Genomic DNA, 57,671 nt, shown 5'->3' with positions numbered 1-57,671 from the left:
GCGCAGCGGCTTCTCTGGATCGACAACAGCAAACGTGCCTGTTTCATTACCTTCTAGATCGACTTCAGGCTGCGGCTTGACTTCCATTGGGTTAGGCAGATAGTCCACAACAGCGTCTAGCACCAACTGCACGCCCTTATTCTTAAAGGACGAGCCGCAGTAGGTGGGGAAGAACGCTCGATCGCGGGTGCCCTTACGGATACAGCGCTTCAAGGTATCAATGTCAGGTTCTTCCCCTTCCAAGTACTTTTCCATGACCTCATCGTCTTGCTCAACAGCAAGCTCAATGAGCTGTTCGCGATACATTTCGACCTGATCGACCATATCCGCAGGTACATCTTTGATCACGTAGTTCATTGGATCGCCGGATTCATCCCAGATCCAGGCTTTGCGGGTCAGCAGATCGACTACGCCCGAGAACTTCTCTTCCACGCCAACTGGCAGCACCATAACCAGCGGTTTGGCAGCCAGAACGTCATTCACTTGCTTAACAACACGGAAGAAATCGGCACCCGTGCGATCGAGCTTATTGATGTAGATAATGCGGGCGACTTCGGAGTCGTTTGCATAGCGCCAGTTCGTTTCAGACTGCGGCTCGACTCCACCTGATCCACAAAACACGCCAACACCACCATCCAACACCTTGAGCGATCGATAAACTTCAATAGTGAAGTCAACGTGTCCAGGAGTATCGATGATGTTCAGTTGGTGGTCGTTCCAAAAGCAGCTTGTTGCAGCAGACTGAATGGTGATACCACGCTCTTGTTCTTGTTCCATGAAGTCTGTCGTTGCCGCACCTTCATGTACTTCACCAATTTTGTGGATCTTGCCTGTCAGTTTCAGGATGCGTTCAGTTGTGGTCGTTTTACCAGCATCAACGTGAGCGAAAATGCCAATATTGCGATAACGAGTGAGGTCTTTCATGGTTACTCTCTAAATTAAATGCGACACGCTAATGGTGACCACCTGCAAGCGTTACTTAAGAAAATCGGTGTTGTCGTAGCCAGTATGAGCTGGATCTCAATCACTCGGAACCGTAAGGAATCCTTTTCTACGCTCACAGCGCCATTTCTAATTGTAAAGTGTTGCGATGTAAATTGTAGACGAAGGCTTGGTACGGATTTACAGATAAACAGTGGACGGGCGATCGTCGTCTCCCAAAACACCAGTCGCAGCTAAAACAGCATCCCATTGACCGTGATTGTCTTGACCATGATCATCCTGACCGCTATTGCCCTGACTGATCGCACGTATTGTTAGGTGACGACCCCTATTCACATCATAAATCAGGTGGATCGCCAAATAGTTGGCAGGCTTATAGGGTAAGCGTTCTGCCCATTCGATCGCTACGATGCCTAGTTCAGCCTCGGTGCCATCCCAATAGGTTTCTAGAGAAAGTTCAGCCGTTGCCGTTTTGTTCAAACGATACAAATCGAGATGGTAGAGCGGTAAACGTCCCTCGAAGTATTCATTAATCAGCGTAAAGGTGGGGCTGTCGATCGTGTCTTGAATGCCCAACCCTTCCCCAAGGCCCTGCACCAACGTCGTTTTACCGCTGCCCAGTTCACCCTCTAGCAACAACACACTTCCTGCTGGCAACGTCTGTCCCAGCTCAACGCCCAGCGATCGCGTCGCCGCTGCATCTGACAGAAAAATAGTGGTCGCTTGATCCTGCATAGTTGAAAGTTGGGGTTTTTGAGTTTTGAGTTTTGAATTGCTTCCCTTACGTCCCCTGCCTTCTGCCTTCTGCCCTCCGTCTCCTGCCTTCTAAAGCCCCTCCACCCGACTGTACCAGCGCAGCAGCACCCGGGCTAGTTGTTGGGGATCATGGCGGATGAGTCCCGTTTGTTCGTCTTCGTCCATCACATTTGCCAGTACGATCCGACGCCCCATGCGGACAATGACATCACGATCGAGAGGCACAGGATTGGAGTTTTCTTGAGCATAACGAATGTGTGCCCTTGCGGAAGGAATCTTCTTTTGCACCAGTACGGCTCCAAACAAGGATCGACCACACGCCTGATCGATCGCTCGAATATGGTCACCGACGCTGTAGCCCTGGGTTTCGCCTTCCTGAGTCATGATATTGCAGACATAGATGCGAGGCACATCGCGCTGAGCGATCGCGGCAGTAATCTCTGGCACTAACAGGTTGGGAATGATGCTGGTGTACAAACTACCCGGACCAATAATAATGTAATCGGCTTCCTCAATGGCTCTCAGCGCTTTGGGCAACGCGGGTGGATTCGCAGGTATACAGCCGATTTTGACGATCGCGCCATTTGCTTCGGTAATGCTCGATTCGCCCTCAATGTAGCGACCATCTGCTAACTCTGCCCACAGCCGCACATCGCTTAAGGTAGCAGGCAGTACTTGTCCACGCACTGCCAACACACGAGAACTCGCGGCGATCGCCTGTTCTAGATCACCTGTTACCTCACTCATTGCTGTCAGGAATAGATTGCCGAAGCTATGTCCCATCAGCCCATCACCCGCCTTAAAGCGGTACTGAAAAAGCTCAGTCAGCAGCTTTTCTTCGTCTGCTAGCGCTGCCAGACAGTTACGAATGTCGCCTGGAGGCAGCACGCCAATTTCGCGCCGTAGCCGCCCAGACGAACCACCATCATCCGCCACAGTCACAATCGCCGTGATGTTAGCGCTGTAGCGCTTCAAGCCCCGCAGTAAATTCGATAACCCAGTGCCACCGCCAACCACGACAATGCGCGGACCACGATGCAAGCGTCGGTGCGTTAGTAGGACATCAATCAACTCCTCGTCACCGTCAGGCATCAGCACTTCGGTAATCGACCCAAGTGTGCGTGTCTGCCCCCACCAGACCAGCAAAAAGCCCAACAGCATCGCCAGCGGACCACTAATGTAGCTGGGAATCACATCAGTGATTTCGTCAAGAATTTGCCCTAAAATCTGAGTTGTATAAAAAACTGGCGTTAACTTGAGCCAGACCGCAAACCCCAGGGTTGTTAGCAGTACGCCGCTTGCGCTTAACAGCAACCAGCGCTTCACAAATAAACCAGGAGCCAACCATTTAAACCATTGGTTCACACGGTTGGGCGTACGGTGACGTGATTCGTGCCGCAGCACATGGAGCGCCTGTTTGAGTAAACCAAAGGTCATGGCAGATTACGCATGGGAAAGAAAAAACAGGTCGATGAAGCGAAAGCGGCACTGTGCCTAGCAGCAGAATAGCGTAACTTCATTACCTTCTATGGACTGTTATGGACTCTTCGTTTTGCTTGACGGTTCCATCTGTTTAGCATCGTCTGGGTGAGTGCGATCGCTCTCCATGCCACACGAACCACTCTTCACTCCCTGTAGCTGCCTCTGCAAGCACCAAAGCCGTAGGGTTAACCAACGCGCTAACATAATAGCCAATACTTTATTGATTACTCTCCGGCAACAAGTCTTGTCTGATAAAGTCTTAAAAGCAGTGCTCTGAACAATCTGAATTACCTGGACTGCGCTAAAGTCGAATGTCTTACTTAATCTGGACTGATTCAGCTTTCACCGATACTAATGGGGCATCAGCAATTTACAGCCTTAGATTGCCAAGGATTGTCTGGCGCACATCCTAATGGCTGAACCACTGATTGAGCTAAAACAAGTTTCAAAGGCATTTGGCAAAAATGTCGTGCTGGATGCGGTCGATCTAACGATTTATCGTGGCGAAGCCGTAGCCATTATTGGTCCTTCAGGAACGGGCAAATCGACTATTCTGCGCTTGATTGCTGGTCTGCTCGCGCCAGATGCCGGCGAAATTTATGTGCAGGGGCAGCTACGTAAAGGGTTGATTGAAGATGCACAAGACCCGATCGGCATTGGGATGGTGTTTCAACAGGCGGCGCTTTTCGATTCGCTGACGGTGGATCAAAATGTCGGGTTTTTACTGTACGAGCATTCTCGCCTCTCTCGACGGCGGATTCGAGAGTTGGTCATCAAGCGGCTGGAGATGGTGGGTTTGGCAAACGTCAGCGATCGCTACCCGTCCGAGCTTTCCGGCGGAATGCGAAAACGGGTCAGTTTTGCGCGAGCCATCATGGCAAACCCAGATAACCCCAGAGATTCACCAGAAGTACTGCTATATGACGAACCCACCGCAGGGCTTGATCCAGTTGCTTCTACCGTAATTGAAGATTTGGTGCGGCAGCTTCAGTGTGTAGAAGGGGGCTGTGGCACGTATGTTATGGTGACTCACCAGGAGAGTACCATTCGTCGCACCGCTGATCGGGTTGTCTTTTTGTATCACGGCAGAGTGCAATGGCAGGGCACTGTGCAAGCTGTGAGTACAACCGACAATCCTCTCATTCGTCAGTTTTTTAGTGGCAGTATAGATGGACCGATACAGGTAACCGGGTAATAGAAGGCAAAAGGCAGAAGGTAGAAGGCAAAAGGAAAAGGAGAAAGGGAAAATGATTGGTTGAGCTAGCTTTTGCAGGCTGTAGGCTCGGTCTAAAGTCACTCTTTCTCCAATGTTTCCCTACTTAGTGAGGACTCATCATGCGATCGCGAACCGTTCGGGAAGGCTCTGTTGGCTTATTTATCCTTGCAGGATTAGGGCTCTTTGTTGGCTTAATCTTCTGGATACGGGGTATCAGCGTAGGCAATCGTGGCTATAAGGTAGTCATTGACTTTGCCAATGTTGCTGGGATGGAAGTGGGCACAGTTGTTCGCTATCGTGGCGTAACGGTGGGCAAGATCAGTAAAACGCGACCTGGACCCAATGGGGTCGAAGTTGAAGTGGAGATTTCTCCGGCGGATCTACTCATTCCCAGTGATGTGACGGTCGAGGCAAACCAGTCTGGTTTATTAGGCAGTACGGCTATCGACATTACACCCCGTAGGCAATTGACTGCTGAGGTGGACGCAAAACCGTTGGATGCTCAATGTAATAACGCTCTGATTCTCTGCGACGACACTCGTTTATCGGGTCGAGTAGGAGTCAGCGTCGATGAATTGATTCGCTCCTCGATGATGTTTGCCAACGCTTACAGTAATCCTGCGTTTGTGGCAGATGTGCAAGCTGTCACCAGAAACAGCGCCCGAGCCGCCGCCGAAATTGCCGCCTTGAGCCGCGAGTTTAAGGGAGTTGCGACAGTGGTGAAGCAGCAGGTATCTACACTATCAACTTCGACGCGCAACGTCGATCGCACAGTGACAAAACTGGGTCTCACTGCTGATCAGGTCAATGGGCTGCTGTCAACTAACCGCTCAAATCTAGTCAGCACGTTGGATAACATTAACGTGATTACAACGCAGCTTCGGACAACAGTGACTAATCTAGATCCGATCGTTACCCAGGTTCAGCAGGGGCAGCTATTGCGAAATCTAGAAATCCTGTCTGCTAATTCGGCTCAAGCTTCTGCAAATCTTCGCGATGTGTCTACGGCTCTCAACAGTCCCTCAAATCTGACGGTGCTTCAACAAACGCTCGACTCTGCCAGAGCTACATTCCAAAACGTGCAAAAAATCACGTCTGACATGGATGAATTGACAGGTGATCCAGCATTTCGCCTCAACTTGCGGAATCTGGTTAATAACCTGAGCGGTCTAGTATCATCATCGCAACAGCTTCAGCAACAGGCTCAGTTGGCACAAATCCTGACGCCGATCGCTCAAGCCACTGCTGACAGTAGCAACTCACCCCCCACTAACCTGACCAACAGTCCTAGCCACTCGGTAGAACCAAGTCTTCCTGCTACACAGAAAGCAGCGATTACCAAAGAGTTGTCACGCCAAGAGCCGTTAAGCAAAGAAGCATTGAGCAACTAGCGGTCAGTCCTACCAGACAAACACGCAAGTAACGGAAATCATAAGGGTGAGCGAGCAGCGAGCAGCAGACAGCGCACAAACGCTATGCGTATCCGTCGCAGCACTAAGACAGACACTCATACTTAACTCCAATCATCCCGCTTACTCCCCCGCCCTTTGTACACTTGAGCAGCAGCATGAATTTGACGAGTTTTAGCATTGAGGGCATCGTCAGTCAGGTTCCATTGTTGCAGCACCTTCTCCAGATCTGCCTGAATATCGCGCGCGCCCGGAAAACTACAATAACGAAGCCGCAGGCGAGCGAGTTCTGCCAGGTTATAGTCAGTAGGCGCTTCAGAAAGCAAGGTGTTAACGATCTGGCGATCGCCGCTCCATTGGGGGTGCTGCTGATCTTTTTGCGGTTGAGCCATAAGCGGGTTGCAGGTGATTGGGTAAGCAAGTCTTAACGTGCAAAGCGATCGCCATCTTGAGATAACAGCGTGGTAATCATTCTACTGCGGTAGCAGCATACAGAGCGATCGACAGCAAAAATGCTACCTTCCTATCGCTACATTTTGAACACTACCTGAATGTCTTATCTGATCTACAAATCTCCTACTATCTGCAAATCATTCATGTAGTGCCTTGTTTCAGGTTATTGGTTACTGCAACAGATGGTTTAGGCTGCTGCATCGTCTCACGCATAATCTCAAGAATGCGATCGGTTTTAGAATCCCAATCGAAATAGCTTTCTGTCACCCGTTTTGCACTGCCTCTTCCAAGCTTGTGCCTGAGTTCCGGTGATTCAGCCAACCGCAGCATTGCCTCAGCTAAACCATCAACAAACCCCTGACGTGAACTGGGTTCAACTAAAAGACCACAGGAGTCATTCACAAACAGCCCCGGACCTGCCCAGTTCGTTGCGATAAGCGGCAACCCCATTGCCATGACTTCTAAAATGGCGTTCCCACCACACTCGCGCAGAGATGGAACTACGTAGACCTGGCAGTTACTAATTAACTTAATGCTATCTTCTAGCGTTAAGCGTCCATGAAAGTTAACTTTATCTTGCAACCCAAGTGCTGCTACTTGCGCTTTCGTTGCCTCTAACAGCACTCCATCACCAATCAACTCCAGCACCGCATTGGCTTTGGGCGCAACTTGCTTAAAAGCTTCCACTAAAAACTGTACCCCTTTCCAATCCACGAAACGGGCAAAGAAAACAAAGCGTACGGGTTGGTCAGGCGCAAGATCAGTTTGTGTGACGGGTTGGCAAAGCGATAAATCAACTCCGCTTTCTTCCACTCTATAGACTTTGCCTCGATAGCCTTTTGGCAAGGCTGCTGCCGTCAAATCGTTGCCAACAATCAACGCATTCGCCTGCAGCTTACCTGGTACCAGCAGATGACCAAGCTGAGATAAAGCGCGTCCCACTTGGATTGATAAGCGAGTACTTGGTGAATCCATGTAGCGAAAAGCTGGTGGAAACTCTAAGCCACCACACATTGGTCCGATCACAACCGGCACGCCTAGACCATACATACAACTGAGCCCTTTTGGCGTAATGGGAGTGGGCTCAAAGACCAGATCAATGTCGTGTTCTTTCACTAGTTGCTGTACTACCGCTCTTGCATGGCGTTGCGACAGCAGATTGATCATTTGCCCAAAAATCAAGTCTTCAATGCGATACGGAAAAAAACTACCCAATTTATAGGTCAAACGTTGCGATCGCGTATCTTCAATAAAGTGAAATTTCTGGAAATCGTCATCATTAGGAAAAATGCTCCGAACTTCCTCGCGGCAGCGGGCATGAGTGACAACCCAAACCTGTACACCACGCTCCCGCAAACGGTTGAAATAATATAGTGGCAAGACCGACTCGCCACTCATGCGCTGTGAAACGTTCGGAGCAGTAATAATTACACGCATTGTTTTTATAAACCAATCAACTTAGGGGCGCAAAAGACAGAGCCGTATCTCGGACAGCTAATGCTTGCAAGACTAAAGCAATTACGTGATCGACTTCACTCGTGGTCAGTGCCGCACTAAGCGGTAGCCTCACAATGCGATCACAGATATCGTCCGTAACGCTAAGTTCACCTTGCGCTCGACCATACTTGCGTCCTGCAGGAGCACTATGGAGAGGTACATAGTGAAAGGTTGCTTGAACACCATACTGTTTGAGCGCAGCCAATACCTGTGTTCGTGTTTCGAGGTTATCGACTAGTAGGTAGTAGATATGAGCATTATGTTGGCATTCTAAAGGCACTGTTGGACGACGCACTTTACCCTGTAGCTCTAGTGGAGCGAATGCTCTGTCGTAGCGCTGCCAAAGCCCTAGACGTTGCTGTTTAATCTCATCTGCTTGCCCTAACTGCGCCCATAGGAAAGCTGCCAGTAAATCGCTTGGCAGATAGGATGACCCCACATCAACCCAAGTATATTTATCTACCGCTCCTCTAAAAAACTGGCTCCGGTTTGTGCCTTTTTCCCAAATAATTTCGGCTCGTTCCATAATTGCAGGATCATTGATGGCAAGCGCTCCACCTTCACCAGAGACGATGTTTTTGGTAGCGTGAAAGCTAAAAGCTGCCATCTTCCCTAAACTACCTAAAGGCTGACTTTTATACATAGAGCCAAAGCCCTGAGCTGCATCTTCAATAATAGCGAGACCATATTTTGTCGCTAATGCCTGAATGGCACTCATCTCACAACTGATGCCAGCATAGTGCACAGGCATAATCGCTTTAGTTTTAGACGTGATTGCGGCTTCTATCAGTGTTTCATCTAAGTTAAGAGTGTCTGGACGGATATCAACGAAAACTGGAATACCACCTCGTAAAACAACAGCATTAGCCGTTGAGACAAACGTATAGGATGGCATAATCACTTCATCACCAGGCTGAATATCAGCTAGGATGACTGCCATCTCTAGGGCAGCGGTGCATGAATGCGTCAATAGAACCTTTTGACTGCCCAGTACTTGCTGTAACCAGTGCTGACACTTTTTGGTAAAAGCTCCATCACCAGCAATTTGTCTACTAGCAATCGCTTGAGCAATGTACTCCAACTCATGCTCAGTTGTATAGAGCTTACTAAATGGAATGTTGTTTAAGCCATCTTTGAGAGCAAGGTTATCCATAGGCAAAGGATTGCTTATAGTCTCGCTATCATCAACGTATGCTGCCATATCAATTGTTTTCACTGTAACCTCTACAAGATGAATGGACATTGGTTTGCAATGCTCACACAAACCGTTATTAGGATGAAGCAGTTGCCACTCGTTTACGCTAAAAGTAATAGTTTTCGATGCTAAGGCAGTTAGGAGACTGTGGATAGTGCAATCGAGCACTCATACTATTGATGCCTCAAGAGTAAAAAGCTGCTTTACGGAAATATCAAAGCAGCATTGGCTTTAAGACTGACGACATTTATACAAATGCCTCTTCTGCTTATTTGCTTATCTTCTATAGATTACCCTCTAGGAGAAAGTTACTATACTTACTAGCCACCAACTTCATATTAATTTCGCTAGAGCTTTATCAGCTTCATCAGAGCTTTTTTAGCTTCATCTCTCTTCTGCGGTGGAAGTGGCATATTTAGAAATATAACTTTATGAAGGACCTAATGTAGCTAGGGAAAGTACGTACCTGAGGCGATGCCAAAGGTCACAGTATCTTAGCTTGGTAATGAGGTACGAAAAGCTTAGGCATTAACTAATCTTGTAGAACTATTTTGGCGAGGCAATTGGGTATTCTTTACAGACTATTTTTCAGTTTTTGAGCAACCTGCAAAACATAGTGGTTATACGCAGCTGAAGTAACCTAGGTATCCAGTGATATTACTTAGACTAATAAAAATAAACCTAAATAGGCAGTCTAGTATTGTAGAGTTTCGATTAGGTATAAGTATAGTTAAACCTGATAGTGATACAAAAGTAATGATGCTTTGTAGCGATAGATGAAAGACCCAATGGCACCAATATGATCTCTGCTGATTTTGAGAAAAAAGTTTTGCGGACTGAGCGAGATACTTGTTGCCTCAATGTATTGTTGAAGCGATAAATCTAGCTAGTTTTGCCTGTTTCTTTGCCGACGGTTCGCTATCGTTCGCTGAGTAGAACGACTCCATAGGCGACCCAAAAATCCGTATGAGTTTTGGAAATTGGCAATTTAATTGCAGATGCTTTTCTGTTGCCCTTGCTTTCTGATAGGAATGAATTTCGGTGCACTGGATTCAACAGTAAATATTTTTCATAGGGTTTGGCTGTTTCATCAAAGCTTTGAAAGCTGCCTGCTATCAGAACGCAATTAATCTCTATAGAACAGGCTTATAAGCTCCGGTCCAAAGGTTATAGACATACTCTATTAATCTCAAGATTTGCTATCGAAACAGCTTTCAATATTTACACCAAATCCATCCAGCTAGAATTTCACTTTCCTAGCTAAATAACAGGCTTTGCAGACGCAATAGAACTACAATTGAAAATTTACGTCGCGAGTACGTATGAAGGTAGTATTTTCACCCTCTCCTCATAACAGTGTATACAGACCGGCTTTCATTAAAGAAACGAGACAACCTGACTTATTTCTTTTGTAAATTTCTTCTCTATACACAATAAAGCAAAGTTGTACTTAATATCTCAAAAAGGAAAAATTTTACCGTATTTTTACATACTGTTCATCTAAGCAAGGGCAGAAAGCATACGTTAGTGGAAATAGCGAGAAGCGGCATTGCGATTTTAGAAGTACTCTGTACTGGTTTTTCAACAGTTCTCTATATCATGCATTGGTGCTTGGTAGTGATGCTTTGCCAATAGATGACCAAGGCGTAGCGGTATAAGTACTGAAAAGCCACGTTGACTTAGAATTACTCTTACGTTGACTGATCGCCATCTCAATAGTCTGCGGCTAGCAAGACGTGGACTTGAAGATACCTCCATTGACCCGACGCCGCACCCTGCTTGCCTCTAACGTGGCAGATATGGAAGTGAAAAACCTGGTCGTAGCACTCGTGCGCATACATCACAAAACTTTGTGTGACTCCAAGCTCAGGGAAATATTGAAAGATGCGGTTCAAGTGCTGCTGCCCTAGCTCAAGTTTTGGGATGCTCCTGTCCCGGCTTGCTTCAGCCTGCTATTCAATAACGCTTAAGAAATTTAACCGTCAAGCTCAACGTGTTCGTCTTAGCCCACTTTATTTTTGTTTGAAAATCGAACGGTTGGAGTAGACTGGCTGGTATTCTTGGTGCAGATCGTGACTCTAGAAGCACTAGCGATAACGAAATGGGCTGCGATCGACGCATTATGCTCAAAGGTTGTCTCTGCACAAAGGATGGGGAACCTCAACCTTAATCTGGGTACGTTGAGTAGTACAGCGTGGCTCGCAACGAGGATAAGCTGTACGTGTGTTAAAGGAGTGATGAAGAGCTGATGTCTACTGCGTTTCGATCTGCCCCCCAAACTCGACGACCCCCTTCGACTCGTCGATCGCCTCTTTATCCAATGACAGCAAAGCAAAACCTTGGCAAAAAAAGTGTTGGTAAGCCTAGCCTTCAGCAACGCTCGTTGCATAGCGCCCCTCCAGCCTCTAGATCACCCCTGAGAGCAGTCTCCGCTCCGGAATCGGGAATGTCAGCGGTCAAACGGTTTCCGGCAACAGAGACTATGCCATTGTGGCTGCGCTTGCTGATTCAGGCGCAGCGTAGTTCTGTGGTCGTTGCGTTTGTACTGGTAACAGCAACGCTGTTTGTCTACAGCAGCACCGTTTATACTCAGCAGCTCTGGAGCAAGGAGTATCGCAAGCTCAAGACACTGACGCGGAACGAACGAGAGATGATTGCAACGAACGAAAGTTTGAAGAATCAATTAGCGCTCCAGGCAGGGCAACCAGGTTCAGGTTTAGTACCACAAACCCCTGACAGCACAATTTTTCTGCAGCCCGCTCTGCAACGCTCAGCATCCAGTCCGAGCACTAACCTACCGCAAGCAGAAGCAGTTCCAAAAACGCCTTTGGGATATTAGTTGGTGCTGTTGTGGCGGTTCTCACCTAGCAAACATACACCGAAGTCCTACGCGCTGGCTTCACAGGCTATACCGCCAGTGCCTAAAAAAGTTTACATGGCGATTCTCATTTGGATGCGGTATATCCTATACCTACATCCTGCCTTCACAAGCAACACCTCTACTTGATCAAGCAAGGCTCTATGAGTAATCCTCCCCGTTCTCTGTCACCGCAGCGTGTGCGTCGCTTACCCGTTGGCAGCCGCCCTAAACGGATCGATCGCACAGCGTTAGTAAATCAGCCAACGTTTCGGTTGGTGCTAGTTTGGGGTGCGCTAACGGTAGGATGCGGACTGCTACTGCTGAACCTGGGTCGCCTTCAAATTGCGGAGGCTCCTGCATTGCAAAAGCTGGCACAAGAGCAGCAGATGCTTTATATGCGCCCCTTCGTGCCACGTCGTCAGATCATCGATCGCACCGGGACAGTTTTAGCGTTAGATCGTCCGGTCTATACCTTGTTTGCCCATCCCAAACTCTTTAAGGAATCCAAACAGGCGATCGCTGAGAAACTGGCTCCCCTTTTACAAAAATCGACGACTGACCTGACAAAAAAGCTTGATCAAGGTGAAACAGGCATTCGGGTAGAATATGCCCTTTCTGAAAGTGTGGCGGATCAGGTTGCGAACCTAAAAGCTGATGGATTGGAGCTACTGCAAAGCCAACAGCGGCTCTATCCTCACAAAGACATGGCAGCCGACGTGCTGGGCTATGTCAACGATGAGCATAAAGGGCAAGCAGGGCTAGAGTTGAGCCAACAACGCTTGCTAGAACGCATCGTTAGTCCGGTGCGGCTACGGCGTATGGGTGACGGGTCGCTGATGCCCGACCAAGTGCCCGGTGGGTTTCTAAATGTGGATGATTGGCAACTGCAACTTACATTAGATAGCCGACTACAACGAGTGGCGATTGCAGCGTTACAGCAGCAGGTGACAAAGTTTGATGCTAAACGCGGCACCGTCATCGTGATGGATGTACGCGATGGCTCACTTCTGACGCTGGCATCAACTCCGTCCTATGACCCCAACCAATACTTTAAATATCCCCTGGATCGCTTCAAGAATTGGGCGCTTTCTGACCTGTACGAACCGGGATCAACCTTTAAGCCGATTAATGTGGCGATTGCACTAGAAACTGGCTCTGTCAAACCTGACACCCCCTTTTATGACGAGGGGCAGATTCAGGTCAGCGGTTGGCCCATCCAAAACTTTGATTACTCAAGCTCAGGCGGCAGGGGAAACATTACCCTCTCGGAAATTCTGGAATACTCCAGCAACGTTGGTATGGTTCACGTTGTACAGCAGATTAAACCCAGCGTGTATTACACCTGGCTGAAGCGTCTTGGGATGGGCGAACTTGTTGGCATCGACTTACCATCCGAGACAGCAGGACAATTCAAAGACAAAAAAACCTTTTTAGAATCCCCGATCGAACGAGCAACAACTTCCTTTGGTCAAGGCTTTTCACTGACCCCCATTCACCTGGTTCAAATGCACGCGGTGCTGGCAAATGGCGGCAGGTTGGTCACGCCTCATATCGTTCGGGGACTGTTTGACAGCAAAGGGCAACCCTATTGGCAGCCCAATTTTCCCACGAAGCGTCCTGTTTTCTCCAAAGCAACGTCCCAAACTGTGATGGCGATGATGGAAGCCGTGGTCAGCAAAGGTACAGGTAAAAGTGCTCAGATTCCTGGCTACCGCATTGGTGGTAAGACTGGTACAGCACAAAAAGCTAATCCCAATGGCGGCTACCTCGATCGCGCTAAAATCACCAGCTTTGTAGGGGTTTTTCCCATTGAGTCACCGCGCTATGTTGTCCTTGCGGTGGTCGATGAACCTAAAGGTGGCGATGCGTTTGGCTCGACCGTCGCTGCGCCTATAGTCAAAGCCGTGATGGGAGCAATCATTAGCCTTGAGAAAATTCCTCCCAGCGTTTCAGTCACAAGTGAGGTGGGCAGGTAAGGAGTTAGGGAAGCAGAGAGAGCTAGGGAAGCAGGGGTGTTGTGAATGGGCTGTTCACGGTTGACTCCACTTTTGAGCGTTCAGCCTTTAAGCCTTCAGCCCTTCCCTCTGCATTTCTCTCAAAAACTCCAGCGGTAGCCCATCTGTATCAGCAATAAACGCGACTTCGTAAACCCGATCGCCAATCATTTGTTGTTCTGGCTTCAGCAGCACGTTCAGCGGTTGAAACTGGTCGGGTTGCGCCTCGGCAGCTTGTGCAACGCGATCGCTCAAGGCATCTAGCCATTGCGTCAAATCGTCTGTAACGGCAGTCAAGTCAAACGAGAGATGGTAGTAACCGACATAATGCTCGTCACCAAAGGCATCGGGTGCTGGTTTTGGTTGAGGGATTTGAATGAGTTCAATTCGTCCGCCTAAGCCCTCCATCCAGCAAGCCAATGTGTAACCTGTGGTGAAGCGCTCTTGCACTTGAAAGCCGAGCTGTTCGTAAAAGGCGATCGCTCGAAAAATATGTGCCGTCCGAATTGAAACGTGATGCATAGCGTTTAAGGTGGAGAGCCTGGATTATGACTGTCAGAAGCTTAGAGGATAGCTTAAGAGGTAAAACTGTCATCCTGAGTGGCGAACGGCGATCAAACGAGTGCTGTTACCCTTTGCCCTCTTCCTTGCTGGCACTACTACTGCCCTCTAATTTACTAATCGTGTCTTTTGCTAACCGTTCGCTAAACCCAACGATAAACCCAACCGAGAAAAGAAAGAAGCCAGCCTTTGTTTCTGGATTGTCAGACGTTCTTACAGTCAACTCTGAACTAGCAGGTTTACTCATATCAGGGATGAGCGGTGTGCTTACCACCCCAGCCTTAATAAAGGCTAGAAACAGAACACCAAACGATGCGCCAATGACAGGTTTGAAGAAGCCAATGAAGATGGGCGTGAGTCGATCGTAATATGCCTCTTGATCATAAGATTTCCCAATCACACGAATCAGAATACTCACAATACTGCCTAGTGTTCCTGCTGCTGCGACCCACAGTATTTGATTTAGTGTTTTTGAAAAACTATCGACGCTAGTGATTTGTAAAAATGAGTTTTGTCCCCTTATCAAAGCGATTTTTTGCCTTTCTTCAAGTTGAGTTAAACTTTTATTCGTTTGTGCAATGTTTTTCTTAAGCTCAGCGATCTTGTCGTTTTTCTTAAGCTCAGCGATCTTTTCATTCTTTACGTCTTTAGCAAAGGGTGCACTTGTCACGACTTGATATAGTTCGGTACTGAGCTCCTCTACCTTCTTATTCTGCTTATCAATTTGATCATCAAATTTTTCAACGTCCGAGTTGGCTTCCGCTAGCTGGGCGTAGAGATTCTCTAAAATTTTATTCTTCTCATCATTTCCATCTGTTTTTCCATCTGTACTCTTCTTTGCAATTTCAGCGTTTGCCTTGGAGCTATAGATTGTATATTGAATGAGAGCTAGTGAAAAAAGCCCCCCAAACATAATGACAAACGACCAAAAAAGTCCATAAATGACACTAAGGCGGACTGACTTTGTGTGCCAGATGTATGAGAAATGGCTAACGAACAATCTTAAGACGGGTGGCTGTTCGTATCCAATCACCTCTTGTTCAACATCAAGCCGAATTTGCCGAGTGAATTCTTTAGTGAGTTTCTTCTGAAATAAAGACGAGAGTGCAACTTCAAGTGAGCAGACCAAGCTGTTCAGCGCGCCTAACTTTTTGGCTTGATTAGTGTTTAACGCTAAGCGTTCAATTCTTTGCAGCAGGACAGCAAGCTTGGGGATTTCGGTTTGTAAGTCCTCAGGTAAGTTTTTCTGATCAAAATCTCTAATGTCTTTAGCAATCCGTTCTCTTAGTTGCTTAATATTTTCTAAAACAAATTTTTGAGTATGTACTGCCGGAAGAACGGTGACCTTAAGCTCTGGACGGCTGTTATTTTGATAATCAGAAGCAGTGGTCTGGTTTTGTTGCACGGTCTCTTCTTGGTGAGAAGTCATCAAAATCCTCTATTTTTTGGCTGGAAAATTTCTAAGCTCAAACACCCTGTACCTAGTTACCAGGGTTTTCTACAAGAATTCGGTTATTTTTTGAGGAGATTCCGATATAGGAGTGCCACTAGGAGAGGTTTCTAGTCTCAGTATGCTTTCAAATTTCAAGTCGGAACGCTAGATGATCTGCTTAGATCACCTTTATTCTGTTTCAAAATCAAAAAGCTAGTAGTACCCTTTGGGTTATTTAAGCGTTTGCTTCTTGTCTATGTTCATGCCTGCTTGAGCTTGGCGATCGTCTTGGACATTATTGCTGTGCCAGGCGATCGCTTCCTCCCTGATTGCCTGCAACTCCTCCGGTGCTATTTTGCCCAAGTTTTGGAGAATAAAGCTCATGCGTCCCTGAGAGGTAAGTTTGGCGCGGTGGCGATCGAGAAAATCCCAGTAAAAGAAATTGAAGGGACAAGCCTTTTCACCTGTGCGGGCTTTGGGGTTGTAGGTACACTTGCCGCAGTAGTCACTCATCTTGTTGATGTAGTTGGCAGAAGCAGCGTAGGGTTTGGATGCTAGCACGCCACCATCGGCAAATTGCCCCATACCGATGACATTGGTTTGCATGACCCAATCATAGGCATCGACAAACGCAGCATGGAACCAGATTTCAATGGCTTGGGGAGAAATACCGGCAATCAGCGCAAAGTTATTCAGCACCATCAGGCGTTGAATGTGGTGTGCATAGCCAGTTTCCTTCACTTGTGTGAGGATCTGATGCAGACAATTCATTGATGTTTCGCCTGTCCAGTAAAGGTTGGGGAGCGGCTGAGTGTGGTTGAACCAATTGCGGTCTGGGTAGTCATCACTCATGAAGTTGTAAACGCCGTGCATATATTCGCGCCAGCCTAAAACCTGGCGGATAAAGCCTTCAACGCTGCTAAGGCTCCAGGTGTCTTGATGGTCAAGATATGCCTGCTCGGCTGCCTCCACAACTTCCAGCGGATGCAGGAGTCCGAGGTTGAGATAAGGCGACAACATAGCGTGCCACATGGTTATTTCGCCCGTCACCATTGCATCCTGATAGGGACCAAAATCAGAAAGGCGCATCGTCAGGAAAAAGTGCAGCACCTGGAGCGCCTGATCACGAGTGACTGCCCATTGAAACGGCTCACTTTGCCAATACTGCTGACTGGCTTTGAAGCGGTCATCCTGCTTAACCCAAGCAATCACATCCTGCGTGATTGCATCCGGTGCAAACCAGAGGGCTTCGGGCAGCGTCAGTTTGCCTTTGGGCGGCTTGCGATTGTCCTGGTCAAAGTTCCAGCGACCACCGAAAGGCTGCTTCCCTGCCATGAGGATGTTGCAGCGACGACGACCTTCGCGGTAGAAGTCTTCCATCACCAGTCGTTTGCGATCGCCCGCCCACTCCCTAAAGTCGGCTTCGCTCCAAATAAAGTGATTATTAGAAACCAGAGTGACAGTGCAAGGCAGGGGTAGTGATTGAATGAGGCGGGCAAAGGGGCGATCGTTCGGCCTCATCACCCGCAGTTCTGTAATCTGATGAGCCTCAATCCATGCCTTGAGCGGCGTTAGAAAATCATCCGCTTGCTCATACGCGACTAACCAACCCGCCTGCCGCAGAGCCTCAGCAAAGTGACGCATTGCTGACCACACCAGCACTAGCTTTTGCAAATGGTACGGTCGCTCTTGCACATGATCTAGCGACTCAATAAAGATGACCGGAGTTGATTTTTGCTGATCAAAACAGCTTTGCAACGCTGCCTGCTCCGCCCAAAGCTGATCACCCAAAACCCAAACGCCGATCGTCATTGTTAGCCCCCAGCTTCAGCTTTTAGCTTTTTCCTCTACACCCTACACTCCTCACACTATTTCCTTCACCCATCTCGCGTGATAATGAGCTAACAGCAAATTCCGCCACGCCACCTATGACGACCCAACCCAGAATCATTGTTCTAGACGACGATCCCACAGGATCGCAAACGGTTCACAGTTGTCTGTTGCTGATGCAGTGGGATGTGGAAACACTCCGGTTGGGCTTGGCAGACGACGCTCCTATTTTTTTCGTGTTGACGAATACGCGGGCACTGACACCAGAAAAAGCGGCAGCAGTAACGCGAGAGGTTTGCCAGAACTTGAAGGCAGCGATCGAACTTGAAGCTATTCATGATTTTCTAGTCGTGAGTCGATCGGACTCGACTCTGCGCGGACACTACCCGATTGAAACAGATGTCATTGCCGAGGAACTGGGTCCCTTCGATGCCCATTTCCTCACGCCTGCTTTTTTTGAAGGTGGACGCACCACGAAAGACAGCATCCATTACCTCAAGGTCAACGGGATCGATACACCCGTGCATGAAACCGAGTTTGCGCGTGACTCGGTGTTTGGCTATCACCACAGCTATTTGCCTGCCTATGTCGAGGAGAAAACTAGCGGCAAGGTGGCTGCTGATCGCGTAGAGCGTTTTTTGCTCGAAGACCTTCGCGCTGGCGTACTCGATCGCTTGCTGCAACTCCACGACAATCAGTGCGGCGTGGTAGATGCAGAAACCCAGGATGACCTGAATCGTTTTGCTGCCGATGTTCTCACCGCAGCATCCCAGGGCAAACGGTTTCTCTTTCGCAGTGCGGCAAGCCTGTTGACGGCATTAGCAGCCTTACCACCCCAGCCGATCGCCTCAGAAGCGATGGCAAACTACGTCCGTCACGGGAAGCCAGGAGCCATCATTGTTGGCTCTCACGTTAAGAAGACGACTGAGCAACTAGAACAGCTTTTGGCGCAACGGGGGATCGTCGGTGTCGAGCTAGAAGTGGCTCGGTTGTTAGAGAAAACGGAGGAGGCGAAATCGTCCCTCCTTGCCGAAGCGATGCAGCAGATCAACACCGCTCAGGCTGCAGGCAAAAGCCCTGTTGTTTACACCAGTCGTCAAGAACTCACCTTTGACGATACACAGACCCGGTTAGACTTTGGTGAAGCTGTTTCTGCCTTGCTTATGGACATCATTCGTCACCTACCCAACGACATCGGCTTTCTTATCAGCAAAGGCGGCATCACTTCCAACGACACACTCAGCAACGGTCTAGCACTAAGGACGGCTCGTTTATTAGGGCAAGTGCTTGCAGGTGTTTCCATGGTACGAACCCCCTCCAATCACCCCCAGTTTCCCGATTTGCCCGTCGTTCTCTTCCCTGGCAACGTGGGTGACGCCAATGCCCTAGCAACGGTCTATCAGCGCTTGAGGAGACACGACCAGTAATGTTGTGTCTCCTCCTCATCGACTGCAAAGTAGAAACAGACTTGTATCTTTGACAATTAAGTCCTCACCGCTCTCTTGCAACCCAAAACTCACTAGCAACGCGGCGCGTTCATGCAGTGGCTAAGCTGGAGCAGACATTCAAAACGCCTCTCTTCTCCCTCCACTCCCCCTGCCCCTCACTCCTTACCCCTTACTTCTTATGCAACCCATTGGCTTTATCGGACTCGGCATCATGGGCAAGCCGATGGCGCGAAACTTACTCAAAGCGGGCTATCCGCTAGTGGTTTATAACCGTAGTCGTCCTGCGATGGAAGCGCTAGCGGCAGAAGGGGCAGTGCTGGCAGATTCACCCAAAGCGGTTGCCGAACAGGTGGATGTAGTGATTAGCTGCGTGTCGGATTCACCCGACGTGGAAGCAGTAGCGCTGGGCAGCAACGGCATCATCGAGGGAGCAAAACCAGGTTTGCTGTATGTCGATATGTCTACGATCGCCCCTGCAACCGCCCGCCAAGTCTACACAGCACTGAAGGTGAAAGGAGTTGATGCACTGGATGCTCCAGTTTCAGGGGGGGACATTGGGGCACAGCAGGGAACGCTGTCGATTATGGTCGGTGGGGATGAACCTGCATTTCAGCGATCGCTGCCAATCTTGCAAGCAATGGGCAAAAACATTGTCTACATTGGGGAAGCCGGAGCCGGGCAGGTGACGAAAGCCTGTAACCAGATCGTTGTTGCGCTGACCGTTCAAGCCGTTGCAGAAGCGCTCACGTTGGCAAAGAAGTCAGGTGTGGATGTCGCCAGAGTCCGTGAAGCGCTGATGGGTGGGTTTGCCCAAAGCCGTGTTTTAGACGTTCACGGCAAACGTATCCTGGAAGGCGATTTTCAACCGGGCTTTAAGCTCGTTCTCCACCGCAAAGACATGAATATTGTTTTGCAAACGGGACGAGAAACGGGTGTGCCGCTGTTTGGCTCTGCCCAGGTGACAAGCATGATGGATGCCTTGCTCGCTCAAGGTAAAGGCGACCTGGACAATGCTGCCTTGGTGACGCTGTATGAGTTGTTAGCCGCGATCGATTAATACGCTCTTAACTAGAGCGTTTACGGGTTGCAATCAGCGTCAAGGCGACTAACCTTATAGGGGCGTGAGCAATTGCCGTGCCCCTAAGTTAACGACAGCAAGAGTAACGCTAGACAAGAAAGAGTTTGCCCTACTTAACTGCTAGTCAACTGCTCAACCAGCGCGATGACTTTCGTGCGGCTGAGTTTAGCTTCGCCATGAGCCATCGCATCCAGTGTGGCGTGCGCCAGAGCCAGGGGAATCTGACAGAAATCGAGTGCTGGACCTAGCGGCAGGGCATGGGTATAGGCATCGGCAAGCGACAGATTGCCCTGCGCGTAAGCATACATTCTTTCGTAATCCCAACCTTCGGGGAAAAAGCTGACACCACGCTCCAGGTCTTCAGCCTGGTTGCGTAAAATGTTGACAGCCTGTAAACCGCGTCCAAAGCCGATCGCATGAGTCCGATTGGTTGTAGTGCCATCATGCCAAGCCCACAAGTCAGACAGCAATAGCCCTACGGTGCCTGCCACGCTAAACGTATAGCGATCGAGATCTGCGGTCGTTTCAATCGCCCAGTTGCGATCGACCCAGTATGCCATCCGGTCTGCCATTGCTGCAGATGCATCCCACACCCGTGGTGCGATCGCGCCAGGTGCCAGCATGGCCCACTCACCAATACGGATGCTTACTTCTTCTAACAGGCTCGTCTGCTGACACAGTTCTGCCGCTAGTGCTTCTGCATCGATCGTATCGGTGGCTGCCTGAAACGCGAGACTAATCGTTTGCAGGAGCCTGACCTTCAGTGCATTATCCAGATCAGGGTGATCTTCGATTTGGTCGATCGCCCGCATACAGAGATAGGCAGAACTGACTGCTTCTTGAAGCCCCGACGGCAAGCGGATAATCGGGATATAAAATGTCCGACTAGTTTCCTGCAAAACCTCTAAAGCGCTTTTACGTAACTCCATTCTTTTACTCCTCTAACCACCACACCGAGTTCGCTCTAAATATATAGCAAAAAACTTAATTTTTACTTAGAAGTGATCTGGGCAATGCTCAAGTTTTCAAGACATAAGGCAGCATGACGATAAGAGTGCCTTAATAAGCGCTAGGAACGCATGTCTAAAACATCTACTGATGCTGTTTCAAAGCAAGGCTTTGAGACAACGAGTAGGACAAACAAAAAAGCAGCCGAACGATCCTTTCACTAGGTTTTATGAAACGTCAAAGATACCGTAGATGCCTGATAACAAAGGGTTTCGATCGTGCGCTTTTACGCTAGCTTGAATGACATTTTGCCAACAGCTTTGTTCCTGACTTTACGCTTACGGTTGACAAAAAAGCTTATCTAACGTAGAAGCTCACCTCAAACAGCAATAGCTTGCCTAAAAGAGTGAGCCAGTCACAATGAGCAAAAAATCTGTCAGTAGAACCTTCAGTAACGGATACAAAACACATTGGCACATTTTCGTAGATACGCCATCACCCAACTGTTTGAATTGCTCCCTTCTCCTGACAAAACGCTAACTGGTTCGATCGCGTCGTTTTAAGAAATGTAAAGTTAACTCCCTGTACTTTCCTTGCTATAGGGAACGCCCAGTGCTGCCGGAGGAGTTGTTTTGCCTGCCAGACCTACCATCGCTAGCAGCGCAATGACATAGGGCAGCATCACCAAAAACTGATAGGGAATATTGAGATTAAACGCTTGAATCCGCAGTTGCAACGCCTCCGTCGCACCAAAGAGCAGGCAAGCTAGCACCGTATATACAGGATGCCAACGCCCAAAGATCAATGCTGCCAGCGCAATAAAGCCCTTACCTGCACTAATATCCTCTGTAAAAAATTTGACGTGTACCAGCACTAAATAGGCACCTCCCAACGCTGCCAAACAGCCACTTAACACCACACTGAGATAACGAACCTGAGACACTCGAATGCCTGCTGTATCAGCAGCACGGGGATATTCTCCCACTGCTCGCAGGGTCAAGCCAAGGCTGGTGTGAAAGAGGATATACGTGCTCAATGGCAACAAAAACAACAGTAGGTAGACCAGAGGATCTTGATTAAACAGAAGCGAACCCACGATCGGAATCTGGGTCAAGCCGGGAAGGGCGATCGTCGGCAACCCTGGCAAGGTTTGAGTGGTGGTGCTGTTGAACACAAGCCGCGACATAAACGCCGTTAGCCCTGCTGCTGATAAATTAATTGCCAAGCCCGACACCAACTGATTGACCTTCAAGGTGACACACAGGTAGGCATGGAGTAGCCCTACCAGCCCACCGCTAAGGACCGCTGCAAAAATGCCCAGCCAGACATTCTGATTGCTATAAAACGTTGCTGCCGCTCCAACAAAAGCGCCCGTCAGCAACATTCCTTCTAACCCGATGTTAAGTACACCCGATCGCTCAGACCACAGCCCACCTAGCGCCGCAAACGCCAATGGCATTGTTAGCCGCAGACTGGCAGACAGGTAATCAGACAGGAAGGCAAAATCGTTCATGGAGAAAGTGAGGAGTGAGAGAAAGTTTTGAGTTTTGAGCTTTGAGTTTTGAGTTCAGCCTTCTGCCTTTAGCCTTCTGCCTTTATGCTCCTTTAATTTACTGTCAAAGCATCCTTCACTTCTGTTCACCATGGAACTTACGTTAACAACGCCTGCTCTGCTGTTTCCTGCTATTTCGCTGCTGCTGCTGGCTTACACTAATCGCTTTCTGACCTTGGCAACGCTGATCCGCAGTTTGCACTCTGAGTACAAGGTCACACCGAATCCGCTTACTCTGGTCGAAATTCTTAGCCTTCGTTATCGCGTGCGCTTAGTGCGTGATATGCAGTTTTTAGGCGTGAGCAGCTTTCTGCTTTGTGTGGTCTGTATGTCTGTTTTATTTGTAGGGCAGGTTTGGCTTGGCAGCATACTTTTTGGGGTGAGTTTGCTGTTGATGATTTGCTCCCTTGCGCTTTCGGTACGTGAGATTCAGGTTTCGATCGATGCCCTTGATCTTCACTTGCGCGATCTTGAGAACCAACGTTAGGTTTCAGTTGTGGTAGCAGCAAGTGGGGCAGGAGGCTGTGGCGGTGCAACCACTTTCCGCTCCAAAACCAGACTGATAGCAATAAAGAGAACGGTCAGACCTTGAATGGCATAAACAACGGTGACAGGTACGCCAGCACTGCGCTGCATTACATTAGCACCCCCGCGTAAGGCTCCAAAAAAGAGCGATGTAAGCAATACGCCTGCCAGGTTGCCCCGACTGAGAAAGGCGATCGCGATCGCGTCAAACCCGTAACCGGGCGAAAAGTTCTCAAACAGACGATATTTCAAACCCATGACTTCACCAGAACCAGCCAAACCTGCCAAGCCTCCAGACAGTGCCATGACTAGCATAATGGTGCGTTCCACCGAGATACCGGCATAGCGAGCAGCAATCGGATTTTGCCCCACGGTTTCGATCTGGTAGCCGACGGGCGATCGGGCAAAGACAACCCACAGAATGATGGTTGCCAGCACTCCCAGTAAAATTCCAGCATGGGTCTGCGTTTGCGGCAGAATCACTGGTAACTGGGCAGACGCATCAATCAGAGCGCTGTAGGGTGTAGGGGCATCTGGGTCTTTCATGGGACCACTCACCAGATAACTCACCAGATTTTGTGCAATGTAGTTAAGCAAGAGAGTCGTGATCACCTCATTCACACCCCGTATTGCCTTCAAGTAGCCAGGGATAAGACCCCATAAACCGCCTAAGCAAAAGCCGCCCAGCAGTGCTAGCGGTACGTGAAGGACAAGGGGCAAATCATGCACATACAACCCGACTAGAGCGCTGCCCAAGCCACCCATGTAGATTTGACCTTCCCCACCAATGTTGAACTGTCCCGCTTTGAGAGCAACCAAAATGCCCAAGCTCGTCAGCAAAAGTGGTGCCGTTTTAGTGAGTGTATTGCTAAAACCGTAGTAGTTGGCGAGGGATTCTGTAAAAAGAACAGAGTAGGCTTTGAGGGGACTGACGCCCGCGATCGCAATTAGCCCTGAACCAACCAGCAAGGCGGCAGCGATCGCCAAAAACGGCGATAAAACAGGCAAAAGCCAACGAGCGCGATCGTTCACAAGCAGTTAGGAGACGCGATAGGAAGCAATGACACGTATCCTACCCTAAGTTACCTGTTTCGCACTGTATCAGGCGATCGCTCACTCAGTCTCCAGCTTGCTGAACCAGAACGCTTTGCAGAAGCCAACGAACGCTTATAAATGATCACGCCCAGCTACTTAGCCTGAGCGAAAGAAGCTAGCAACTAACAATCTCACTCCAACGTTTCAACCATTGCCTGAACGCCCTGACTACTGAGCGTTTGCATCAACTGATCGGCTTTAGTGCGATCGCCAAAGGCACCCACCTGCATTAAAGCCCGTCCCTTCACAAAGGTGCGAAAGGCATTGGGAAAGGTAGTCCGTAGCAGCGCTTGCTGGCTATCGTCCGCAGGTGCAACCACCACACGATAGCGCAAGCCCGATGCAGCACGAGAGGCAAAGCCCTCGCTAGATGCAGTTTGCTGAGTACGGTAAACGATCGATGCGTTGCCCACATTGCCAATGGGTGCGTTCGGGCTGGGTACTGGCAGCAAGCCTGGACTCGTTAACGGGGTGGAGGCACTCGCGAGCGCACGTTCTGATGCCACAGCTCGCACAGGAGAGGGAGTCGATCGCCGTTCTGGTGCTGGGACGGGAATTTCGATCGAGCCTGTACGTGGAATTGCGCTCGGTTGTGCAACTGGTGGTGGAGCAAGTTTAGTGGGGCTAGTAATGACGCTGGTGGGGCTAGCAACCGACACGATCGATGGCGAACTAAGCTGCTGCCGCGATGGACGCACTACCACCGTTGGCAAGGCTCTACTACTTGGCTCTAATGGCTCTTTCAACGGCACTTGTGGCGCAATTTGTGGGGCAGTGGCAAGCCTCACAACTGGAATAGGGCGAGGCGTTGATGCCTGTGTTGCGGCTCCAGAGGATGCTGAGGGTTTAGGAAAGGTCGGCTGTGCGACAGTGTTGGCAGGAGCTATCAGTGGCAACGCCGGACGCTTCGCTACCACCGAAGTTTGCGGTACTGGAAAGGATGAGGCTGAAATGCCACCCGTGGCTCCTTTCTCTAACGTTGGCGCGGGAGACTGCAAGGATGAAGACGCTGGCTGTTCAGCTCTAGCAGGTCGGTCGCTACCTAAACGCTGACCAAACGGAATCGTATTCGTATCAGTGGCGGCGATCGACCGCCTCGGGGCAAAGACTGGCTTTTGGTTACGCGCTGTGGCTTTATTCCCAGCAGTGGCGTTGTCAGCGTTGCTAGACGATCGCAATGCGGTCGCTGACACTAGGGTAGGGCTTCCCGATGCTGACGAGTTTGACCACGGCATGGGCGACCCAGCGGGAGTAGACGCTACCGCACTGGTGCCAGCCAAATCGAGCGTGCCGCTAGTTTTATCTAAATCATTGCCAAAGGCGGGAATCTGTTGGTCAGACTGTTTCGCATTCACATCAAGCTGACCATTACTACGAAACGAGTTACCACCCGGTTCGGTTGCCGTTCCCAAATCGGGGCGTGACTGGGCGATCGCCACCAATCCATCGCGCGTATTACCCTCCACCGAGTTGTTTCGTAGGATGGGCTGCGCTTTTGCCTGCACCACAATCCCATCTTTATTTTGGGTAATGCGGTTGCCAACTAGCAGTGGAGCCGCTTTCTGGTTCACATTGATGGCAAAACCAGTCTGCTCAAAAATGTTCTCCCGCACTTCTGCCCGCGAGGTGCCATAGATGGTAATGCCATTCGCACCATTTTGGTAGAAAAAGTTGTTGCGAATTAACGGCGACCCATTGCCCGTTACCGAAATGCCGTCATGCCCGCTCTCAGTAAAAGTGCTGTCGATCACGGCTGGGCTGGTAGACTCAATCCACACACCATAGCCCTGTGGATCTGGGTTTTTAACTGTTACTCCAGCGAGGATGGCGCGATCGGCACCGACGATCGCCACCTTCTGCCGCGCAAAGGTTGGACTGAGAAAAAAGCCGTTGCCCTGAATCACAATATCCTGACCGCGCGTTTCTGTATTGCCCTGGATTGCCACATCCGGCTTCAGGCGCAACGGAAAGGTTTCGCCCGTCTCCTGGCTGTAGGTTCCCGATGTCAAAAGAATGACGGTTCCGCTTGGAGCCACTTGCAGCGCCCGTGTAATGGTTTTGAATGGTGCCCGATCGCTCCCATCTGCCACCGCATCATCACCACTCGTTGGATTAACTAGAAGAGTAACCGCTGTAGCACTCATTATTGGTGCGGATGCCACAGGTACCTGCGCGGCAACTTGAGCGTGCCCACGGTCAAGACTGGCTAAAAGCGCATAGCCAACCAACGTAGAAAGACAGAAGCAGGAACACCGTTGCCAGAGCCGATGTTGGGGAAGCGAGTAAACCATGTTCGTAGCAGCAAATTTTGGTAGCAGCAAGCAAAGGAGCGATCGCCCAGTAGAAACGAGAACGAAAAGGTGTCTCGTTCTAGACACAGCGATTGATAACAACAAAAACTCAGCCCAAACAACCGATGATTGTTGAGCTTGAAGGGAAGCTGTAATGAACTCTGGTCAACTTTACTCCATACATCCAACTTTGAAACACATAGTTTTGTTTACAATTTCCAGCTTCTTGAGGCTGTTGGAAATTTATTAAAGTTGGCTTCCTGTCCCGTAACTCGATAGCCTAGACAGAGCAATCGATCGGTACTTCCTATGGGCAATACAGACAGTCAAGCTCGGTTTGTGCAGCTTGCACTCTGCCGCATTTTAGATGCCAACTTAGACCGTGCCCGTGAAGGCTTGAGAACGATCGAAGAATGGTGCCGCTTTGGGCTGGATAATGCGCTGTTAACGGATGAGTGCAAACAGCTACGGCAAGAACTGGCACATTGGCATACACCTGCTTTACGAGTGGCGCGCGATACACCGGGTGATGCTGGAACAGTGCTCACACATCCGAAGGAGGCAGAGCGATCGAGCGTTCAGGCGGTGCTGCAAGCCAATCTGTGTCGTGTTCAGGAAGCACTGCGAGTGCTAGAAGAATACGGCAAAGTTTACAGTCCAGAGATGGGAGCCGCGTGCAAGCAAATGCGCTATCGGGTATACACGTTGGAAAGCCAGTTGACGGCAGATCAGCGGCATCAACGTTTAGAACGATCGTCCCTTTACCTCGTTACATCCCCTACTGAAAACCTGTTTGCTACGGTGGAAGCAGCACTCAAAGGCGGACTGACGCTAGTACAGTATCGGGATAAAACCGCTGATGATGAGGTTCGACTAAGCAATGCTCAAAAACTCTCTCAGCTCTGTCGGCATTATGGTGCGCTGTTTATTGTGAACGATCGCGTCGATCTGGCGATCGCGGTGGATGCAGATGGCGTGCATCTGGGTCAGCAGGATATCCCGATCGCCCTTGCTAGACAACTGCTAGGTTCTCAGCGACTGATTGGGCGCTCGACCCACTGCCCCAAAGATCTCCATCGCGCCATTGATGAAGGAGCGGACTACATTGGTGTCGGTCCCGTTTACGAAACACCGACTAAAGTCGGTAGACCTGCCGCTGGGTTTGACTACGTGCGCTATGCGGCTGCCCATGCGACAGTTCCCTGGTTTGCGATCGGGGGCATTGATACCAGCAATCTGCCTGACGTTCTCGCTGCTAACGTTAAACGGGTCGCGATCGTGCGAGCCATCATGCATGCTGACCAGCCAACCCTAACGACTCAATATTTTCTTTCTCAACTGACCTCACAGCCCTTGCTTGGCACAGTACACGATCGCTGAAAGGATAAAGCCAACGGTTCTATCGCTTGACGGTTACTGACGAGATACTGGTGGCGACTGCGAACTGGACAAGCCTTGTACTCAAAGCCCCTCGCAGGCTTACACTAGGTAGCAGCAACCGTGTGAACCCGACTGCGCTGATGGCTGACCCAATTCCACCGATTACTTTACCGCCTGCCCAAAACCCAGAGCAGGAAGGTGAATGGCTGCGACTAGCCTTGCTGGCATGGCTCAATCAAGAGTTCATTCCAGAAGACGCTAACCAGCAAATAGCAAAACGCGCTGCCCAGATCTTTGTCCGGCAGCGCATGGAAGGAGAAAACGATCTCGGTTCGCTCGTAATGGCGATCGTCACCGAAATGGAATCGTTTGATTTTTCTAACAGTTTCTTTGGCGAATTCACCGTTGCCAACGCCGTCAGCGATCTATTGCTCGACAGCTTGGGCATTGATCGCTGCTGCGGACAGTGAAATAGTCATTAGTTTTTAGTGGTTAGTTTTTTAGACGGATCAAGCGGCTTCAACTAACAACCAAAAACTAACAACTCTAGTTACCAGCTTGATTTCACCACACCAGGCAATAACCCTTGGTGCGCCATTTCGCGCAGGACGTGACGAGACAAACCAAAGTCACCGTAGAACCCTCTAGAGCGACCAGTGACCCAACAACGATTGCGAATGCGGGTGGGAGCGCTATTGCGGGGAAGCTGCTGAATCTGACGGTGGATAATTAGTTTTTGCTGCTGTGATGTTGCTGCTGCAAACTGCTCTTGCAAAGTTGCACGCTTCTCAGCATACTGTTCCACCATTCTCTTGCGCTTCTTTTCGCGCTCAATCATGCTCTTTTTAGCCATGAGTCATTCCGATGCTCTTTAAGTTAAGACACAGCTTACCATTGTACTGAATTAAGCAGGCTATTTGTCAACGCAATTAAAATTGTTGAAATAGAAGTTTGTGCAGAAGTTAGGGTTCTAAGCCGATGGTGCGATAAGACAACCGTTTCTTTTGAAGAACCCTAGCTTCTCAGATGGCAGGCGTCGGATGCTCAGGTGTGATTGCCAGATCATCCGGTTCAGGCGTTGACAGCGGCTTTAGAGGTAGGCTAGCAGACGGGCAGAGGTCAGCAAGCTCGCAGCGATCGCACTGGGGTTTACGCGCCATACAGACCGCACGACCATGATAGATCAGCCGGATTGACCAGTTTTCCCAATCGGGCTGCGGCAACAGCTTCATCAGGTCGCGCTCAACACGAATCGGATCGGTGTGCTTTGTCAAGCCCAGTCGATAGCTCAACCGTTTGACATGCGTATCAACCGTCACGCCCATATTGATGCCAAACGCATTTGCCAGCACCACGTTTGCGGTCTTTCGCGCTACACCTGGCAGCTTCAGCAAGTCTTCCATTACTTGCGGCACGTCACCACCAAACTCCGTCATAATCATCCGACAGGCAGCCTGGATATTCTTTGCCTTGTTCCGGTAGAAGCCTGTCGATCGCACCAGTGCCTCAATTTCCGACACTTCTGCACCTGCCATTGCTGCCGCATCAGGAAAGCGCCGAAAGAGTTCTGGCGTCACCATATTGACTCGCACATCAGTACATTGGGCAGACAGAATGGTCGCTACCAAAAGCTGCATCGGGGTTTCATAGTCCAGCGAACAAGTTGCGTCTGGGTAGAAGCGCTTCAAACGCAGCAGAATTTCGATCGCCCGTTGCTGCTTGGCTGGCAATTTGCGAGAGGCGCACATTGAGAAGGATAAGGGATGAAGGGTAAAGGATAAGAACGGCGGGAATAAGAGCTAGAAGACAGACGGCATAGAGGCAATAGAAACGCAAGGGAAGCAGAGACAGGAGAAGGAAGCGGGTTTGAATTAGCTCAAAATTCATCCTTCAGCCTTTATCCTTTTGTCCTTTAGCCTTCATGCTCTACCGAAACAGCTTCTGCACCGACTCTAGCTGGGTGGTATCGCGGACAATCAGAAAAATGCCCAATCCCAGCAACAGCATTAGACCTGTTTGCATCACGCCATCTTGCAGCTTGGATGGTAAAGGCTTACCGCGCAAGCCTTCCACTAATAAGAACGCTAGATGACCGCCATCTAGCGCCGGTAAAGGCAGGATGTTAATAATTGCCAGGTTGATGCTGATAAGGGCACCGAAGGTAAAGAGATTGAAGGCATCTAAGCGCGCCAGTTTCGCCCCTTCATCAACAATTCGCACGGGTCCCGAAATCTGGTCGGCAACTTGTCCAAAATTGGTGATGAGTTGACCAAAGCCCTGCACAGTGAGGACTGTAATGCGCTGAAACTCGCTGGCTGCTAGCGTGAAAACTTCAATCGGGTTGCTGAGGCGACGACGCTCGATCGTGACGTTAGGCGCAAGCTGGACACCAATTTTGGCATTCGCATCGGGCGTAACAACGAGTGGTGTTGGAAGCACCTTACCTTCTCGCTGTACGGTTAGCGCAACCGGCTGATTCGGACGGTTTTGAATCGCCTCCATCAACGTCTTAATGGATTCTCTAGAAGCTCCTAGCTCCTTCCCGTCTACTGCCAGCACAATATCGCCTGGCTTCATGCCTGCTTTGGCAGCCGCTGAACTAATCTCCGTTTTTACATCGGGCACTAAAACGCCTGACTGAAAGTTCACGTCTTGTGTGCCAGCGATGCCAATTTGCGTCACAAGCAGGAAGTAAGCAAAGACCAGATTTGCAATGACCCCAGCACTAATCACGATCGCCCGATCCAGCACAGGGCGATTCTTCAGCAAATTAGGGTCATTCTGTGGAATCGTGCTCTCGGGGTCATCATCAGGGAAGCCGACAAAACCGCCGAGGGGAAATGCCCGCAGTGCATACTCCGTCTCGGGACCTTGATACTTCCACAGAATCGGACCAAACCCAATGGAGAAGCGGTTGGCATAAATGCCCTGAGCGCGGGCAGCCGTAAAGTGCCCCAGTTCGTGAACCACAATGAGGATTGCTAAAACGGCGATCGCAGCCAAAACTGACATACCAAACTTCCAATAAAACGGTGATTTCGCGGTTGCTACAGTTGCAACGCACTTCCAACTATTCTAGAAGCTACAACTCAGTAAATGTTGCTTGCTACAAAATCCTCAGTGGCAATTCGCTACTATCTGTAGAATCGCCGTTGCCAAAGCCGCCTGTAAAAAAGTTTCGTCAATACCCAAAACTTGCTGTATACCAGTATCCAGTTGTGGGTCACTTAAGAGCAAGCATTACCTGTGCGCCAATTACTGAAACTGAAACCAGAAACAATACAACGGCAGAATGTCGAGCTAAAGGCGAAGCTTGCTAGAGCCGAGCGCCTGGTTGCACAGCTTAGAGCAGAAGCGTCACAGCTTCGGGCACAGATTGCAGAGAGGCAACGATCGCCCGTACCACCTCAAATAGAGCGACGACCTAGGGCAGCACAGCGATCGCGATCGGCAAGACAGGAACCTAGCGTGTTAGCCAGCACGACTACCCAGACTACACGTCAGGCTACGTTTGCACAGCGCCAATCCCGTCGCTACCAGGTGCCTGAGCATCGTTCGCCTTTTGTACGTCTGCTGTTACGAAAGCGCTTAGATGTCGCTCTTTTAGCCATCGCTGGGCTGACAGTGGCAGCGCTGTTTAGCTTGCAGCACACCCGTCAGCGTAGTGTTGCGCGAGTCGAGCTACCACCAAGCCAGCCAACCCCAGCGGTGGTGGCTCCAAAGCCACAGACATTCGCTGAATTAGTTTATAACGTTCCCCAGCCACCGCAGCTAGTGCCTAGCGAAGCACTACAGGCGATCGTGGATGGAGCCACTGCCCTTGCCGCCAGCAAAGGCTTACCCACAGAGCCACTATCGATCACACTGATCGATCTCAAAACGAACCAGACAGCAGGCTACCAAAACCAGACACCCCGCTATCCGGCTAGCGTCGTCAAGCTGTTCTGGCTGGTTGCTTGCGAAGCGATGCTAGAGCAAGGTCTCCTACAGCCTGATTCTGAATTGACTAGCGATCTGACCGCTATGATCGTCCACTCCGACAATGATGCTGCCAGCCGCATTTTCGATCGCATTACGCAAACAACCTCTGGCGCAACACTTAGCGGGACTGAGTACGAAACCTGGCTGAAGCGTCGCTTGCAATTAAACCGCTTCTTTCAGGCAGCGAGCTATAACGGTCTTAGCATCAGCCAAAAGAACTATCCTATCCATTCGCTTCAACTTGAAGCGCCGGATGGACGAGAGCTACAGATGCTCGACGAACAGCAGCAGCCAATTCGTAGCCTGACAACTACCGATCAAGCCGCCAGACTGATGTATGAGCTTTACGCCGGCAAGGCAGTATCAACCAGCCGCAGTCAAGAAATGATGACGCTGTTAACGCGAGACTTGCAGCCGGAAAAGTGGAAAAAACAACCCAATAATCCGATCGCTGGCTTTCTGGGCGCAGCACTGCCAGCAGACGTGCGCTTTGCTTCTAAAGTTGGCATGACGAGCAAAGCGCGTCACGAAGTCGCTTTCGTTGCATCTCCAGATGGCAAAGTTTCATACATTCTCGCTGTCTTTGGGACTGATGAAGCCTATAGCCAGAACGCGGAGATTTTGCCAGCTATATCCAACACCATCTTTACCCAGATGACTGAACGGTAGACTCAACTAGCGGCGTGTAAGAAGTGCGGCAATGCGAACACAGCACTGCGTGAACATCAGGGACGTGTGCCTTTACGGACCCGCAAACACCGCATCTTCAATATCCTGCCGACTCAGGGAGTATTTGAACGATCGCTGAACAGCATAATCACTCTCAGGCGGCTGACGATAGCGGACTGTCAGTTGGTCAATCTCCAGGCACAGTTCTGCTTTCCAATCCGAGTGCTGCACATACCAGCAGTGCCGCTCAGCTCGGTCTTGTTCGCACCCCTTAGCAATAAGCCATTGCTCAATGTCAGGAAGGGGATGATTGTAAAGGGGAGTATCAGCAGAAGGAAGTGGCATTGAAGAATTTCGAGGGATGAAGAATCTCTAGTATCGCCTGTGTTGAAGCAGTATAGGGTCAGGTACCCAGTTTCGCACTGGATGGCTCTAAGGCAGAATCAATAACAGGCTTTTCCAACTGTTTTGTCGAAGGCTGGCTTATTGGAGGTTGGCTGCCCGTGTTGGTGGTTTCAACCGTCCTAATTTCCTGCGGCAAGATATCAGGATGGACAGCACTTGGCTGTAAAACAGCTTCGCCTCTGGTGATACCAATCGTGATCGCCAGCACCAGACAACCCACAAAGGTCAACCCTAAGATGAATAAGGCAAAGATTTCTCCCGGTGACAACGGACGATTGGTTGCATCAAGATAAGCCGATGACGATTGCACAGTACGGGCTGACACCTTTGGCTGCGCAAAAGCCGGCGAGGGCTGAATCACAGGTACATTTGAATAACCAATCTTGCGATCGTAAGCACTGCGCCGCTCTGGGCTACTAAGCGTTGCATACGCTTCGTTGAGTTGTTGGAACTTAGCAGTTGCGATCGCGGCTGACAGCGCAGTCGTATCGGGATGGTAAAGCTTACTCAAATCTCGATATGACTGACGAATTTCACGCACTGATGCTGAAGGATGTAACCCCAGCAAGCCGTAATAACTTGCAGACACCACTTGTTGCTGTGATGCCTTTTCTTCATTACCGTGTGGAGTCGCCCGATCATGAGTCACGCGAGAATCCTGCTCTCTTAAATGTCTGACTTAATTAGCTTCCGCCTATTGTAACTGGGTTGGTAGATTCAGAGCCAGGGTGACAATAAGCAGTCAACAGGAGGAAACGATCGACCTTACTTCCTACTTGCCACTCCGACTGCTTGCCCTCGGTAGACGATTCCCGCAATGGCTGACAACAAGAGCCAGCCGAGTAAATTAATGCGGACATCAAACAGCGTGACATCCAGAAAGCTAAAGAGGCCACAGCCAACGAAAGCAACGAGATAGCTGAAGTAAAGCAGGCGATCGTGGGTTTCAGTTCGCCCCTCTGCATCGCTTAAAGGCATTTTGGCATACAGCATCCAACTGCCCTGTGCCACGATCCAGCCAACTAAACCAAAAAACAATAGGGCAGCAGGTATGCCAGTTTCTGATGCCAGCATCAGCAACAAATTATGAGGATGCCCAATGAAGTATTGCATCTCTGCCTGGTAAAGGGGAGTGAAGTTACGTAAGCCCCATCCATTCAGTGGGTGCTGTTGAGCCAGCGACCAGGCAAAACGCCATTGTGTACTGCGGAGTTGAGCAAGGGGACGATCGGTATAACGCTGATCGGTCAACCGTGCCCAAAAGAACTCAGGCACAACTACCCGTAGCCAGTCGCGTCCTGGAGCAGGAGCAAACGCGGCACCAAGCGTACTACTTACAACAACGCCAACACCGACTAACAGCCAACGCCAGCCCAAATAAAGCGCATAGGCAAGACACGCAAAGACTGCGATCGCCCAAGCATTGCGAGAGTTGGTTAGCACCAAGGCGATCGCGTTACCCAGCACAGCAACCATCAGGAAGATCTGGGGGCGTGGGGAGTTTTGAGCAAAGGCTTCGCCCTCTACATCCTCCTGACCAATAGTCACTGACCACTGACCGCCATCCGCAGACCACTGATCACTGACCACTAACTGCTGATCACTCAAAAATGTCTCAAGCCATAGACCGAGACTCAACGTCAGCGTCACGGACAGATAGCTTGCCAGCACGTTAGCGTAAGAAAAGATTGACGCCATACGGCCGGGAGGATTACCAGTGGGAGCGATCGACCAGTCAGCGACAATCCACAGTATTTGCATCTGCCCTGACAACCCGAAAAACTGTTGCCCCAGCCCGATCGCCACGACAGGCACCGAGCCAATCACCAACAGCCACGCTATTCGCCGCAGTTTAGCAGGCGTTTGGAACCACTCGCTTAACCCTGCAAACACAAAAAAGAACGGCAGAAAGTTAAACAGACCGAGCAGCGCATCCATCCGGTTAAACGCTAGAGCAGTGCTGATCAACATAAGCACACTCAGCACTGCAAAGCCCCAGTTAACGGGACGACGTACAAGGCTGGGAAAGCGCTGTAGCCAGAGACCAAGTGCCACCAGTAAAATGCCCAGACTACTTAGGAGAGAACTGAACGGCAGCAACAGCACCGCTAATTGGGTAAGAGTCCAGAGGGGAAGTCGGGGTTTGAAGCCAGGTCGGAACGGCACCCAAGCGTTTAACTGGTGCTTGAAAGTCATAATTGCCTAGCCTGAAGCACGTGACCGCCTCGTTGCAAGGGATTGTGGCGCTCGTCGTTATGCGAGTTCAAGGCATTCAGCACGGGTAAGGCGAATCTGAGCAAGGGCATAAATGGTGGGAATAATGCGACCGTAATTCGTGGCGATCGTCCGCCATCCCAGGTCTGCCAGAAACCAAGCCCACATCGCTGGACCTACAACTGCAAACACGCTGCGAACGGCAGTCAAGCGTGCTGCACTTAACGCCATCCCACGACGAGCGGTTTGTACTGCCAGGTAATTTTGAAACTGTGTCGCCGCTATAGCCCCACCCGCCGACACTGCCTGCTGCGCGACCTGATAAGTCGCAAAATGAAGCGCAAACTGGCGTGCAATCTGCTGTAGCAAAAGCGGGCGCAACACTGAGCTAACCGCGATCGCGCTACTACCTTTCATCAGCAAGCTCAGTGGGTCTTGCTGCAAAGCTAGAGGGAGTTGGGGCAGCAGTTGAGAGTGGGTCAGCGATCGCTGTAGCTGAATCGTTAATGCACCTCGTTCGGTAGCAGGTAACTGCTTCCAGGCCCGCGACAGCAGTGAAAGAAAAACCTCTGCTTCCAAATCCACCGTAGACATTGATTCTTGATATGGCAGTTTAAGATGCCGACAGACCTGAATTAAGATTTGGCGGTAGGTCAGCCGCTGCGTTTTGCGACTCAGTACCGTCATACCATCAGCAGCAAGAAACTGAAATCGTTCTTCCAAAGCACTGAGCCAGTCAGCGCGATTTTGGCTTTGCACCGCGATCGGGTCAGCAGCATTTACATAGTCAAGCGGGTTAAACTTGGGGCGAAATAGAATTTCCGTCAAATCTTGCAACTCTTCTTCTGTTGCCAACTCCAACGCGGCTCTCAGTTCATTCACCCCTTGTTCCTCCCCATCCATAAATTTGATTAGCTGCAATTATTCTACTCAATGAGCAGAGGATGTGAGGGTGAAGAAAAAAGTAGGAAGGATCAGTTACACGGAGATAAAAAATTACCCTCTGTTGCCTACCACTTGCCCGTTAGTTAACTACGTGCAGCCCATCAAAACAGAATGCCTGTACTAGCTTGCTTTAAATCGATCGTCACTAAGGTGCCCTGCCCTTCTGCCCACGTTGCAACCAGTAACCCATGTGGTTCAAGTACTGCGAGCGCTGTTGGGTTAGCCGGTCCTACCATACGTCCAACAACCAGACCATAGCGGTCTAGCACCACAATGTTTCCATCCGCCGCCATCAAAATGTCGCCCCAAGAAGCAGATGCTATCAGGATCGGCACAATGTCTACCCCTACACGCAGCAGTTTAAGAGGTTTCAAATCAATCAGCAAGACGGAATGAGGCTGCCCTGGCTCCAGCGCGATCATGCGGTAAGGCATAGCGCTCTCCGAAAGATGACGCAACGGCACAGGTAGACTCAGAGTAATCACTGGATGCCCGCGGCGAGTGAAAATTTCTAGCAGCACGCCAGTAATGGAAGAATGCGTACCCTTGTCTAAAAGGTGGGAAAAAGTAACAACATAGCGCGAATCAACCATCGTTAGGTGAAACAGATTGCCAGCTAAACGAGGGGCAGCACTAGTAGCACCGTTACAACGGATGGATTTAGACGACTGGATGGGTGACAACGACCAAACGTCTAAAAGGCTAGTTACTTTGTTTGCTTCTACTGCGGCTACTGCCATCCAGCGACCTTTTGTCTCGATCGCAGCCAAAAAGTCTCCACTAAATTCAGCTACCAGTTCAGGTAACAAATGTACTAGAGAGCCGCTGGTACTAACTATAGGTGGCAACGGCTTTTGGCTGGACAGGGCAACGCCAGTTTGAAAAAGCTCAACGGGGACACGATAAATTGAGCGCTGCATGATTGCAAAGCAACCTTGTGGGCGCACCAGCAATTCTTTCACCGCTTGGGGCAACCGTACACAGGAAAACAGCGATCGCCCGTCAACCTCAACTGGGCTTACCGCATTCCCAGCCAAAAGCCCTCCTGCATAACTCCGGCAGCTAATGTCGTTTTTGTGAATCTGATAGACTCGATCACCTGTAGCGTCAAACGGAGAATTAACTACAGTCTTTGCTATAGCAGTTCCATTGAGATCACCCTGTGATGATGCATCTCCTGCCACTGTTACTAGCTGCTGCACCCTCGATCGTAGGGTTTCCTGCTGCACATAGTGGCACTCAGTGACAGGTTGCACACCAGAAGCTCGTAACAATCTTGTATCTGCCCAAGCGCGATCAAATTCAACACTCATCGCTGCCGTCTGCACGGCTTTCAGCATTTCTGTAGCAGACTGAAAGCGTCGTGCTGGTAGCTTTTGCAATGCCGTCAAAATGACTGTTTGCAATGCTGCTGGCACTGTATTTGGGATACTTACAGGACGGTTCAGATGCGCTGACATCATCTCGATCGGCACACCAGAAAACGGTCGGTAGCCTACCAGTAATTCAAACAGCAGCACTCCTACAGCATATAGATCCGATGTAATCGAGTACTGCCCATAAAACCGCTCCGGAGCCATATAAGCAGGCGATCCAGTATTGCCGCTCCCATCGCTAATGATGTCTTGATGCAGACGGGCAATGCCAAAATCAGAGATACGCGCCCTCCAGCCATCTGCTTGCAGCGTCAGCAGAATATTTTCTGGTTTGATGTCGCAATGCACAATGCCTCGATGATGGGCATGATCAAGTCCAGCCAATATATCGATCACCAGCTTCAAACACTGGCTTGGATGCAGGCGCACATCATCTTCCATCAAACCGCGCAAGGTGCCTCCTTCGCAGTAGTCCATCACCAGATAACGCCCAGTGGAAGTATGCTCCAACGCATGGCACGTCACGATGTTGTCATGTTGCAAACTCAGCAGAAACCGCAATTCGCGTAAGAATTTGTGGGTTGGAAACCGTTTTTTATCCAGCTCTTTTAAGGCAACAAGGCGACCCGTTTTTCGATGACTGGCACAGTACACCTGTCCAAACTGCCCCTGACCCACTAAGCCCAATAGTCGATATTTAGAGCGCTTTAGCTCTTTTGCAAGGAGGTACGACACATCGGCAAGTGTAGTTAATTATTAATTGTTAGTTATTGATTGCTGTGTGATCGCTGAGAGACTACTGAGCGAAGGCAACCTTGTTCACTCTTAGTATTTGCTAAGTAGCTAGGCGTAGTTTTATAAGATGCATTTCGACTTCGCAGTCAACTGAGCGCCTACGCCGAAGTCTCAATGCTCTCAGTCCTATGTGTCGGCGGGTTGAGCGCAGTCAAAACCCGGTCTCTCAATGGTGCTTTATTTAACCATCCTACTTATTGCTTTAAACAGTACCTCTCACTATTTCATTCATGATAGCTACGGTGTTGTCTCCTGTCTAAAAACCAACAACGAAAACCTGCCTACTTAGTGCAGAGTTTTTGCATAATCACGTCATGCTCTAGACGGCTTTCGACCATTACTTCAGCGGGCTGTAAGCGATTAGCTAGCCCCAAAACAAACTGATTCTGTTGTGCGCCCATTGACTCACACTCAGTTTGGATACAGTGCAGCTCACGACCTGTCAGTTGGGTAAAGAACGAACTCAAGACACCAGCCTCCAAGAAGCAGACGGGCAACTCGCCTTGAGGTGCTTGACGGGCAAAGGGCGAACCCAATGTTTTAAGGATCAAAAAGCCACGCTGCTGGTAGGACTGATCTAACTCAATTTTGCCCCAGCCATAAGCGACCCAGCAAGACTGCAAACTGTTAAGAAACTCCAGCATTGGCATATCTGCTAAAGCTGTGCCGTAGTAGTCCGTTAGCTCTTCACGAAAGCGTGTATAAAAGTTTTTGCCCCACCAGCGACCGCAGTTGAAAAGCACCAATCGCGAGGCTTGACCCGTTTCTTTTTGCAGTCCACTATAGATCGCTTGAATCAGCGTTTCGGGCAGTGCTAGCAGGCGATCGCCACGGCGGTTTTCTAACAAGCCCAGCTCTAAATCGCCCTTCACATAGGCATCGATCGCAAAGTAGTCACCGGGAACGCGGTTATTTGTTAATAGGTCAGCAACAGAAATCATAGAGCGACACCAGAGATTTAGATTGGACTAGAAATGCCTCTGTTGATGAGGGCAAAGAATAAAGGGAGTGGGGCAGAACTCGTTCTAATGTCCAGCACTGGAAAGTGTTGGTGCTTGCAGCATAGCCGTCTGCACTTTCGCGATATATGGACCCACTAGATTGATTTGCTTGGGGCTAAGTGCTTGTGTCAAGCGTTGGTTAAGTAGCCGGAAGAGTGCTGTATCGATCGCTTGGGTGTTGTAAATACTGATTGTTTTTGTGAGCCAATTCAGTAAGCGTTCCTGCACAAACATCTCATCATTAAGCAACATTCCCATTGCTGAGTAGCGCAACAACAGCAACGCATTTTTAAGACTCCGCTCCAAATTCTCTACCGTTTCGTTGGGCAGTGCTGCTTCCAACTGATCTGCGACCTGCTGCATGATTTCGAGTTCGCGATCACGCAGCGCCCGATACACATCGATCCGCTCTGGGAGGGAATGCACGTACTGATTAATCAACCCAAGCTCTTCAGATTTAAGGTAACGATGTTCAGCTTCATCAAAGATCGTTTCAATTTGTGGGTGCATATGCTTTTAGAGAAGAAAAGGCGAGGGATGAAGAATAAGTTGATTGAGCGATGAGCTTTTAGTCTTGAAAATCTAACCTTTAGAACAATCCAGAAAAGTCATCCAGGGTAAGTTCATCATTAGCAGGCGGCGAAGGCGCTTGGACAACAGTAGGTGCTGCGATCGCGGTGTCTGCCCAGTTGACTGTGGCGAAAAACTGACAAACGCTCATTTTTAGACTTAGAGGAGCGTTACTGTCTGCAGAAGAACTCAGTTTCATTTCCTGCATTGCAGGCGGATGATCGTCCCAGTTCACACTCGTAAAGAACGCTTTTACAGAGTCTCGCTGCCACGATGCAACGTCAGGACGTGCCTTGGCACCATTGGTCTGGGGTAGGGTAAGGGTACTCATCGCAACAGATCTCCTGTCCGTAAACGCTTCTCAATATCTCTGGCAGTTGCCCCTTCATTGAGCCAGAAGGAGGCAGCATCAATCCGATCTTGACCGCCTAAGAGAAACTTACAGTAAGTTTCGCCCATGGAGTAGCACTGAATCTCAATGCAGCTCAACTGTTTTTTAACCATCTCGGTGAAAAAGCCAGCGAACAGTCCGGCATAGAGATAACAGACGGGTTTACCGACATCGCCTAACGTGCGTGCAACGGCAGAGTCAAACACGTTGATAAACATGAAGCCTTGCTTGCGATCGCCCATGTCTACTTCCCAACGCCCCCAGCCTTGCGAGGTAAAGGGCCACCACCAGGTTTCAAGCAAAAACAGGAGGTTGGTCTGGCGCAGGTTGCGATCGAATTCTTTTTCAAACCACTTTTCAAAGAAGAAAGCGTCTTTTTGCCCCCACTCACAACCAATCGTGTACATGGTTGCAGCTGAGGCGTCACCCACTTCCTCTTCTAAGCCCTCTACTAAACCGATGATGAAATCCTCGGTTGTCAGCATATTTCTGCTGCCGTTCCAATCGACGATCGTGCCCTTCTCTTGGTCGAACTGGAAGAAGTCTCGAAACCCATAGTGATTGTGCTTTTTGGGGTTTCTCAATTTGATGGAGCTTTCTTGAGGCGTTGCAATCACCATGGTCTTTTCTCGGCAAAATCTAAGGGGTCTGAAGCAGTCACGCAAATAGTCAAAAGAGCGATGCAGGGTGGGAAAACGAACACTGAATGTGAAAGGCAAGCAGGGGGATAGAAATGCAGCATCACTTTTGCAGAAAGGTCGTTAGCAATAACCCCAAAAGGCTGCTGCATCATTTGTAGAGCTGCTTCTGCTTTAATGTTCCCGACGTTGCAAAGATCTAACTCATCATCAGGAGATAGTTAAAGATCTTCATAAAGGGTTCTTACCAACATCTTGTTTGAGACAGCCCTGCCCTCACTGGCACAACATTAGCAATGTTAGAAAAGCAATATAATTTGTACAACGAATTTTATAGGCAAGGCTTTTGCCTTCAGCAAGCGATCGTGGGATACAGTTTTTTAGAGGGTTGATCAATGAAGATAATGATGTCCTAGAGTCAAATCACCATAATTGAGCCTCTCCTTGGAGAGGCTTTTACTTTAGCAACGAGAAACTAAAACTTGAGAAAATGCAGTGGAGCGAAACGCGTGGCTGTTGCCAAAACTTTTTAACGAGATAGGGATTGCTGCCAATCGCTTTGCCGTTAGTATCAATGCCGAAGCGTTTTTTGCTCAACTATGCTTGAAACGCACTATCTTCATTGGCGCTTTCACTAACCTATCCTTGATGCGCGGTGCCTCGCTCTGCTCTCCTCTCCTTGCGCTCTCGATCGCGCTTAAAAAGCTGCGAGAAATCGATTGGGCAGTAGTGTTGCCACTAATCGCCAGCTTTCCAGAGGGTAATAGGGATAAAGCACTTTTAGAAGCAAGAGCAGAGCGAACTAAGCCCTTCCACTCGCACAGTTTGGCGACAGAATCCGCTTAATTAGAGGTTGACATCTTCACCATTTTTGCAGGGCGTACAGTAGATTAGAAGCGACTTACTTTCACAGTAAACGAGGGAGCGATAGAGCATGGTAGATCCGACTGAACAGCCAGCCGCACATCGAGTGGTTGTCATTGGGGGTGGCTTTGGTGGGCTGTATGCGGCAAAGGCATTAGGTCGCACGGCGGCAGATGTAACGCTGATTGACAAGCGCAACTTTCATTTGTTTCAGCCGCTACTCTATCAGGTTGCAACGGGAACGCTCTCTCCAGCAGACATTTCTTCACCTCTGCGTGGCATCCTGAGCGACAGCAAAAATACTCAGGTGCTGATGGATGAGGTCATCGATCTGGACCCGCACCAGCAACAAATCGTTTTACAACAGGGCGAGTCGCTCTCTTATGACACGCTAATTGTAGCGACAGGAGTCAGTCATCACTATTTTGGCAATGACCAGTGGAAGCAGACGGCTCCTGGATTGAAGACCATCGAGGATGCGTTAGAAATGCGGCGGCGGATCTTTGTGGCATTTGAAGCAGCTGAGAAAGAGACTGATCCAGAGCAGCGACGCGCCTGGTTAACATTCGTTGTTGTTGGCGGCGGTCCGACCGGAGTGGAACTAGCAGGCGCGATCGCCGAACTTGCTTTCAAAACGCTGAAACGTGATTTTCGCAACATTGATACCAACGAGGCACAGGTTCTTTTACTAGAAGGTTTGGATCGGGTCTTGCCGCCTTATCCACCAGAGTTATCGGCGAAGGCAGAAGCGTCCTTAACGAAACTGGGCGTAACGGTAGAAACGAAAGTGCTTGTGACGAATATTCAGGACAATACTGTTACTGTAAAGCGGGATGGTCAGGAGGAATATATTCCGGCGCGTACCGTCTTGTGGGCAGCAGGGGTCAAAGCATCTGCAATGGGTCAAGTGCTAGCCGATCGGGCGGGTGCGGCACTCGATCGCGTGGGGCGGGTCATGGTTGAACCTGATCTGAGTCTGGCAAATCATCCCAATATTTTTGTGATTGGCGATCTAGCAAACTTTCCGCACCAGGGCGAACGTCCCTTGCCGGGTGTCGCACCCGTTGCTATGCAAGAAGGTGAGTATGTTGCCAAATTACTCAAGCAGCGCTGGCTGGGCAACACGGTAACACCTTTTGTCTACAAAGACTTTGGCAGCCTGGCTGTTATTGGTCAAAACGAGGCAGTAGCTGACCTGGGCTTTGTGCGGTTCGATGGGGTATTAGCCTGGTTGCTGTGGATTTTTGCCCACATCTACTTCTTGATTGAGTTCGATAATAAACTCATTGTTATGCTGCAATGGGGCTGGAATTACTTCACTCGCAAGCGTGGCGCTCGTATTATTACGGGTGAACTTATGCCGGAGGAAGATAACGCTTACGGTGTGCAAAGTAGTCAAGCACCGGTCAAAGTGTAGGTGAAGCGTAGGGTCACGGTTGATTAAGTTTAAACGGATAGATCAGCGATTATCGCAGGTCTCGTCTACTGCTATTAGGGCAGGCACTTTTAGCCACTGTAAGTTGAGCACTCGTACGGGTGCTCAACTTGCACCAGTTTCTACAAGCCAGTTTTACGAGTCAGAATGTTGCTCTCGCGTCAGAATGCCGGCTCTCACCTTAGCGCGATTGCACCCAAGCACATCAACGTAGTAGCGTTCTGGAGATGCTGCGACCTGAATCTTTCGCTGCTCGCACAGCCAGGAAAAATACTTCAATGCTTCTTCGCGGCGTTCAGCCTTGGGGAGCGCTTCGGCTCGCTTCAATTTTGTCTGCCAATCAACTTGTGCAGCATCGCTGTCGCTATGCCACTCAGTCAACGGCTGAAACACTAGTGAATCAAGCAAGCCTTGAAAGCCCAGGAACGCCAAGCGATAGATCAGTAAATTGCTTAAACGACCGTAGAAATAGCCACCGTGAACATCTACTCCAACACCTTTCCCAGGATCGCTAGAGAAATCAACATAGGCTTTGAGCAGTTTGGCGTAATTGAAGAACTTAAGGGGCGATCGCTGCCCTTCGCAGATTAAAACATTAATTTCTTTCTGATGACGTTTTTCGTAGGTAGTGAAATCTCGGTACTCGGTGCAATCGAGATATGTAAACAAATCTGCGATTGATTCAGGATCTTGTTTCGTTGCAGCAAGTGATTCTTCGTTAACCTTATCATCTCGCTTTCGGGACGGGTCTCGCTGTAAGCTCCGAGTGTTCTGTTCCAAGGTTTGCACGCTAATATAATTCAAAAGGTGGTCAACCTTTCCACTAATTAACTGTTTAAAGTTAACAATCCCGTAGACATTTTGTTGAGGCAGATTCACGCTTACATTGCCTAACCGAAAGCCATGAGAACGGGTGCTTGCGGGGAACGAAAAATAGTTAGCTGTTGTTGAAGCTAGGCGTAAAGCCAGATCGCCTTCACTGCTAAAAAGATACGCTTCTTCAAAGCGCCGAAGGGCTGAACGCAAAAAATTTGTACGACCAGAAATAATGGTTGTGAGCGGAATATCGGGCGAAATCAGAATTAAACGCCCTAATAAAAAAGTGCGACCAATATGAGACGGTGGCAGTTTTTCTAAGCTTTGGCTGTCACCGATAGCTGCTGGATCAAACACATCAGAAAGGATACGGATCACTTGTGCAGTGACAAAGCCGCCCATACTATGACCAATAAATGTTAGTCGGATACGTGGCTTTTCTCGATTCCAATATTTGGCTGCGCTTTGAAATTCTGCTGCGGTATATGCTGGCTTCTTTGCACGCACTAAACTGTCATAGATGCCTAGAAAAACGGCATCATCTACTGTTGATAGACTACCTTGTTTCAGAGCTGGTAAGAGTGAACAAAAGTCATCCTGGTACTGGCTCAGATACTTCGGTTCAGTCTCGATCGCTTCCCAAGTTTTTCTGACTGCTTTTGACAGCACATCAAGTGGCAGTTTAAAGCGTTCACTCACTTCTTGTATCACTGTTTCAAAAAGTGAGTCATTAATGTGACGCTTCACCAAGCCCAAGTCAAGTTGTCGAATAAATTCAACTAAATCAGGGACCCCAAAGTTAGTAGCGCGGTAGGAGTCTCGGAAATAAACAATAATACGCAAGATAAATAAGGTGCCAACGAGCATTGCTGTTCCAACACCCAGAATGATAAGTATGGCAGCAAGGAAATCAACGATCGACGTTGGAAAAATAAGGAGATAAGAGCAATCCGAGCGCAGCCAAGATTACTCCACCCCGGAATAGCAGGGTCAAAATTACAGGTAAAGCTTTACCAGCATTCTTAAGGTTAGAAGGAACACTTTCTGACGGCCAGCGATAGCCCAGATAAACAAAACTATTAAGCTTACTAGAAATGGCTAGATCTTGTTGATTAAGATACTCCCAGGTCTTCTGCCAGCCTTCTCGCACATAGTCTCTACCTTCAACCTGTTTCCCACCTTGGGTAATTTTTTCGATGCCTGTGTTGTAACCATGAATTTGAATGACAAGCCCTGTGTAGCTTTCGTTCTGTCGCGTGTTTTGATAGAGACTTTCAACAACATCACTAACGGTTGGCACAAGATCATCTGGTTTGCATTCGTCTTCTTCCATATCAATGGGTGCCGTGCTACGCACAAAAAAACCAGGCAACGGCTGCGGCTTCCCTTCAATCAGTTGCCCTTGACTAAACTCATCAACCCAAAGATCCATTCTGCACCCTCACTACAAAACCCAATTAATCGGTAGCCCTAATTATTTGTAAAAAAGGGGGCTTTGCCACCAGAAGGTTTTACCCCCTACACCCGCTAGAAACAGCCGTGGTTGATTGCACCCAGCTATTGATCAGCGTGCCACTACTGCTCTTAATGACAGTGCTAACGCTCCGTAACAGGGTTGAACCAGTACAAAAGGCTGGAGTGTTTGTACGGCGATCGGCGGCGAAACCTGTCGGATTTTAGCCTAGTTCATTCGCAAACCTTTTCTTTAGCAAGAATAATTAAAGCGATGTTCATTGATCTTCACTGAGTCATACGTTACTGTGGGTTGGTTTAATTGGTATGAGGCTACAACGATGGAGGTTATTCCGGCGATCGACCTATTAGAAGGACGCTGTGTGCGGCTGTATCAGGGCGATTATGAGCAGGCGCAAACATTTGACGAAAATCCGGTCGCTGTGGCACGGCAGTGGGCAGACCAGGGCGCAACCCGCTTGCACATTGTCGATTTAGATGGGGCGAAAGCAGGGCATCCCGTCAATGTGGCAGCGATCGAGGCGATCGTGCGGGCTGTTGATGTGCCGATTCAAGTGGGTGGTGGTTTGCGCGATCGTGCCAATGCAGCAGCGTTGTTGAAGCTAGGCGTGCAGCGAGTGATTTTGGGCACTGTTGCAGTTGAGCAGCCCGACCTTGTGCGTGAACTGTGCCAGGAGTTTCCCGATCAGATCGTAGTAGGGATCGATGCGCGTAATGGGCGCGTAGCGACCAGAGGTTGGCTAGAAACATCTGAAGTGCTGGCAACTGAGTTGGCGCAACAGATGGCAGACTTGGGCACTGCTGCTATTATTTACACTGACATTCATCGTGATGGCACACTGCAAGGACCCAATTTGGCAGCGCTCAGAGAACTGGCAGATGGCGTGACGGTGCCAGTGATTGCATCCGGTGGTATGAGCACTGTGACCGATTTGTTGAGCTTGCTGGCACTAGAACCGTTGGGTGTAAGCGGGGCGATCGTCGGTCGTGCCCTTTACACCGGGGACATTGTGCTACAAGAGGCATTACGAGCAGTGGGGCAGGGTCGTTGGCAGGATGTTCCACCTGACTTTGGTACGTCAGCGCTAGCGTAAACGCATGGATGAAGCCACAGAAGCTCTTAAAGATGAAGCATCGTTCGGCTGCCAGCCAAATCGCGGATGAGGGGTAATTTAGAGTGAATGTAGTGAGTGTAAGCGTTGGCTTCGTCGTGGTCGAGCGATCGCTGAGTTTTAAGCTGCTTGAGCAACCATTGCACTAAGCTGTTGTCGTCTAGATTGAGCAACAGCTGAGACTGGCTAGTTTCCACAACGGACCAAAGCTGACGCAGCATGGATGGGGACATACAACTTTTTCCAAATTAGGACTAGAAAGGTATTGTTCAGAAGTTGATGCCATTTGGCTGAGTGAGCGCATGATCTTCTGGTTAGCCCTGTCTACGCTCACAATAGCGAACCAACCGGAAGCAGTTGTGGGATCACATAAGACGATACAAGAGTTACAAGTCGCTTCATCATCCGATTTATATCTTGACCTTCGCACTCATAAAGCGATCGCCTCAGTTGCCAAATGTAGACACAAGGTTAAGCGCAAAGGCTGAGAGGTAAACCTTCAAACCTGAGTGCGAATGTCCTATTGTTCTTCTTACTTAACGTATTCTTCTTACTTAACGTCCGGCATACACTTGCCTCGGCTCTTTGATCCAGCGAATGTAAAGATGACGGAAGGTTGATTTGATAACGCGGGGCATCCCGAAGTCGATCGGCATCAGAGCGTCTGGCAGTTTCCAGTCTGTGATGTGGAGTGCCTGCGGCTGTAGTAAGGGAAAGTCAATCGCCTCTACCGTCGAACATAGCCCCAACCGTTGCGACGCTGCGACAGTCGGCACAGAAGCAGGATCGACATTGAGAATGTCCACGATCGCTCGATCCAGCGCAAAGACATTGCTAGAGGCAGCGAGCAGATTCAGACGACGGGGTTCGCCACCGCTTGGTCCGTTACCCTCATGTCCAAGAATGCCATCCAGAATGGTGAGGTCAGGGGCAATCGCCCGTGCTGTTTCGACCAGCATAGTGCCAAAGCGATCGCAATCTTTGCCCGCTTCCATATGCCACCAAGCTTTCATCTTGCCAGGAACACAGCCAAACAGGTTTTTCACACCCATCGTCATGGTTAGCTGGACGTGCGACTTCACCTTGGGCAGGTTGATCACAACATCCGCATCGATCGCTTCCTTAGAAAGCAGCAAATGATTAAACTCTGCGCTTACCGTTTCGTAGCGCTTGCCGTGAAACTCTACGATCGGTAGGTTCAGTGCATCGATCAGCGGCAAATAACCATTCGCTTTTGCGACTCCCTTCGCGCTGCCAAAAGCCGGACCATCACCCAAAAAAGGCTTGCCGCCTGCTGCCTGCACCATCTGAGCAACGCAGTAAACCACTTCAGGTCGCGTGACACACTCTTTGCTGGGACGCGACCCCGTTAGCAAATTGGGCTTCAGCAGGACGCGATCGCCTGGTTTGACAAAGGCTGCCATACCACCCAACGGCTCTAGTAACGATTCGAGCGACTGACGCAGTTGAGCGAGATCGTACGACTGAGCGCGAATCAAGCTAACCGATGGCTGCACGTCCATAGAAGTTCTAGCAAGGGTAAAGTTGGCTTTGAAATTACAGAGAGTTCTATGAGAAACCGTTACTCGTGAGCGCGGCTAAGAGCAGTGACACGTTGAGCATTGGCAAACACTCCTTCACCATGAATTTGTGCGATCGAGGGCTTCAGTTCAATTTTCAGCACGTTAGCGCGGCTCACGCACACCGTTTGATCGGCTAGATGAAAGAACCACCATTCTTTATCAAGAATCCGTCGAATTTCTTGCTGCAATTCCTGTTCCAGCGCTGCCGGATCGGCTAGTTGCGAAAACTTAAACGACTCTACCTGTCCATTCAGATAGTAAATGGTAATTTGCATCTCGTTATTATATTGGCTGTGCATATCCGTTTCTCCTCATTCAATTGGGTACTGGGCTAAAGGTCGCAAATAGTGGCATTGTAACGGCAACCATCACGATCGCAAACCTGACAGTTTAAACCGTCTCGCACTTAGAGTCTAAGGCTTAGATATAGCAGTCGACGAGCGCGTTAGGACAGACATACACCTTGAAACTTCCTTTGAACAAGGGCTTCTATTCATCTTTCATCCTTTTGCTATACCGCCTCATCCCAATTTCAAGCAGCGTGACGCTTCAGCAAAGTCTAGAAGAACTTTCTACAGAAAAATTACGGCTTGTAAGGGCAGGTTGTTGTCAGAGCGCACTCACACACTCCAAGTCAGCAGGAAGGAACCTGCAATGTAGGCAAAGGCTTCAATCAGTCCTGCACCGAGATTGGGTATCGACTGATTGACAATTTCATCCGAAATTTTCACACCGGGCACCAAAACCAAGTCAGCTAGCCAGCGGATCAACGCTAGGGCAAGCAGGCAAAAGCCCAGCACGATGAAATATTGGGTAAAGCTCTCCGTCCAATTTTGAAACTCTGGTGTAAACGCAACTCGTACAACGTTACCAGTAGCAATCAATAAGCCAGCCAGCGCCACGCCAGTTGCCGGATTATTGCGTTTGCAGATTTCACGAAAGACGTTGTAGTGAACCACACGAGGATAAAGGGCACTCACCAGCACCAGGACGCCTAACCCCACAGCCCAGCAAACTAACCCAACAATCCAGGTGCCACTTTGCCCGCCAAGTGCTGCGCTTAAAACAAGTCCGTTGGCAATATGTACACCCGCTTCGGCTGAGGCAGCACCAACGTTTTGCTCCTCGACTATTTCGCGGGCACAGTCACAGCGGCGGAGAATGAGCCGATCGCCCACCCATGCGCCCACTAGCATCAGTAAAATGACTCCTGCACCGTAGCTTGCTAGGTAAAGCAACTGGTCGAGCCATGTTTCTCCTTCTTTGTCCAATACGCCCGCCAGTGCTAGGATGATGCCGAAGTTATAGCCGACTAGCGCGATCGCCACTGCCGGATTATCTCGCACAAACAACTCCAGGTTTAAATCCATGCGCCGGAACAGCTTTTGATACGCCAACTGTCCCAGCCAAAAAATACCAAAGCCAACCGCTAGCTCAGTGATTACAAACCCAATGCGGGTCAGGCCGTCGAGAAAGAAAGGGTTCATATAGTTGTTGGTTGTTGGTTGTTAGAAGCGAAGAATAGGGAGTAGGGAATGGGGAGTAGGGAATGGGGAGTAGGGAAGGGAGAATAGGGAGTAACTTAAAACTTTCTTTTTTAGCTTTCATCCCTCACCCTCTCTTTTCACTCGCTTTAGTAACCCAATCAATGTACCTGCTAGCTGATTGTAGAAAAAATAATCGTGAGCACCGATCGTGGTTACAGATGTGCCACCAAATTGGCGCTTGAACTGCGAAAACTTGGCATAGTTATGGTTTGGATTGCAGGTATAACCGTAGAAATCGTAGTGTTTGCAGCCTCTAGCTTTAGCACGCTGCATGGCTGCCCAATGAAGCCCATAGCTTGCCATCACGTGTGGATGATCAATGCTGCGTCCACCGTAAAGGTATGTCGCCCGATCGCCCCAGTACAGGACTAAAACGGCTGTTAACACTTCACCGCGCCAGGTTGCCAAGCCGATTTCTGCCATTTGAGTGGCAAAGAGCGTCTGGCAAAGGTTGATGAAAAAGCGATAGGGTTCACCAAAGAAATGCTGCCGTTTTACGGTTTCCCAAAACAAATTGTAGAACAGCGGCAGCGCTTGCATATCTGTTGTAAATTGCGTTTGCACGCCATAGCGCTGGCTCAAACGAATGTTGTAACGTCCTTTCGGCTTCATTGCCGCTAGAATTGCCGCTGTTTGAGGCTGGAGATCAATCAGCAGCGTTTCTGATGGCAAAAGCTCGACTGGTGCGGGAACAAAGCGATCGAGATACGTCGGCTTTTGTGCTAACAATGGCTCGATTCGGAGAGCGATCGCCCCTAGCTTTTCTGCCAAAACGCTTGCTTGTTCCAGGAGCAGTGTCATCCCTTCCTGCTCAAAGCCTGGCATGAAGCAAGGAGCACCAGGAGCGAACAATAAATTGGCTGTGTATCCGCACGGATAATAGTAGAAAAAGCAGCCACCCACTAAGACTTGCTCGGCTAAGTTTTTTGCAGCTAACGAGTTCTCGGCAGATGTTTTTTCGGCAAAAAGACCATAACGAAAGGCTTGATAGCCTTCTAACACTTTGAAGTCTGCCCATGCCCACGACTGCATAAAGCAACCAGTGGGTAATGTTTGAATGAGCGTATCCCATTGAGTGCGATCGTCTAGTGTCAGCAGACGCATCGTAAGCTGACCGGATGGTTTGACTGATTCCAGCAGTTTAGTCAACATGGTCACGCAAGGTGGAGAAAGCTAAGGAAAAGCACATTAATCATCGGGGTTGCTATACAAATTCCAAAGCCAGAAACCACCGATGATCATCGTCCACATGCCAAATATACCAAGATCCGATTCGCTACCATTGCCGCTATAGCTGGAACCGCCTGAGGAACTGGAATATCCTTTTGCAAAGACAACATCTGGACTTGTCAAGTTTGCCATCAATAACGTTACAGAAAGGAGTGTGATGACTTCAGCCGTATGCTCAGAAACGTAGGTTAACGGTTGCCCTGTACGAATCTTTTCTGCTAATTGCTTGAGTTCACGTACGAGTTGAGGGGGTAATTCTTGAGCGCGTTCCAATAGACTAGCAATCAGTTGATTGAGGTTTACTTCTTCTAAGAGCGCTTTGAGATAGCCCATCCATTCACTCGTCATTTGAGCGCTGTGGTAGCGATGCTGCACAGGCATTAGTTGATCGAGAGCTTGAGGCGTTTGAAGGTTGTCCGATCGATACAACTCCTCTAGCCAGACGGAAGCAATGGAGTCTAATTGCAGCAAGTCGCGCGTACCAAGGCAGCCTGTTCCGGCTTCTTGAAGATCTAAAAAATCAGTTGTTTGTAGTTCTGCATCTGAGGGGGCGATCGCCGTTGTTTCTAATGGCAACCGAGGATTGAGCAGGTAATAAAAAAGCTGAGGACAAGCCAGCGTATGCACGTTGACAGTATGCCGATGTTGGGCGATCGTCGTTGGAAGCTGAAAGGCAGCCATCCAATCCTGGGGCTGTAACGCGCTCAGAGCTGGAGGGAAGGAAAGCGCTTCGACCTCCGATCGCGTAATGGGCATTGCTGACGCAAGCAAGAAACCCCAAGTGCCATAGCCATGTGCTTGAAACGACGGAATAGCAACCTGGAGGGGTTTTGCCTGTAGCCCAGCGGCTAATAATGTTTGGTAAAGACACCAAAAGCCCAATGTGCGTTGTTCGGGCGAAACGCCATTAGTACTCATGACCCCGTTTGGACAAAGTATGCGCTCTACTTGCTGAAACCATTCGCGGCTGTAAATTTGTGCGTCTTCTGCTCGCGTTGGAAACGTGAAGTCGCAAATGACCACGTGATAGCAAGCGTCAGGCAAGCGAGAAACAAACTCAAACGCTTCCTGAGTATGTACTGTCAGGCGGGTTTCCCCCAATGCGGCACTAGGCTCATCTAGCAAGCTACCCTGGTTGTAGGGCACAAAGACTGTGCGACCGAACGCCAAAACCTCTGAGTCGTAGTCCACCAGCGTCACATCGCTAACCTGCGAAAACCGTAGCGCATCCCGTGCAGCTAAACCATCACCACCACCACAGATTAAGACACGCAAGGGCGTTTGCGGAAAGCGCTGAGCGGCAAGAGTGATCGCTGGCAGCACCAGATATTCGTGATAAATGGCTTCATCTGCCGTATCAAACTGCAAGTCGCCGTTGATATAAAAGGCAAGACCGTTGGAGTGCTGTTCGATGAAGAGGGATGTGGGCATTAGGAGCGGTGAGGGAAAAGGGAGGAAAGAGGGGTGAGGCGTGAGGAGGAAAGTGTGAGGTGCATAGCTCACCGCTGCTAGGCAGTGAAGTAAGGGGTTAAAAGGCTCAGGGTTAAACGCTGAATCAATTCAACACCTAAACACGATGGTTAAATGCCAGAAATCATTAAAAGGAAGCCGACGATCGTGATGATCCAGGCAATCACAAATTCGCGGCTGCGTGCCTTACGGTTATCAGAGGTCAGAGAAGAGCTAAAGCTTTGTCCTGGGGCAAGCGCTGCACGGTTACTTGACTGCATTTCAGTAAAGTCGCTGGGCTGCACTTCACGGGTGGAGTAGACAACTAACGTGCCATCGCTCCAGGCTTCTAGCGCCAAATTCCAGAGATGGGCGGCATCCCAGTAGTCCCAAGTAATCCGATGGCGGGTTTCTCCGTCCGATTCGTAATCGCCCTCGGTTTGAGATTCAAAGGCATAAACGCGATTGAATAGTTGCAGTTCTGGGTAAGGAGAGACGTGTGATCGCATATCTCCACCGATCGTTGTTAGTCGATCGCGGGACGTTTGTGGGTCGATCAGCGTAGGATACCGTAGCTCTTCGGCAAGATACCAATGAACTTGTGCTTGGGCATGCTGCGGATCGATCTCGCGCATTAAGTAATACTCTTTGCCACTGCTCGATCGGAGCAGCCATTCTTCTGTTTTGTAGCCATTGTCATCTGTATAGGTGCTGTAGTCTTGAATCTCCCACTGAACACCATGATATTTCAGACGACTGCCTTCCCGTAATTGCCGCAATTGGGTTTCGGTTAGCCCTGCTGTCATGAGATATTACTTAAAGAGAGTATTGTCCTGAAAGCCTGAACTCTAAATTAAATTGCTACATCCAAAACTCAGCTCTGAGCACGCAAAACTTTACTTTTAGCCTGTCTCTAATCCGTTATTTCTAAGTAATGCCATTGGGCACGATCGCTATCTGTGAGGGCGCTTGCTAATAACACCGCTAATTTTTGTGCTTTGGCGTAGTTGTCTTGCTGATAATCGCAGACGTGAATATCGACGGTTGCTTTGCAGTATTCAGTCCAAACATGGAGCGCAACGTGAGATTCTTCTAGCAGCAGCACTACCGAAACGCCCTGAGGGAAAAAAGTTGCCGTTGCTTCTGCTACAGCGGTTAAGCCAGCAGTCTGGACAGTAGTTTGAAGCAACTGCAACAGCGTAGGCGCGGTGCTGCTGGCAATCGCGTCTGTTATTGTCAAAATAGCCGAGAAATGGTGCGATCGCATCACGTCAGAACAGCATCTAATAGTAGTTTCGCGCCTAGACGTACAGGGTCAGTGCAGGGTAAGTTGGTTTCGTGCTGTACCCGCTCGATCGCCTGTTGAGCCTCTTGATCAGATAAGTGCGCTGTGTTGAGGGCGATCGCGGCTACCCGTGTTGAAGCAAATGCTCCTGCTGCCGCTGCCACTGCTTCGTAAAGCCGCACGACTTCAGGCAAGGGTGGAATATGCACATGGGGAGCATTGCGAATATGAGTCTGTCCAGCTCGATGCACCAAGATCAAATGAGTAGGCTGGCTGCCTCGGAGCAAGGGAAGCGTCGCCGTAGAGGATGGATGCAGCAAAGAACCCTGCCCTTCGATGTGCAAAATGTCGCGATCGCTGCCTGCCTTCATCACCAGTTGTTCGACCGCACCCGCCGCAAAATCAACCCGAATAGCATCCAGAGGTATACCGCTGCCAGCAATCATCATCCCCGTCTGCCCAGAGGCAAGAAAGTGCGATCGCAGTCCTCGTTGTAGAGAAGCACGATGGAGTTCTAGACTGGTAGACATTTTGCCGACGCTCATATCAGTGCCCACCGTCAGAATCCGTAAACAGGAGAGTGCGCGAGCTTGCCCAGTACCCACGCTTAAGCCAAGTGGTTCTTGCCGCACGTCCCAGATCCATTGTCCCGGTTTAAGGAGCGCCTGAAGTGCTGGATCACGGTTTAAGGGTGTATGCAACCCATTGACGATCGATAGTCCAGCCATGATCGCTTGCCGTATGTCTTGATACCAATCCTCAGGCAAAATGCCCCCCAGCAGTGCGATACCGATGACCAGCACATTCGGTTTGTACGTGAGTGACTCCTCTATCGAAGCGACAATGGGCACCGATCGCGGAATGCCTGTTAATTCAGGTAAAGAGCCACCAGCAGTCGCACGATCGATCACTGCCACAATGTTGGCTTCGCTGTAACGCAAGAGAGTCAAGCCTGTTTTGCCCTGTGTCCCACAAACACCATCGTGCAGTAGGATTACCACCTCATCGTCAGGACTGATCATCAAGCCTTACTCCACCTAGTGATACTGTCTTAAGCCCGTTGGTTTTGAGCCAGTTGGTCTTGCGCTGATTAGTCTTACAGCGATCTTTAGACGAGTGCTACACAAGTAACGCCTCTGGATTAAGGCAAACCAGACAATTCGTATGGCATACATAAATAAAAATTGCTGTAAACCAATTTAAATGAAAAAGGGGCGCGATTGCCGCACCCCTCTATCAACAGAGCTTTATACCCCTTAGATGTTACTCGTCGTCAAGATCAACATCGACATCCACGTCAACGTCAACGTCTATATCGTCAACATCATCGCTGATTAAATCGTCATCTTCCAGAATGGGCGACAACGGTTCGACTTCAGCCGCCGCACCAACTACACCGAAGTTGTCGAAGGTATAGCTAGGACGCTCATCGAAACTGTCTAACCCATAGGAACGAGCGGTGCGATCGTCTAGCACCACATCCTTAAGATCAGCATCATCGTCAAAGACACCGATGCCGTCGTAGGAGAGATCCACATCAGGGCTACCCTGCTCCTCGTACGCATTAAACCCTGTTCCCGCAGGAATCAAGCGTCCAATGATCACGTTTTCCTTCAAGCCGCGCAGCCAGTCAGACTTACCTTCGATCGCGGCTTCCGTCAACACCCGTGTGGTTTCCTGGAAGCTAGCTGCCGAGATAAAGCTGTCGGTATTTAGCGAGGCTTTCGTGATGCCCAGCAGCACCGGAGTATACTCTGCGGGTGCACCACCTGTTATCGCCATGGCTTCGTTGACCTGCTCTACCTGGTAAAGCTCTACAAGCTCACCGGGCAGCATAGTCGTGTCACCACCGTCGTCCACACGTGCTTTGGAGGTCATCTGACGTACCACAACCTCGATGTGCTTGTCTGAAATATCAACCCCTTGAGATTGATACACCGACTGCACCTCGTTCACCAGGAATGTCTGCACCATCTGCAAACTCACCAGTGCCGCATCATGGACACCATCACTTTCTCGACGATATTTGAAGAAGACTTCCAAAATTTCGTGAGGGTTAGCCGGTCCATCGGTAAGCGGTTCGGCTGCAAGGACTTCTTGCCCATCCGAAACAATGACGTTTTGTCCAGGACCGATGAGGTATTCGGCAATCACACCATCGTTTTCAATCACCTTCACCTTCACCGAGTCGTCATCACCGTATACAACCTGTGCGACCCCCGGTCGTGCTGCCAACACACACGCCTCTTTAGGTTTCCGCGCTTCCAACAGTTCTTCAATCCGGGGCAAACCCTGGATAATGTCCCCTGTCTTCGTGCGCTCAAACACTAGAATCACCAGGTTGTCACCCCGTTGCACCAGATCACCATCGTCAATGTGCAGAACGGCTCCCGGCGAAACGCGGTAAGGGCGAGCATACCTCAGCGTTACCTCAGCCTCCCCAACGCTAACGACCTGCCCCGACTCTTGTAGAGGAACACCTGGAGCCAAGTCAGAACCTGCCACTAGGAGATCACCTACTTTGACGGTCGGGGGCTTGCCTTTCGTTGGCACTGTCACCATATCGGCAGGACGTACAACCAGAATCCGGCGAATAGCTTCAGCCGCCTCGCGAATCCCTTGCACTTCCCCTGCTTCTTTACACAGAATTTCAGTGCGAGCAACCACAGCGCCAGGGGCAATTTGGTCGCCATCTTTAACTAGCACACGTGTTCTTGTGGGACCCTGGGTTGGATCAGCGGCAATATCGCGACGGATCACCAGCGACTCTAGAATCACGAGTTGGAGGCGCATGGTGTCTGCATCGGTTTCATCTGGCACCAATTCAATGTCAGCCGCAAGCTGGGGAGCATCCTGACCGATTTCCAGCACAAGCTGAATCTTCAGGAGTTCCAGACCTTCAACCGATTTGACACGCTCACCATCTTTGTACGGTAAACGCTGCACTGCCCGCAGACGAATAGCGCGTCCCGATTCCTCGTTCGTCGATTCTTGGCTGGGTACAGAAGGCTCATCAGGCACAGCAAATTCCGTCACAGGACGCAGCAACATGGCTGGACCTTCAGGCGTTTCAACGTACTCGGCATAGCGTAATTCTTCAGAGACCAATCCTGGCATGACCGTTTGACCAGGATTCACCAGCACGCTTTCTTTGGTGATGATGTCGTCCAAACTATCAATCATGTGTAGATCGCCTGGTTTAATCACGATTTCGCGCAAAATGTCATTTTTCTGCGTGACTTCGATGACACCATTACTTTGGCAAAAGATGTCTTTCACCACTTCGGTTCCCGCTTCGACATACTGACCATCTTCGACCAGCAGAAGCGAAATGTCTTTGTTGACTTCGTGTGCTTCTTCAGGAATCCACAACAAGGTACCGCCTTTAACGACTTCGTACCCTTGCTTTGCTTTGCCACGTTTGGCAACTTCAACGCCTGAGTACTTGATGATGCCGCCTGTCTGCGTCCGGTAGTGATCATCAATCAGTTCAGCGACAACCTGATTATTGGTGACTTTAGTCCCTGGAGTCGCTTTAAGCGAGAAGAGCTGGTTGTAGTTAGTTTCAACCAGATAATGATCGCGCCCTTGATAGCTCTCTGCTCGTACTTTCGCTTCATCTAAGAAGACGGAAGCGGTGATGATTTCCACTTCTCGTCCGCCTTTACCCTCTGTTTCTTGGGGCAAGCGAACGACCCCGCCATGCTCGGTGACCAGCTTGGTTTCGGCAATGACACTTTCGACATCAATACGATCGCCGTTCTTGACGGTCGGCTCGGCACCTGGCGGTAAGTTATACACCTCACCCGATCGAATCCAGACCAGACCACCCCGCTGTGCAATGCGGGTTGTATTGCCCTGACGGTCTTTTTTCTCTTCAGGTACAAGATCAGCGAATTGGACTTCGCCTGCCATGTCAGAGGCAACGTCTTTCGCCGCTTTTTCAGT

General features: G+C 49.8%; 50 protein-coding genes (2 of these 50 only partly in view). 13 read left to right on the top strand and 37 right to left on the bottom strand.

From position 1 onward, the window contains the following. The 3 genes from fusA to H6F76_RS07030 form a co-directional block, all read right to left on the bottom strand. A protein-coding gene (gene fusA, locus H6F76_RS07040) for an elongation factor G (protein ID WP_190450355.1) crosses the window boundary here: on the bottom strand, positions 1-924 show its 5' portion. The gene continues 1,164 nt to the left of window position 1, outside the view; the window shows 924 of its 2,088 coding nt (coding positions 1-924); it begins with the start codon at positions 922-924; its stop codon lies beyond the left edge, outside the window. Positions 925-1,122: 198 nt separating this feature from the next. Beyond that, positions 1,123-1,677 (bottom strand): tRNA (adenosine(37)-N6)-threonylcarbamoyltransferase complex ATPase subunit type 1 TsaE, encoded by a 555-nt coding sequence (gene tsaE / locus H6F76_RS07035; RefSeq protein WP_190507001.1) that lies wholly within the window; start codon positions 1,675-1,677, stop codon positions 1,123-1,125. A gap of 90 nt (positions 1,678-1,767) precedes the next feature. Further along, positions 1,768-3,135 (bottom strand): gluconeogenesis factor YvcK family protein, encoded by a 1,368-nt coding sequence (locus H6F76_RS07030; protein ID WP_190506999.1) that lies wholly within the window; start codon positions 3,133-3,135, stop codon positions 1,768-1,770. Positions 3,136-3,592: 457 nt separating this feature from the next. Between H6F76_RS07030 and H6F76_RS07025 the strand changes: the two genes are divergently transcribed. Beyond that, on the top strand, positions 3,593-4,375 hold the full coding sequence (locus tag H6F76_RS07025) for an ATP-binding cassette domain-containing protein (protein WP_190450358.1): 783 nt from the start codon (positions 3,593-3,595) through the stop codon (positions 4,373-4,375). Between the two features lie 140 nt (positions 4,376-4,515). Next, complete coding sequence (locus H6F76_RS07020) at positions 4,516-5,787, top strand: MlaD family protein (RefSeq protein ID WP_190506997.1); 1,272 nt, start codon at positions 4,516-4,518, stop codon at positions 5,785-5,787. A 122-nt stretch (positions 5,788-5,909) separates the two neighbouring features. Here H6F76_RS07020 and H6F76_RS07015 read toward each other — a convergent pair whose 3' ends face one another. From H6F76_RS07015 to rffA, 3 genes are all read right to left on the bottom strand, one after another. Then, positions 5,910-6,197: a DUF3288 family protein gene (locus H6F76_RS07015; RefSeq protein WP_190506995.1), complete on the bottom strand. Its 288-nt coding sequence runs from the start codon at positions 6,195-6,197 to the stop codon at positions 5,910-5,912. 202 nt (positions 6,198-6,399) lie between these two features. Then, complete coding sequence (locus tag H6F76_RS07010) at positions 6,400-7,695, bottom strand: glycosyltransferase family 4 protein (protein WP_190506993.1); 1,296 nt, start codon at positions 7,693-7,695, stop codon at positions 6,400-6,402. A gap of 16 nt (positions 7,696-7,711) precedes the next feature. Next, the gene (gene rffA / locus H6F76_RS07005; protein WP_190507116.1) at positions 7,712-8,908 is read right to left on the bottom strand and encodes a dTDP-4-amino-4,6-dideoxygalactose transaminase; all 1,197 of its coding nucleotides are present in this window, start codon (positions 8,906-8,908) and stop codon (positions 7,712-7,714) included. A gap of 2,290 nt (positions 8,909-11,198) precedes the next feature. Between rffA and H6F76_RS07000 the strand changes: the two genes are divergently transcribed. Both H6F76_RS07000 and H6F76_RS06995 read left to right on the top strand, forming a co-directional pair. After that, a complete protein-coding gene (locus H6F76_RS07000) occupies positions 11,199-11,789 on the top strand; it encodes a hypothetical protein (RefSeq protein WP_190506991.1) in 591 nt (196 codons plus the stop codon). Positions 11,790-11,971: 182 nt separating this feature from the next. Next, entirely contained in the window at positions 11,972-13,786 is a 1,815-nt protein-coding gene (locus tag H6F76_RS06995) for a penicillin-binding protein 2 (RefSeq protein ID WP_190506989.1), read from the top strand. An 87-nt stretch (positions 13,787-13,873) separates the two neighbouring features. Here H6F76_RS06995 and H6F76_RS06990 read toward each other — a convergent pair whose 3' ends face one another. The 3 genes from H6F76_RS06990 to H6F76_RS06980 form a co-directional block, all read right to left on the bottom strand. Further along, positions 13,874-14,326: a VOC family protein gene (locus H6F76_RS06990; protein ID WP_190506987.1), complete on the bottom strand. Its 453-nt coding sequence runs from the start codon at positions 14,324-14,326 to the stop codon at positions 13,874-13,876. Between the two features lie 106 nt (positions 14,327-14,432). Then, positions 14,433-15,794, bottom strand: a complete 1,362-nt coding sequence (locus H6F76_RS06985) for a hypothetical protein (RefSeq protein ID WP_190506986.1) — start codon at positions 15,792-15,794, stop codon at positions 14,433-14,435. 234 nt (positions 15,795-16,028) lie between these two features. After that, complete coding sequence (locus tag H6F76_RS06980) at positions 16,029-17,609, bottom strand: cryptochrome/photolyase family protein (RefSeq protein WP_190506984.1); 1,581 nt, start codon at positions 17,607-17,609, stop codon at positions 16,029-16,031. A 116-nt stretch (positions 17,610-17,725) separates the two neighbouring features. Between H6F76_RS06980 and H6F76_RS06975 the strand changes: the two genes are divergently transcribed. Together H6F76_RS06975 and H6F76_RS06970 are read left to right on the top strand one after the other, a co-directional pair. Next, positions 17,726-19,054 (top strand): four-carbon acid sugar kinase family protein, encoded by a 1,329-nt coding sequence (locus H6F76_RS06975; RefSeq protein ID WP_190506982.1) that lies wholly within the window; start codon positions 17,726-17,728, stop codon positions 19,052-19,054. A gap of 199 nt (positions 19,055-19,253) precedes the next feature. Beyond that, on the top strand, positions 19,254-20,132 hold the full coding sequence (locus tag H6F76_RS06970; protein WP_190506980.1) for a 2-hydroxy-3-oxopropionate reductase: 879 nt from the start codon (positions 19,254-19,256) through the stop codon (positions 20,130-20,132). Positions 20,133-20,266: 134 nt separating this feature from the next. Here the strand turns inward: H6F76_RS06970 and H6F76_RS06965 are convergent, their stop codons facing one another. Both H6F76_RS06965 and H6F76_RS06960 read right to left on the bottom strand, forming a co-directional pair. Beyond that, positions 20,267-21,082 carry a phytoene/squalene synthase family protein gene (locus H6F76_RS06965; protein WP_190506979.1) on the bottom strand — a complete coding sequence of 272 codons (816 nt, stop codon included), beginning with the start codon at positions 21,080-21,082 and terminating at the stop codon, positions 20,267-20,269. A gap of 593 nt (positions 21,083-21,675) precedes the next feature. Continuing rightward, a complete protein-coding gene (locus H6F76_RS06960; RefSeq protein WP_190506978.1) occupies positions 21,676-22,614 on the bottom strand; it encodes an ABC transporter permease in 939 nt (312 codons plus the stop codon). A 130-nt stretch (positions 22,615-22,744) separates the two neighbouring features. Between H6F76_RS06960 and H6F76_RS06955 the strand changes: the two genes are divergently transcribed. Further along, on the top strand, positions 22,745-23,140 hold the full coding sequence (locus H6F76_RS06955) for a DUF2721 domain-containing protein (RefSeq protein WP_190506977.1): 396 nt from the start codon (positions 22,745-22,747) through the stop codon (positions 23,138-23,140). Here the strand turns inward: H6F76_RS06955 and H6F76_RS06950 are convergent. Both H6F76_RS06950 and H6F76_RS06945 read right to left on the bottom strand, forming a co-directional pair. Continuing rightward, positions 23,137-24,216: an ABC transporter permease gene (locus H6F76_RS06950; RefSeq protein ID WP_190507114.1), complete on the bottom strand. Its 1,080-nt coding sequence runs from the start codon at positions 24,214-24,216 to the stop codon at positions 23,137-23,139. The genes H6F76_RS06955 and H6F76_RS06950 overlap by 4 nt on opposite strands. A 188-nt stretch (positions 24,217-24,404) precedes the next feature. After that, positions 24,405-26,564, bottom strand: a complete 2,160-nt coding sequence (locus H6F76_RS06945; RefSeq protein ID WP_190506976.1) for a DUF1565 domain-containing protein — start codon at positions 26,562-26,564, stop codon at positions 24,405-24,407. A gap of 309 nt (positions 26,565-26,873) precedes the next feature. Between H6F76_RS06945 and H6F76_RS06940 the strand changes: the two genes are divergently transcribed. Both H6F76_RS06940 and H6F76_RS06935 read left to right on the top strand, forming a co-directional pair. Continuing rightward, positions 26,874-27,944, top strand: coding sequence for a thiamine phosphate synthase (locus tag H6F76_RS06940; protein ID WP_190506974.1), 1,071 nt, complete (start codon positions 26,874-26,876; stop codon positions 27,942-27,944). A gap of 140 nt (positions 27,945-28,084) precedes the next feature. Further along, positions 28,085-28,414, top strand: a complete 330-nt coding sequence (locus H6F76_RS06935) for a hypothetical protein (RefSeq protein WP_190507112.1) — start codon at positions 28,085-28,087, stop codon at positions 28,412-28,414. A gap of 80 nt (positions 28,415-28,494) precedes the next feature. Here the strand turns inward: H6F76_RS06935 and rpsN are convergent, their stop codons facing one another. From rpsN to rseP, 3 genes are all read right to left on the bottom strand, one after another. Further along, a complete protein-coding gene (rpsN, locus tag H6F76_RS06930; protein WP_190450374.1) occupies positions 28,495-28,797 on the bottom strand; it encodes a 30S ribosomal protein S14 in 303 nt (100 codons plus the stop codon). Positions 28,798-28,966: 169 nt separating this feature from the next. Next, the gene (gene nth, locus H6F76_RS06925) at positions 28,967-29,692 is read right to left on the bottom strand and encodes an endonuclease III (protein ID WP_190506972.1); all 726 of its coding nucleotides are present in this window, start codon (positions 29,690-29,692) and stop codon (positions 28,967-28,969) included. A gap of 178 nt (positions 29,693-29,870) precedes the next feature. Beyond that, positions 29,871-30,956: an RIP metalloprotease RseP gene (rseP, locus tag H6F76_RS06920; RefSeq protein ID WP_190506970.1), complete on the bottom strand. Its 1,086-nt coding sequence runs from the start codon at positions 30,954-30,956 to the stop codon at positions 29,871-29,873. Between the two features lie 234 nt (positions 30,957-31,190). Here rseP and H6F76_RS31380 point away from each other — a divergent pair, with 234 nt between their 5' ends. Continuing rightward, a complete protein-coding gene (locus tag H6F76_RS31380; protein WP_190506968.1) occupies positions 31,191-32,594 on the top strand; it encodes a serine hydrolase in 1,404 nt (467 codons plus the stop codon). 72 nt (positions 32,595-32,666) lie between these two features. On the opposite strand, the gene H6F76_RS06910 is transcribed toward H6F76_RS31380, so the two are convergent. From H6F76_RS06910 to H6F76_RS06870, 9 genes are all read right to left on the bottom strand, one after another. Continuing rightward, a complete protein-coding gene (locus H6F76_RS06910) occupies positions 32,667-32,939 on the bottom strand; it encodes a DUF3143 domain-containing protein (protein WP_190450378.1) in 273 nt (90 codons plus the stop codon). A 58-nt stretch (positions 32,940-32,997) separates the two neighbouring features. After that, the gene (locus tag H6F76_RS06905) at positions 32,998-33,591 is read right to left on the bottom strand and encodes a J domain-containing protein (protein WP_347275988.1); all 594 of its coding nucleotides are present in this window, start codon (positions 33,589-33,591) and stop codon (positions 32,998-33,000) included. Between the two features lie 173 nt (positions 33,592-33,764). Continuing rightward, positions 33,765-35,195, bottom strand: a complete 1,431-nt coding sequence (locus H6F76_RS06900) for an O-antigen ligase family protein (protein WP_190506965.1) — start codon at positions 35,193-35,195, stop codon at positions 33,765-33,767. A gap of 57 nt (positions 35,196-35,252) precedes the next feature. Continuing rightward, positions 35,253-36,095 carry a hypothetical protein gene (locus H6F76_RS06895; protein ID WP_190507110.1) on the bottom strand — a complete coding sequence of 281 codons (843 nt, stop codon included), beginning with the start codon at positions 36,093-36,095 and terminating at the stop codon, positions 35,253-35,255. Between the two features lie 164 nt (positions 36,096-36,259). Beyond that, a complete protein-coding gene (locus H6F76_RS06890; protein WP_190506963.1) occupies positions 36,260-38,269 on the bottom strand; it encodes a protein kinase in 2,010 nt (669 codons plus the stop codon). Positions 38,270-38,610: 341 nt separating this feature from the next. Continuing rightward, the gene (locus tag H6F76_RS06885) at positions 38,611-39,270 is read right to left on the bottom strand and encodes a V4R domain-containing protein (protein WP_190450383.1); all 660 of its coding nucleotides are present in this window, start codon (positions 39,268-39,270) and stop codon (positions 38,611-38,613) included. Between the two features lie 84 nt (positions 39,271-39,354). Continuing rightward, on the bottom strand, positions 39,355-39,840 hold the full coding sequence (locus H6F76_RS06880) for a hypothetical protein (RefSeq protein WP_190506960.1): 486 nt from the start codon (positions 39,838-39,840) through the stop codon (positions 39,355-39,357). Positions 39,841-39,919: 79 nt separating this feature from the next. Beyond that, the gene (locus H6F76_RS06875; protein ID WP_190506958.1) at positions 39,920-40,231 is read right to left on the bottom strand and encodes a hypothetical protein; all 312 of its coding nucleotides are present in this window, start codon (positions 40,229-40,231) and stop codon (positions 39,920-39,922) included. Further along, positions 40,228-40,911, bottom strand: a complete 684-nt coding sequence (locus tag H6F76_RS06870; RefSeq protein WP_190506956.1) for a V4R domain-containing protein — start codon at positions 40,909-40,911, stop codon at positions 40,228-40,230. Before H6F76_RS06870 ends, H6F76_RS06875 begins: the two co-directional genes overlap by 4 nt. A gap of 513 nt (positions 40,912-41,424) precedes the next feature. Here H6F76_RS06870 and H6F76_RS06865 point away from each other — a divergent pair. Further along, entirely contained in the window at positions 41,425-41,775 is a 351-nt protein-coding gene (locus tag H6F76_RS06865; protein WP_190506954.1) for a hypothetical protein, read from the top strand. Positions 41,776-41,863: 88 nt separating this feature from the next. Continuing rightward, positions 41,864-43,210, top strand: a complete 1,347-nt coding sequence (locus tag H6F76_RS06860) for an NAD(P)/FAD-dependent oxidoreductase (RefSeq protein ID WP_190506953.1) — start codon at positions 41,864-41,866, stop codon at positions 43,208-43,210. Positions 43,211-43,363: 153 nt separating this feature from the next. Here the strand turns inward: H6F76_RS06860 and H6F76_RS06855 are convergent, their stop codons facing one another. Both H6F76_RS06855 and H6F76_RS06850 read right to left on the bottom strand, forming a co-directional pair. Continuing rightward, positions 43,364-44,911: an alpha/beta hydrolase gene (locus H6F76_RS06855; RefSeq protein ID WP_190506951.1), complete on the bottom strand. Its 1,548-nt coding sequence runs from the start codon at positions 44,909-44,911 to the stop codon at positions 43,364-43,366. A gap of 43 nt (positions 44,912-44,954) precedes the next feature. Next, positions 44,955-45,476 (bottom strand): hypothetical protein, encoded by a 522-nt coding sequence (locus H6F76_RS06850; protein WP_190506949.1) that lies wholly within the window; start codon positions 45,474-45,476, stop codon positions 44,955-44,957. A gap of 361 nt (positions 45,477-45,837) precedes the next feature. Between H6F76_RS06850 and hisA the strand changes: the two genes are divergently transcribed. Next, a complete protein-coding gene (gene hisA, locus H6F76_RS06845) occupies positions 45,838-46,611 on the top strand; it encodes a 1-(5-phosphoribosyl)-5-[(5-phosphoribosylamino)methylideneamino]imidazole-4-carboxamide isomerase (protein ID WP_190450390.1) in 774 nt (257 codons plus the stop codon). A 26-nt stretch (positions 46,612-46,637) separates the two neighbouring features. Here the strand turns inward: hisA and H6F76_RS06840 are convergent, their stop codons facing one another. The 10 genes from H6F76_RS06840 to H6F76_RS06795 form a co-directional block, all read right to left on the bottom strand. After that, positions 46,638-46,862 (bottom strand): hypothetical protein, encoded by a 225-nt coding sequence (locus H6F76_RS06840; RefSeq protein ID WP_190506947.1) that lies wholly within the window; start codon positions 46,860-46,862, stop codon positions 46,638-46,640. A gap of 321 nt (positions 46,863-47,183) precedes the next feature. Next, positions 47,184-48,152, bottom strand: a complete 969-nt coding sequence (locus H6F76_RS06835; RefSeq protein ID WP_190506945.1) for a DUF362 domain-containing protein — start codon at positions 48,150-48,152, stop codon at positions 47,184-47,186. Positions 48,153-48,211: 59 nt separating this feature from the next. Beyond that, positions 48,212-48,511 carry a hypothetical protein gene (locus tag H6F76_RS06830; RefSeq protein ID WP_190450393.1) on the bottom strand — a complete coding sequence of 100 codons (300 nt, stop codon included), beginning with the start codon at positions 48,509-48,511 and terminating at the stop codon, positions 48,212-48,214. A gap of 321 nt (positions 48,512-48,832) precedes the next feature. Then, entirely contained in the window at positions 48,833-49,699 is an 867-nt protein-coding gene (locus tag H6F76_RS06825; protein ID WP_190506943.1) for a DUF350 domain-containing protein, read from the bottom strand. A gap of 117 nt (positions 49,700-49,816) precedes the next feature. Then, on the bottom strand, positions 49,817-50,911 hold the full coding sequence (locus tag H6F76_RS06820; RefSeq protein ID WP_190506940.1) for a peptidoglycan bridge formation glycyltransferase FemA/FemB family protein: 1,095 nt from the start codon (positions 50,909-50,911) through the stop codon (positions 49,817-49,819). A gap of 36 nt (positions 50,912-50,947) precedes the next feature. Beyond that, positions 50,948-52,420, bottom strand: coding sequence for a spermine synthase (locus H6F76_RS06815; protein ID WP_190506938.1), 1,473 nt, complete (start codon positions 52,418-52,420; stop codon positions 50,948-50,950). Between the two features lie 149 nt (positions 52,421-52,569). Further along, positions 52,570-53,244: a DUF4178 domain-containing protein gene (locus H6F76_RS06810; RefSeq protein WP_190506937.1), complete on the bottom strand. Its 675-nt coding sequence runs from the start codon at positions 53,242-53,244 to the stop codon at positions 52,570-52,572. A gap of 107 nt (positions 53,245-53,351) precedes the next feature. Beyond that, the gene (locus H6F76_RS06805) at positions 53,352-53,705 is read right to left on the bottom strand and encodes an S-adenosylmethionine decarboxylase (protein ID WP_190507107.1); all 354 of its coding nucleotides are present in this window, start codon (positions 53,703-53,705) and stop codon (positions 53,352-53,354) included. Continuing rightward, complete coding sequence (locus H6F76_RS06800; protein ID WP_190506936.1) at positions 53,705-54,745, bottom strand: DUF1611 domain-containing protein; 1,041 nt, start codon at positions 54,743-54,745, stop codon at positions 53,705-53,707. Before H6F76_RS06800 ends, H6F76_RS06805 begins: the two co-directional genes overlap by 1 nt. 241 nt (positions 54,746-54,986) lie before the next feature. After that, positions 54,987-57,671, bottom strand: the 3' portion of a protein-coding gene (locus H6F76_RS06795) for a DNA-directed RNA polymerase subunit beta' (RefSeq protein WP_206754335.1). The gene runs 1,347 nt beyond the window's last position; only the last 2,685 of its 4,032 coding nucleotides appear in the window; the start codon falls outside the window, past its right edge; it ends in the stop codon at positions 54,987-54,989.

This window comes from Leptolyngbya sp. FACHB-321 (genome assembly GCF_014695975.1).
Taxonomy (GTDB): Bacteria; Cyanobacteriota; Cyanobacteriia; order Leptolyngbyales; family Leptolyngbyaceae; genus Stenomitos.
This window is presented reverse-complemented; position numbering and strand designations above follow the sequence as displayed.

What these genes read in the sequence shown, in the direction of transcription:
- tsaE (WP_190507001.1), bottom strand. Translation starts at nt 1,677, where the DNA reads ATGCAGGATCAAGCGACCACTATTTTTCTGTCAGATGCAGCGGCGACG.
- H6F76_RS07030 (WP_190506999.1), bottom strand. Translation starts at nt 3,135, where the DNA reads ATGACCTTTGGTTTACTCAAACAGGCGCTCCATGTGCTGCGGCACGAA.
- H6F76_RS07025 (WP_190450358.1), top strand. Translation starts at nt 3,593, where the DNA reads ATGGCTGAACCACTGATTGAGCTAAAACAAGTTTCAAAGGCATTTGGC.
- H6F76_RS07020 (WP_190506997.1), top strand. Translation starts at nt 4,516, where the DNA reads ATGCGATCGCGAACCGTTCGGGAAGGCTCTGTTGGCTTATTTATCCTT.
- H6F76_RS07015 (WP_190506995.1), bottom strand. Translation starts at nt 6,197, where the DNA reads ATGGCTCAACCGCAAAAAGATCAGCAGCACCCCCAATGGAGCGGCGAT.
- H6F76_RS07010 (WP_190506993.1), bottom strand. Translation starts at nt 7,695, where the DNA reads ATGCGTGTAATTATTACTGCTCCGAACGTTTCACAGCGCATGAGTGGC.
- rffA (WP_190507116.1), bottom strand. Translation starts at nt 8,908, where the DNA reads ATGGATAACCTTGCTCTCAAAGATGGCTTAAACAACATTCCATTTAGT.
- H6F76_RS07000 (WP_190506991.1), top strand. Translation starts at nt 11,199, where the DNA reads ATGTCTACTGCGTTTCGATCTGCCCCCCAAACTCGACGACCCCCTTCG.
- H6F76_RS06995 (WP_190506989.1), top strand. Translation starts at nt 11,972, where the DNA reads ATGAGTAATCCTCCCCGTTCTCTGTCACCGCAGCGTGTGCGTCGCTTA.
- H6F76_RS06990 (WP_190506987.1), bottom strand. Translation starts at nt 14,326, where the DNA reads ATGCATCACGTTTCAATTCGGACGGCACATATTTTTCGAGCGATCGCC.
- H6F76_RS06985 (WP_190506986.1), bottom strand. Translation starts at nt 15,794, where the DNA reads ATGACTTCTCACCAAGAAGAGACCGTGCAACAAAACCAGACCACTGCT.
- H6F76_RS06980 (WP_190506984.1), bottom strand. Translation starts at nt 17,609, where the DNA reads ATGACGATCGGCGTTTGGGTTTTGGGTGATCAGCTTTGGGCGGAGCAG.
- H6F76_RS06975 (WP_190506982.1), top strand. Translation starts at nt 17,726, where the DNA reads ATGACGACCCAACCCAGAATCATTGTTCTAGACGACGATCCCACAGGA.
- H6F76_RS06970 (WP_190506980.1), top strand. Translation starts at nt 19,254, where the DNA reads ATGCAACCCATTGGCTTTATCGGACTCGGCATCATGGGCAAGCCGATG.
- H6F76_RS06965 (WP_190506979.1), bottom strand. Translation starts at nt 21,082, where the DNA reads ATGGAGTTACGTAAAAGCGCTTTAGAGGTTTTGCAGGAAACTAGTCGG.
- H6F76_RS06960 (WP_190506978.1), bottom strand. Translation starts at nt 22,614, where the DNA reads ATGAACGATTTTGCCTTCCTGTCTGATTACCTGTCTGCCAGTCTGCGG.
- H6F76_RS06955 (WP_190506977.1), top strand. Translation starts at nt 22,745, where the DNA reads ATGGAACTTACGTTAACAACGCCTGCTCTGCTGTTTCCTGCTATTTCG.
- H6F76_RS06945 (WP_190506976.1), bottom strand. Translation starts at nt 26,564, where the DNA reads ATGGTTTACTCGCTTCCCCAACATCGGCTCTGGCAACGGTGTTCCTGC.
- H6F76_RS06940 (WP_190506974.1), top strand. Translation starts at nt 26,874, where the DNA reads ATGGGCAATACAGACAGTCAAGCTCGGTTTGTGCAGCTTGCACTCTGC.
- H6F76_RS06935 (WP_190507112.1), top strand. Translation starts at nt 28,085, where the DNA reads ATGGCTGACCCAATTCCACCGATTACTTTACCGCCTGCCCAAAACCCA.
- rpsN (WP_190450374.1), bottom strand. Translation starts at nt 28,797, where the DNA reads ATGGCTAAAAAGAGCATGATTGAGCGCGAAAAGAAGCGCAAGAGAATG.
- nth (WP_190506972.1), bottom strand. Translation starts at nt 29,692, where the DNA reads ATGTGCGCCTCTCGCAAATTGCCAGCCAAGCAGCAACGGGCGATCGAA.
- rseP (WP_190506970.1), bottom strand. Translation starts at nt 30,956, where the DNA reads ATGTCAGTTTTGGCTGCGATCGCCGTTTTAGCAATCCTCATTGTGGTT.
- H6F76_RS06910 (WP_190450378.1), bottom strand. Translation starts at nt 32,939, where the DNA reads ATGCCACTTCCTTCTGCTGATACTCCCCTTTACAATCATCCCCTTCCT.
- H6F76_RS06900 (WP_190506965.1), bottom strand. Translation starts at nt 35,195, where the DNA reads ATGACTTTCAAGCACCAGTTAAACGCTTGGGTGCCGTTCCGACCTGGC.
- H6F76_RS06885 (WP_190450383.1), bottom strand. Translation starts at nt 39,270, where the DNA reads ATGATTTCTGTTGCTGACCTATTAACAAATAACCGCGTTCCCGGTGAC.
- H6F76_RS06880 (WP_190506960.1), bottom strand. Translation starts at nt 39,840, where the DNA reads ATGCACCCACAAATTGAAACGATCTTTGATGAAGCTGAACATCGTTAC.
- H6F76_RS06875 (WP_190506958.1), bottom strand. Translation starts at nt 40,231, where the DNA reads ATGAGTACCCTTACCCTACCCCAGACCAATGGTGCCAAGGCACGTCCT.
- H6F76_RS06870 (WP_190506956.1), bottom strand. Translation starts at nt 40,911, where the DNA reads ATGGTGATTGCAACGCCTCAAGAAAGCTCCATCAAATTGAGAAACCCC.
- H6F76_RS06860 (WP_190506953.1), top strand. Translation starts at nt 41,864, where the DNA reads ATGGTAGATCCGACTGAACAGCCAGCCGCACATCGAGTGGTTGTCATT.
- H6F76_RS06855 (WP_190506951.1), bottom strand. Translation starts at nt 44,911, where the DNA reads ATGCTCGTTGGCACCTTATTTATCTTGCGTATTATTGTTTATTTCCGA.
- H6F76_RS06850 (WP_190506949.1), bottom strand. Translation starts at nt 45,476, where the DNA reads ATGGATCTTTGGGTTGATGAGTTTAGTCAAGGGCAACTGATTGAAGGG.
- hisA (WP_190450390.1), top strand. Translation starts at nt 45,838, where the DNA reads ATGGAGGTTATTCCGGCGATCGACCTATTAGAAGGACGCTGTGTGCGG.
- H6F76_RS06840 (WP_190506947.1), bottom strand. Translation starts at nt 46,862, where the DNA reads ATGTCCCCATCCATGCTGCGTCAGCTTTGGTCCGTTGTGGAAACTAGC.
- H6F76_RS06835 (WP_190506945.1), bottom strand. Translation starts at nt 48,152, where the DNA reads ATGGACGTGCAGCCATCGGTTAGCTTGATTCGCGCTCAGTCGTACGAT.
- H6F76_RS06830 (WP_190450393.1), bottom strand. Translation starts at nt 48,511, where the DNA reads ATGCACAGCCAATATAATAACGAGATGCAAATTACCATTTACTATCTG.
- H6F76_RS06825 (WP_190506943.1), bottom strand. Translation starts at nt 49,699, where the DNA reads ATGAACCCTTTCTTTCTCGACGGCCTGACCCGCATTGGGTTTGTAATC.
- H6F76_RS06820 (WP_190506940.1), bottom strand. Translation starts at nt 50,911, where the DNA reads ATGTTGACTAAACTGCTGGAATCAGTCAAACCATCCGGTCAGCTTACG.
- H6F76_RS06815 (WP_190506938.1), bottom strand. Translation starts at nt 52,420, where the DNA reads ATGCCCACATCCCTCTTCATCGAACAGCACTCCAACGGTCTTGCCTTT.
- H6F76_RS06810 (WP_190506937.1), bottom strand. Translation starts at nt 53,244, where the DNA reads ATGACAGCAGGGCTAACCGAAACCCAATTGCGGCAATTACGGGAAGGC.
- H6F76_RS06805 (WP_190507107.1), bottom strand. Translation starts at nt 53,705, where the DNA reads ATGCGATCGCACCATTTCTCGGCTATTTTGACAATAACAGACGCGATT.
- H6F76_RS06800 (WP_190506936.1), bottom strand. Translation starts at nt 54,745, where the DNA reads ATGATCAGTCCTGACGATGAGGTGGTAATCCTACTGCACGATGGTGTT.